Raw genomic sequence first — 57,671 nt, 5'->3', positions numbered from 1 at the left:
AGTGGCTGGCCCGCAGCAGCCGGCCGGCGCGCACCTGCTCGGCCACCTCGGTGTCGGAGAGCGCGGCGTTGAGCGTCGCCTCCACCTCGCCCAGCGGCAGCTTCCCGGCCGGCGGCGCGGCGGGTTCGGCGGCGGCCAGCTTGCGTACCTCGGCGACCAGCGCGCCCACCACGGCACGCCGCTGGGCGGAGAGTTCCCGCAGCTTGCCGCCGCGCAGGTCGCGTTGGGCGGCGCGGAGCGAGTCGGCGAGCTGGGCGAGGTCGGCGACCAACTCGGGCCGCCGGATCGCGAGCAGGTTGACCAGCCAGGCCGCGACCGTGGGGCGTCGCAGCCGGCCGATCTCCCGCGCGGTACGCGGATCGCCGGCCTCCCGCGCCTGCGCGACGGCGGCGTCCCGGGCCGCGACGAACTTCTCCGGCGGCGTGGCGTAGAGCCGCCGGATCAGGTCGGCGGGGACGTCAGGCATCGATCCGGGTGCCCGGCTCCAGACGGCGGTAGTCGGTGCCGGACATCGCGGTGTACTGCCGGTCCAGCACCCCGAGGCCGTTGGCGTTGAGCATCCCGTCGTGCAGCGCGTACGCGCGGCGTGGGGCGACCGCGCGGATGAAGTCGAGCACCTCGGAGAACTTCGACCAGGGCGCGTGGATCGGGGCGAACAGCGTGTCCACCCGGACGTCGTCGGGGGCGACCAGCGCGTCGCCCGGGTGGTAGACCGTGTCGGCGAACAGGTAGCCCAGGTTCGGGATCACCGGGATGTCCGGGTGGATGACCGCGTGCTGACCCCCGTACGCCCGCACCGGCACACCGGCGGCGGTGAACGACTCACCGGGCGTGACCACGACGAGCGCCTCGGCGGCGTCGCCGAGCACACCGGCGAGCGAGGCGGGGCCGTGCACCGGCACCGCCCGCCGCTCCAGCGCCCGGGTCAGCGCGGCGACGTCCACATGGTCCGGGTGCTCGTGGGTGACAAGCACCGCGTCCGTCCCGTCCAGCGCCCCGGCCGCGTCGCTGAAGACACCGGGGTCGACGACCAGCACTCCCCCGTCGTGCTCCAGCCGGAGGCAAGAGTGGGCGTACTTGGTGAGCCGCATCGTGACTCCTCCAATATCGAATCGTGACGTCCTCAGCGCAGTCTGCCGGAACCGGCGCGACCACGCGTCGCGTCCGAGGTATCGGTCCCGGCTGGCGGGGCCGAGACGACGATCGGAGCGGGGAATGGGCGGACGACGACTCCGGGGCGGGTCCCTGGTGGCGGTGGGCCTGGTCGCGATGCTGGCGGTGGGCGCGTGCAGCGCCGGCGGGGACAGCGACGGGAACAGCGGTGGCCGCGACGCGGCGGCCCCGGCTGCCGAGGGTGGCGCCGCGCGGGACCGGGACCAGGCGGCGCCGGGCGGGACCGGCGGCGCCGACCTGCGGGTGGACCAACGGTCCATCATCTACACCGGCACGATGCAGGTGCGGGTGGACGACGTGGACGCCGCGGCGCGGGAGGCGACCACCGCGGTCACCGCGGCCGGGGGTTTCGTCGGCGGGGACCGGCGGTCCAGTTCGTCGGCGGACGCCCGGGCGGTGCTGACCCTGCGGGTGCCGGCCGACAAGTTCGCCGGCGTGATCGACCAGCTCGCCGGCTACGGCCGGCAGGAGCGCCGGGAGATCCGCACCGAGGACGTCACCGAGCAGGTGGTGGACCTGGACGCCCGGATCGCCACCCAGCGGGCCCGGGTGGAGAGCGCCCGCAAGCTGCTCGCCCAGGCGAGTTCCGTGGATCAGCTCGTCACGCTGGAGAACGAGGTGGGCACCCGGCAGGCCGACCTGGCCGCGTTGGAGGCACGCAAGCGCCGGCTGGCCGACCTGACCGCGCTCTCCACCATCACCGTGACGTTCCTGGGTCGCGACGCCAGCACCGCCGAGGATGGTGCCGACCTCGGCTTCCTCTCCGGGCTGGGCGGCGGCTGGGCGGTGTTCCTCACCTCGGTACGCGTGCTGCTCACCGTGCTCGGCGCCGTGCTGCCGTTCGCGGTGGTGATCGGCGTACCGCTGTGGTTCCTGCTGCGCTGGCGGCGGCGGGCGCGGGCCCGGCGGACGCCGCCGCCCGGCCGGTACCCGATGGGACCGCCGCCGGTCGGGCCGGGCGGCGGTCCGGTCAGCGCGCCGCCGCCAGTGCCCGCAGCGCGGTCTGGACCATGAGGCGTACGCCCGCCTCGATGGCGCGCTCGTCCACGTCGAAGGAGGCCCGGTGCAGGTCCATGTTGGGACCGTTCCGGCCGACGCCGAGGCGGGCGAGCGCGCCGGGCACGTGCTCCAGGTACCAGGAGAAGTCCTCGCCGCCCATGCTCTGCGGCGTCTCGGCGATGCCCTCCGGCCCGAGCGCCGACGCGGTGGCGGCGGTGAGCACGCCGATGGCCCCGGCGTCGTTTGTGACCGGCGGGCGACCGCGCAGGTATTCCAGGTCGACGGTGGCGCCGGTGGGGGCGAGCACGTCCCGCACCACCTGGGCCACGATCTTGGGGGCCTGCTCCCAGGTCTCCCGGTCCATCACCCGCAGCGTGCCGGCGGCGGACGCCTCGGAGGGGATGACGTTGTAGCGGGTGCCGGCCGAGGCGTGGCCGAACACCAGCAGCAGCCCGCTGTTGGCCGGCACCCGGCGACTGATCAGCGTCGGCACCTCGGTGACCAGCCGGCCGAGCGCGTCGACCAGGTCGACGGTCAGGTGCGGCCGGGCGGTGTGCCCGCCCGGCCCGGTGAGCCGGACGGTGACGTTGTCGGCGGCGGCGGTGATCGGGCCGACCCGCAGGCCGACCTTGCCGACCGGCAGGTTCGGGTCGCAGTGCAGCGCGAAGATCTGCACCACGTCGTCGAGGCCGCCGGCCTCGATCACCTCCAGCGAGCCGCAGGGCAGGATCTCCTCGGCCGGCTGGAAGATGAGCCGTACCCGGCCGTCCAGCTCGCCGAGGTCGGCGAGCTGGGCGAGCAGCATGCCGACGCCGAGCAGCACGGCGGTGTGCACGTCGTGGCCGCAGGCGTGGCAGACGCCGTCCACCGTCGAGCGGTACGGCACGTCCTTCGGGTCGCTCAGCGGCAGCGCGTCGATGTCGGCGCGGAGCGCGACCACCGGCCCGTCGGGGCGGCCGTCGATGTCGCAGATGACGCCGTTGCCCTTCGGCAGCAGTCGCGGGCTCAGCCCGGCGAGGGAGAGTTCCCGGTGCACCAGGGCGGCCGTCTCGAACTCCTCGCCGGACAGTTCCGGGTGGGAGTGGATGTGACGGCGGGTCGCGATGAGGCCGGGTACCCGCAGCGCGAGCAGATGGTCGAGCTCGAAGGGCAGGGGCTGGGAACCGGTCGGCGCCTCGGGCCGGGACGACGCCAGCAGGCCGCCCGAGGGCAGCGTCAACGCACTCGTCACGTCGAATTCTCGATCACTTGAGAGGGATGGGTCATCGGGCAGAACAGCAGACAGCCTAGACCCCCGACGGTGACGCTGCGCAACATCTTTCGCGTAGCGATCGGACCGCGCAGCGTCACGAATGCCCTGGTGGGAGCGCTCGAATATCTGCGGGACAGCAGGTAGATCGTGGTCGGACGCGGTCATCTGCCCCCCACCTCCTACAACGCGTAACCGATTCATCGATTACCAAAAGCCGAGTCGTCGTTCCGAATTGTCGCATTAGTCGCGGCAATTAACTGCCACTCCGACAATTGCCCGACAACCGTCGGCTGCCGGGCGACTCCCGACGGTGACATGGCCGCCCGCTCACCGACCGCACATGCTGTCCGTCCCGTTCACCCGAACGAGTTACCCGCCTGACAAAATCGCACACCCGCCAGAATGCGAAAGGCGGCCCGCGCCGGGCACCCGGGGGATGCCGACGGGGCCGCCGTCACCGACGTCTCAGAACCGGTCACTCGGCCGGTGGACCCCCCACACGCCGCGCAGCGTCCCGCAGACCTCGCCCACCGTGGCCCGGGCCCGCAGCGCCTCCTTCATCGGATAGAGCACGTTGGCGTCACCCTCGGCCGCGGCGCGCAGCTCGCCCAGCGCCCGCTCGACCGCTTCCGAGTCCCGCTCGGCGCGCAGCCTGGCCAGCCGGTCCGCCTGGGCCGCCTCGATCGACGGGTCCACCCGCAGCGGCTCGTACGGCTCCTCCTCGTCGACCCGGAACCGGTTCAGCCCGACCACCACCCGCTCGCCCGCGTCGATCTCCTGGGCGATCCGGTACGCGGACTGCTCGATCTCCCGCTTCTGGAAGCCGGCCTCGATGGCGTCCACCGCCGAGCCGTGGTCGAACACCCGGTCCATCAACTCGACCGCCGCCGCCTCCAGCTCGTCGGTCATCGCCTCGACCACGTACGACCCGGCGAACGGGTCGACGGTGGCGGTGAGATCCGTCTCGTACGCCAGCACCTGCTGGGTCCGCAGCGCCAGCCGGGCCGCCTTCTCGGTGGGCAGCGCGATCGCCTCGTCGAAGCTGTTCGTGTGCAGCGACTGGGTGCCGCCGAGCACCGCGCCCAGGCCCTGCACCGCCACCCGGACCAGGTTGACCTCCGGCTGCTGCGCGGTGAGCTGCACGCCGGCGGTCTGGGTGTGGAACCGCAGCATCATCGACTTCGGATTCTTCGCGCCGAAGTCGTCGCGCATCAGGCGGGCCCAGATGCGACGGGCCGCGCGGAACTTGGCGACCTCCTCCAGCAGCGTGGTGCGGGCCACGAAGAAGAACGACAGCCGGGGCGCGAAGTCGTCCACGGCCAGCCCGGCCGCCAGCGCCGCCCGGACGTACTCCACGCCGTTGGCCAGCGTGAACGCGATCTCCTGCGCGGGCGACGCACCGGCCTCGGCCATGTGGTAGCCGGAGATGGAGATGGTGTTCCACTTCGGCACCTCGGCCCGGCAGTAGGCGAAGGTGTCGGCGACCAGCCGCAGCGAGGGCTTCGGCGGGAAGATGTACGTCCCCCGCGCGATGTACTCCTTGAGGATGTCGTTCTGGATGGTGCCGTTGAGCGCCCCGCCGGGCACCCCGGTCTCCTCCGCCACGAGCTGGTAGAGCAGCAGCAGCACCGAGCCGGGCGCGTTGATGGTCATCGAGGTGGAGACCTTGTCCAGCGGGATCCCGCCGAAGAGCGTGCGCATGTCCTCGATGGAGTCGATCGCCACACCGACCTTGCCGACCTCGCCGCTCGCGATCGGGTCGTCCGAGTCGTACCCCATCTGGGTGGGCAGGTCGAACGCGACCGACAGGCCCATGGTGCCGGCCCGCAGGAGCTGGTGGTAACGCGCGTTGCTCTCGGTGGCGGTGCCGAAGCCGGCGTACTGCCGCATGGTCCACGGCCGGGACGTGTACATCGTCGGGTAGACCCCGCGGGTGTACGGGTACTCGCCCGGCTCACCGAGTCGGGCGTCCAGGTCCGCCGGAAGGTCGGCCGCCGTGTAGACGCCCTTGATCGGGAAACCCGACTCGCTTGACCGCGCATCACTCATTACCGGATGGTAGGACGCGGTGGCCGCTCGATGGGTGAGGGATACCGCACACCGGGAACCGGCGGCCCACCGGAGGTGAGTAGCTGGCCACATACCGTCGAGTAGGTAAACGCCCGCCGCGTCGGGTTTCGCATCGGGCGTCGGAACCAGCAAGATAGAGGGGTTGTGTCCCAGCCCCCTCGATATCCCCCGGTGGCTTTTCTGTGACTCAGATTCCGACGTGGAGCGGCGGACCGGCCAGTCCCCCCACTGGACGCGCGGCGCCCGGCACCACCATCGGTGGTCGCTACTCGCTGCGATCCCCGGTGGGCAACGGCGGCATGGGCACGGTCTGGCGGGCCACAGATACACTGCTGCGCCGCGACGTGGCGGTCAAGGAGGTCGTCCTCCCGCCGGGGCTCGCCCCCAGCGACCGCGACGCGCTCTACGAGCGGACGCTGCGCGAGGCCCGCGCCGCCGCCGCGATCCAGCATCCGGCCGTGGTGCAGGTCTACGACGTGGTCACCGAGGGTGGCCGGCCGTGGATCGTGATGGAACTGCTGGACGCCCGCAGCCTGGCCGACATGGTGATCGAGGACGGGCCGGTCGCGCCGCGCGCGGTCGCCAAGATCGGCATCGCGCTGCTCGGCGCGCTGGAGGTGGCGCACGCGCTCAGCGTGCTGCACCGCGACGTCAAGCCGGCGAACGTGCTGATCTGCTCCGACGGGCGCTGCGTGCTGACCGACTTCGGCGTCGCCCGGATGCCCACCGACGTGCAGCTCACCACGCCCGGCATGGTGCTCGGCTCGCCGCACTTCATCTCCCCCGAGCGGGCCATGGGCCAGGAGTTCGGCCCGCCCAGCGACCTGTTCTCGCTCGGCGTGACGCTCTACACCGCGGTCGAGGGCCGGCCCCCGTTCGACAAGGGCGACCCGATCGAGACCATGCACGCCGTGGTCGAGGACCCGCCCGCCACGCCGCAGCGCAGCGGCCCGCTCACCGGCGTGCTGATGGGCCTGCTGGAGAAGGACCCGGCCCGCCGCCTCGACGTGCACCGCGCCCGGGCCATGCTGCGCGAGCTGCTCGCCGGCCCGCTGACCAGCACCGCCACCGCGGTCAACTCGGTCACCGACCCGTACGCGGTGGTGCCGGTGCCGCGCCCGACCACGCCGCCGCCGGCCGCGCCGGAGCCGAAGCCCAGCGGGCAGATCGGCGGCCGGGCGATGATCGGCCCGAGCGAGTCGCTCACCGACCGCCTCGCCGCGCTGCGGCGCGGGGAGCGCCCCGCCGCGAAGCCGGCGACCGGCGCCGCGGCGCTCGACGAGACCAGCGCCGACGCGCTCGCCGGCCCGCTGCACACGCCGACCGGCGCGATGTCCGGGCCGGACGCCCCCGAGGCCACCCAGCCCATCTCGTCGTCGGACACCACGGTCCGCTTCGGCCAGGGCGCGGGCACGGACGCCACCCAGCGTGTCCCCACCGGCCCGCCGGCCACCTACGGCGGCAACGCCGACGCCACCCAGCAGGTGTACGGCGGCGGCGCGCAGTGGTCGGTGCCGGGCACCGGCCAGCCGTGGACCACGCCGGCCACCGCGCCGGCCGCGAGCGGTGGCACGTCCCCGGGGCTGCTCGGCAGGGTCAAGGCGTGGCCCCGCAAGGTCCAGCTCGCCGCCGCCGGCGGCCTGGCCGTGGTGCTGCTGGTGAGCGTGATCGCGCTGACCAGCGGCGGCGGTGACGACGCGCCGCCGCCGATCGTGGGCACGTTGCCGTCGAATTCGGCCGCCGCCGCGCCGGAGATGCAGGAGCAGACCGTCAAGGGCATCACCATCCAGGTGCCGAAGGGCTGGCAGCGGCAGACCGGCGGCCTCTACGTCGACTACGTCGACCCGAACGACGAGGGCCGCAAGGTGCGGGTCATCGCCGAGAAGTGGGGCGGCACCTCGATCAGCTGGGCCGAGTTCGCCTCGCGGAACCTGAAGAGCAAGACCGCGAACAGCAAGACCTGCCCGGCCCCCTACACCGAGTTGTCGGTCAGCGAGCAGCCGCTCGCCGGCCAGACCGCGGGCCAGCTCGAATACACCTGCGGCGAGGGCGACGCCATGCGGCACGGCATCTGGCGGGGCCTGGTCTCCGACGGCAAGGTCTACTCGTTCTACCTCTCCTCCACCGACGCACGGTTCGCCGAGAGCAAGCCGATCTTCGACGCGATGGCCGGTTCGTTCCAGCTCACGGCCGACAACTGAGTCGAGGCCGACGACCGGTGGTGATCGGCCGCCGTGCTATCAAGAGGCCATGGCGGCGGACACCACTGACCTTGACGACCTTCGCGGCCGAGCCGAGCGCTGGCTCGCCGACGACCCCGACCCGGCCGACCGGGACGAGCTGCGCGCCGTCCTCGACGGGCTGCCCGGCACGGCCGCCGAGCTGGCCGACCGGTTCGCCGGCCCGCTGACGTTCGGCACCGCCGGCCTGCGCGGCCCGCTGCGCGCCGGGCCCAACGGGATGAACCTGGCCGTGGTCACCCAGGCCGCCGCCGGGCTGGTCGGCTGGCTCGCCGCCCAGGGCGGCGAGGGCCCGCTGGTGATCGGGTACGACGCCCGGCGCGGCTCCCGCGCGTTCGCCGAGCGCACCGCGCAGGTGGCCACCGGCGCGGGCCGGCCGGCGCTGCTGCTGCCCCGCCCGCTGCCCACGCCGGTGCTGGCGTTCGCGGTCCGGCAGCTCGGCGCCGTCGCCGGCGTGATGGTCACCGCCAGCCACAACCCGCCACAGGACAACGGCTACAAGGTGTACCTGGGCGCGCAGCTCGGCGGCGAGCTGGGCGCGGGGGCGCAGATCGTGCCGCCGGCCGACGCCGGCATCGAGGCTGCCATCCGGGCGGTCGGCCCGCTCGCCCGGGTGCCGCTCGGCCCGGCCGGCCAGGTCCTCGGTGACGACCTGGTCGCCGCGTACGTGGACCGGGCCGCCGCGGTGGTGGACCCGGCCGGCCCACGCGACCTGAGGGTGGCGTACACGCCGCTGCACGGGGTCGGCGCGGCGGTGCTGACCGCCGCGTTCGCGCGGGCCGGCTTCGGCGTGCCCGGGGTGGTACCCGAGCAGGCCGAGCCGGATCCGGCGTTCCCGACCGTCAACTTCCCCAACCCGGAGGAGCCGGGCGCGGTGGATCTGCTGGTCGCGCTCGCCGACCGCACCGGCGCCGACCTGGCGATCGCCAACGACCCGGACGCGGACCGGTGCGCGGTGGCGGTACGCGACGCCGGGTCCTGGCGGATGCTGCGCGGCGACGAGGTGGGCGCGCTGCTCGCCGACCACCTGATGCGACGCGGCGTGACCGGCCTGTACGCCACCACCGTCGTCTCGTCGACGCTGCTGCGGGCGATGGCCGAGGCGCGCGGGCTGCCCTACGACGAGACGCTGACCGGGTTCAAGTGGATCGTCCGGGCCGGCGGCGGCCGGGAGCCGCTGGTGTACGGCTACGAGGAGGCGCTGGGCTACTGCGTCGCGCCGGGGCACGTGCGGGACAAGGACGGCATCACCGCCGCGCTGACCGTCGCCGAGCTGGCCGCCGGCCTCAAGGCCCAGGGCCGGACGCTCACCGACCGGCTGGACGAGCTGGCCGCCGAGTTCGGCGTGCACCACACCGACCAGCTCTCGGTGCGGGTGGAGGACCTCCGGGTGATCGCGGACGCGATGGCGCGGATCCGGGCGGTCACCCCGACGTCGCTGCTCGGGCAGCCGGTCGCCCAGGCGTCCGACCTGCTCCCCGACGCGGACGTGGTGATCCTGCGCACCGACGCCGCCCGGGTGGTCATCCGGCCCTCCGGCACCGAGCCGAAACTGAAGGCGTACCTGGAGGTGGTGGCGCCGGTGACCGACGGCGACGTGCCGGCGGCCCGCAGCCGCGCCCGGGCGGCCGGCACCGAGCTGCGCACCGAGATCGCCGCCGCGTTGGGCCTCTGACCACGACGCAAGGAGGGGCCCCTTCTTAACACCTGAGGGTGAGAGGGGGCCCCTGCTATACCGGAGGCGTTAAGAGGGGGCCCCTCCTTGACGCTTGCCGAGGGCGGCGTCGACGGCCTGGGCGAGCGCGGCGACGACCAGGGCCACCGAGGGCCGGACCACCGAGTCGTCGATGCTGACGGTGCCGGAGAAGCCGGCGCCGGCCGCGATCTCCTCCAGCCGCTTGCCGGCGTCGTCCGCGGCGGCGCCGGTGAGCCCGAGCGCCGGCTCCATCCGCAGCACCGCGACCAGCGTGGCGAGCGCGGCGGTCCGCTCGTCCGGGAGCTGCCCGCTGGTCAGCGCGTCGGCCAGCCGACGTCGGATGTCGGCCTCGACGGAGGCGTCCGCCACCGGGTAGCGGTGCACGTGGATGAAGCCCAGCTCGGTCTCGTCGACGTCGCGGACCACGCCCCGCTCGCAGAGGTCGCCGAGGATCCGGTCGCGCAGCCCGTGCCGCAGCCGCTGGACCCACGACGACGGCGTGTGCGGCGTGTCCGCGGCGATCTTGGCGAGCACCGCGTCCGCGATCGGCTCGCCGGTCGGCGCCGGGTCGACCACCGCGAGGTTCCCCTCCGCGTACGCGATCCGGCCGGCCAGGGCCAGCTCGACCAGCACCGCCGCGGCCATGCCCAGGTCCAGGCTGATCCGGGGCATGGCGGCCTTGCCGGATTCGTCGTCATACGCGAGGAGGAGCAACTCCTCGGCGAGCGCAACACCAGTCATGGCCCGGAACGCTAGCGCCTCCCCGCACCCCGCGCACCAACTCGCCGGGGTCGCGTCCCCCGGGTCGCCTGATTCACGGAAAGCGGGCCTTTCCGAGGGGAAATGCGCCCTCTTTCCGTGAATCCGCGGCAACGGGGGTCAGAAGCGGGGCATGCCGCCGAACTGGCGGTCGCCGGCGTCGCCCAGGCCGGGGACGATGAACATCTTGTCGTTCAGGCCCTCGTCGATGCTCGCCGTCACCAGGCGCAGCGGCAGGCCGCTGCGCTTCAGCCGCTCGATGCCGACCGGGGCGGCCAGCACGCAGAGCACGGTGATGTCGGTGCAGCCCCGGTCGGCGAGCAGCCGGCAGCAGTGCTCCAGCGAGCCGCCGGTGGCCAGCATCGGGTCGAGCACCAGCACCGGCCGGCCGCTGAGGTCCCGGGGCAGCGACTCCATGTAGGCGCGCGGCTCGTACGTCTCCTCGTCGCGGGCCAGGCCCACGAAGCCCATCGACGACTCGGGCACCAGGGCGAGCGCGGCGTCGGCCATGCCGAGCCCGGCCCGCAGCACCGGCACGAGCAGCGGCGGGTTGGCCAGCCGGGTGCCCTCGGTGGCGGTGACCGGGGTCTGGATCGAGTAGTTCTCGACGGGGAAGGAGCGTGCGGCCTCGTACACCAGCATGGTGGTGAGTTCGCGCAGCGCCGCCCGGAACGACGAGGAGTCGGTCCGGGCGTCCCGCATGGCGGTCAGCCGCGTCTGGGCGAGCGGATGGTCAATGACGTGTACGTCCACGATCGCTCAACCTACCGGTCCCCGGCCCGGCGTACGGCGGGTGCGGGCGGACCAGCGACGCCGCTCACGTGACGCCCGCGACCAGTTGGGCGTGACCAAGATCACTCGACTCGCGGGTGCGTACTATTCGGGGCATGACGGCGACAGCGACGTCGGCCCGGTCGGACCTCTCCGAGCTGGGACGATCCGAGACCGCTCTGCGGACCTTCCTGCACGGCCTGCCGGGCGTGGACCAGGTCGGCGCGGAGCAGCGGGCGGCCCAGCTCGGCACCCGCTCCATCAAGACCACGGCCAAGGCCGAGGCGATCGACCTGGCCATCCGGATGGTCGACCTGACCACCCTCGAAGGGGCCGACACCCCGGGCAAGGTGCGGGCGCTGGCGGCCAAGGCGCTGCGCCCCGACCCCGCCGACCCGAGCTGCCCGCACGTCGGCGCGGTCTGCGTCTACCCGGCGATGGTCCCGTACGTGGCCGAGGTGCTGCGCGGCAGCACTGTGCACCTGGCCAGCGTGGCGACCTCGTTCCCGTCCGGGCAGGCCCCGCTGGAGATCAAGCTCGCCGACGTCCGGGCGGCCGTCGAGGCCGGCGCGGACGAGATCGACATGGTGATAAACCGGGGCGCGTTCCTGGCCGGCCGCTACGCCGAGGTCTACGACGAGATCGTCGCCACCAAGTCCGCCTGCGGGGACGCCCACCTCAAGGTGATCCTGGAGACCGGCGAGCTGGCCACCTACGACAACGTGCGGCGCGCGTCATGGCTCGCCATGCTGGCCGGCGGCGACTTCATCAAGACCTCCACCGGCAAGGTCCCGGTCGCGGCCACGCTGCCGGTGACGTTGGTGATGCTGGAGGCGGTCCGCGACTTCCGCGCCGCCACCGGGCGGCAGGTCGGCGTGAAGCCGGCCGGCGGCATCAAGAACACCAAGGACGCGATCAAGTACCTGGTCATGGTCAACGAGACGGTCGGCGCCGACTGGCTCGACCCGGACTGGTTCCGGTTCGGCGCGTCCAGCCTGCTCAACGACCTGTTGATGCAGCGCACCAAGCTGACGACCGGCGTCTACGCCGGCCCCGACTACTTCACCCTGGACTGACCGCGATGTTCGAATACGCACCCGCCCCCGAGTCGCGCTCGGTGGTCGACCTCAGGCCCTCGTACGGGCTCTTCGTCGACGGAACGTTCGTCGACCCGGCCGACGGTGGCAGCTTCAAGTCGATCAACCCGGCCTCCGAGGAGGTCCTGGCCGAGATCGCCGAGGCCGGCAGCGCGGACGTGGACCGCGCGGTCCGGGCCGCCCGGACGGCGTACGAGCAGGTCTGGGGTCCGATGCCGGGCCGGGACCGGGCGAAGTACCTGTTCCGGATCGCCCGGATCATCCAGGAGCGCTCGCGCGAGCTGGCCGTGCTGGAGTCGCTTGACAACGGCAAGCCGATCAAGGAGTCGCGCGACGTCGACCTGCCGCTTGTCGCCGCGCACTTCTTCTACTACGCCGGCTGGGCCGACAAGCTCGGGCACGCCGGCTTCGGCTCGGACCCGAAGCCGCTCGGGGTGGCCGCGCAGGTCATCCCGTGGAACTTCCCGCTGCTCATGCTGGCCTGGAAGATCGCCCCGGCGCTCGCCGCCGGCAACACGGTGGTGCTGAAGCCGGCCGAGACCACGCCGCTGACCGCGCTGCTGTTCGCCGAGATCTGCCAGCAGGCCGACCTGCCGGCCGGCGTGGTCAACATCGTCACCGGGGCCGGCGACACCGGCCGCGCGCTGGTCGAGCACCCGGGCGTGGACAAGGTCGCGTTCACCGGCTCCACCGAGGTCGGCAAGGCCATCGCCCGCGCGGTCGCCGGCACCCGTAAGAAGCTCACCCTGGAGCTGGGCGGCAAGGCCGCCAACATCGTCTTCGACGACGCCCCGGTCGACCAGGCGGTCGAGGGGATCGTCAACGGCATCTTCTTCAACCAGGGGCACGTCTGCTGCGCCGGGTCCCGGCTGCTGGTCCAGGAGTCGGTCGCCGAGCAGGTGCTGGAGTCGCTCAAGCGCCGGATGGCCCGGCTGCGGGTCGGTGACCCGCTGGACAAGAACACCGACGTCGGCGCGATCAACTCGGCCGAGCAGCTGGCGCGCATCCGCGAGCTGTCCGACGTCGGCGCCGCCGAGGGGGCCGAGCGCTGGTCGCCGCCGTGCGAGCTGCCGGACCGCGGGTTCTGGTTCGCGCCGACCATCTTCACCGGCGTCACCCAGGCGCACCGGATCGCCCGCGAGGAGATCTTCGGCCCGGTGCTGTCCGTGCTGACGTTCCGCACCCCGGCGGAGGCGGTGGAGAAGGCCAACAACACGCCGTACGGGCTGTCGGCCGGGATCTGGACCGACAAGGGTTCCCGGATCCTGTGGGTGGCCGACCGGCTGCGCGCCGGCGTGGTGTGGGCCAACACGTTCAACAAGTTCGACCCGACCTCACCGTTCGGCGGCTACAAGGAGTCGGGCTACGGTCGCGAGGGCGGCCGGCAGGGGCTGGAGGCGTACCTCAATGTCTGAGCGGGTCGCGGTACGCAAGACGTACAAGCTCTTCATCGGCGGGAAGTTCCCGCGCAGCGAGTCGGGACGGTCGTATCTCGTGCAGGACTCCAACGTGTCGCTGGCCTCCCGCAAGGACGCGCGGGACGCGGTGGTCGCCGCCCGGGCCGCGGTGAAGGGCTGGGCCGGGGCGACCGCGTACAACAGGGGTCAGATCCTCTACCGGGTCGCCGAGATGCTGGAGGGCCGGCGCGAGCAGTTCGTGGCGCTCGGCGTCCCGGCCGACGAGGTGGACGCCGCGATCGACCGCTGGGTCTGGTACGCCGGCTGGTCCGACAAGCTCCCCCAGGTCTACGGCGGGGCGAACCCGGTGGCCGGCCCGTACTTCAACCTGTCCGCGCCGGAGCCGACCGGCGTGGTCGCCGTGGTGGCCCCGGAGTCCCCGGCGCTGCTCGGCCTGGTGAGCGTGATCGCCCCGGCGATCGTCACCGGCAACACGGTGGTGGTGGCCGCCTCCCCGGCCGCGCCGCTGGCGGCGGTGACGCTGGCCGAGGTGCTGGCGACCTCCGACCTGCCCGGTGGCGTGGTGAACATCCTCACCGGCCGGATCACCGAGACGGCGCCGACGCTCGCCGCGCACATGGACGTCAACGCGATCGACCTGACCGGTGTGGCGGACGCCGAGCTGGCGGTGGAGCTGGAGGTCAAGGCCGCGGAGAACCTCAAGCGGGTGCTCCGGCCGGCCCCGGCCGACCACGACTGGCACACCGACCCGGGCCTGACCCGGATGACCACGCTCCTGGAGACCAAGACCGTCTGGCACCCCAAGGGCGTCTGACCCGCCTCACCCCTCAAGATCCGTGCATCAGCGCAAGGAGGCGGGCACGGGGGGCGGGGACGGGTCTACTACGGGGGGTAGGATTGGCGGGTGACTCGGCTGGGGGACCTTGAGCGTGCGGTGATGGACGTGCTGTGGGACTCGGTGCCCGCCACGTCGGACGGGGTGACCGTGCGCGAGGTCGCCGACGCCCTCGACGGGCGTGAGCTGGCCTACACCACCGTGATGACGGTGCTGGACCGGCTCGCCGGCAAGGGCATGGTCCAGCGCGAACGGGAGGGGCGGGCCTGGCGGTACCGGCCGGCGGCCACCCGCGAGGCACACATCGCCCAGCTCATGCTCGACGCGCTCGATCTCGGCGGCAGCCGGGACGCCGCGCTGGTGCGCTTCGCCCGCTCGGTCACCGGCACGGAGGCGGACGTGCTCCGCGCCGCGCTCGGCGCCGAGGCCGGGCTGGCCGACCCGCGACCGGGCGGGCCGGCGCTCGACGAGGCGACGGACCGGTAGGCGGCTGCCGTGGCGTACGCCGTGCACTTCGCCGCGACCATTCTGGCCTGCTGGCTGACCGCGCAGGTCCTCGCCGCCGCGCGGTGGACGTGGCACGCGCCGCGGGTGGCGATCGTCTGCTGGCAGGCGGTCGGGCTGGCGCTGGGGCTGTCCGCCATGGGGCTGCCGATGGCGGTCGGGCTGGCCGCCTACGACCGGCCGACCGGGGGCGCGCTGCTGGCGCTCGGTGACGACCTGGCCCACGGCACCCTGCCAGCCGGCGTGGGCGCGGTGCACCTCAGCTTGGTCGGGGTCGGTTTCGGCATCGGCGCGGTGCTGGTCACCACCACCGCGCGCGCCGTGCACGGTGCGGTCCGCGCCCAGCGCCGGCACCGGGAGCTGCTGAGCCTGGTGGCGCGGCGCGACCCGACCGTGCCCGGCGCGCTGGTGCTCGACCATCCGAGCGCGGCGGCGTACTGCCTGCCGGGGGTGCGTCCCCGGGTGGTGGTGAGCGCCGGCACCGTCGACCTGCTGGACCCGGCCGAGCTGGCGGCGGTGCTCACCCACGAGCGGGCGCACGCGCAGGAGCGGCACGACCTGGTGCTGCTGCCGTTCACCGCGTTGTGCCGGGCGCTGCCCTGGTTCCGCTGGGTGCGCGACGCGCACGCCCGGGTGGCGTTGCTGGTCGAGATGCGCGCCGACGACAAGGCCCGGGAGCTGCACGCGAACGAGCCGCTGGCCGGCGCGCTGCGTCGGTTCGCCGCCGCCGGGCACCGGGTGACGCCGGCCGGCACGCTCGGCATCGGCGACCGGGACCTCGACGTACGGGTGCAGCGCCTGCTGGTCGCGGACGGCCCGCCCCGGGTGCTCGGCGCCACCGCGCTGGCCGTCGCCGGCACGCTCGTCGCGTTGCCGGTCTCCCTGTTCCTGAGCTGACCTGAGCCGCCCCCTACGGGGTTGCTCCGGGTTCCCGGGTCCGGATAGGTAGAAAGTCTACGTGTAGGGTGCCTATGACAAGCGAGCCAACCCGTGGGAGAACGCGCCATGGACCCCCTGCTCCTCGCCCGCCTCCAGTTCGCCACCACCACCTCGATCCACTTCCTGTTCGTGGTGGTCACGCTCGGCCTGGTCACGCTGCTGGTCGGCCTCCAGACCGCCGGCTACCTCACCGGCAAGCCGGTCTACGAGCGGCTGACCCGGTTCTGGGGCCAGCTCTACGTGATCAACTACGTGCTCGGCATCGCGACCGGGATCGTGATGGAGTTCCAGTTCGGGCTGAACTGGAGCGGCCTGTCGCGTTACGTGGGCAACGTGTTCGGCGCGCCGCTGGCCATCGAGACGCTGGTCGCGTTCTTCCTGGAGTCCACGTTCCTCGGGATGTGGATCTTCGGGTGGCACCGGCTGCGGCGCGGCGTGCACCTGGCGCTGCTGTGGGGCGTCGCGCTGACCGCGTACGCCTCGGCGTTCTGGATCATGGTGGCGAACGCCTGGCTCCAGCACCCGGTCGGCTACGAGGTACGCGACGGCGTGGCCCACCTCACCGACTTCGGCGCGCTGGTCACCAACCCCACGTTCGGCTTCGCGTTCGGCCACGTGGTCTCCGCGAGCCTGGTCACCGGCGGGCTGCTGATGGCCGCGGTCAGCGCGTGGCACCTGCTCCGGCGTACCCCGGACTTTCTGCTGTTCCGCACCTCGCTGCGGCTCGGCCTGGTCACCGCGGCGCTCGCGGTGAGCGCGTTGCAGGGCTTCGGCTTCGCCCAGTTCGGCCCGGTCGGTCAGCTCCAGCCCACCAAGTTCGGCGGCGGGCCGGGCCGGGAGGCGATGGTCGCCGACTGGACCGCCCGGTTCGGCCCGGGCGACTGGGCGCCGCCGGTGCTGTCAAGCGTCGGGCTCGGCTTCATGATCCTGATCGGCTTCGCGCTGGGCTGTGTCTGGCTGCTGCTGCCGCTGCTCTGGCGCGACTGGATCATCCGGCTGCGGTTCCCGCTCTGGCTGCTCCTGCTCGGCCTGCCGCTGCCGTTCGTGGCCGTGCTGCTCGGCTGGATCGCCCGCGAGGTGGGCCGCCAGCCCTGGGTGGCGTACGGGCTGCTGCCCACCGCGCAGGCCGTCTCGCCGGTGTCGCCCGCGCTGATGCTCGCCTCGCTGATCGGCTTCGGCCTGCTGCTCGGCGCGCTCGCGGTCACCAACGGGACGCTGCTGGCCCGGCACGCCGCCCGGGGCGCGCTCGACCCGGCGCTGGGCCGCCCGCCCGCGCCCGACACCGACGCCCACCACCAGCCCGTGTTCGCCTGAGGGAGCCCGCCGTGGAACTCGCCTGGTACGCCCTGCTCGGCCTCTTCTTCGCCGCCTACCTGGTGCTCGGCGGCTACGACTACGGCGTCGGCCTGCTGCTGGCCCGGCGCGCCGGAGCGGGCACCGGTCGGGCCGCGCTCACCGCGGTCGGGCCGTTCTTCCTCGGCAACGAGGTCTGGCTGGTGGCCACCGTCGGCATCCTGTTCGGCGCGTTCCCCACGCTGGAGGGTGAGCTGCTCGCCGGCTTCTACCCGGTGGTGCTGGGCGCGCTGGCCGGGGTGGTGCTGGTCACCGCCGGCGTGCAGTTGCGTGGCCGGGCCGGCGGCGAGGCGACCCGGGCCGGCTGGGACCGGATCGTGGTGGTCGGCGGCGTGTTGGCCGCGCTGGGCTGGGGCGCGCTGCTCGGCGGGCTGCTCCAGGGCGTGCCGCTGACCGCCGACGGGCACGTGGCCGGCGTCGGCCACGTGGTGACCCCGTTCGTGGCCGCCACCGGGCTGACGCTGCTCGCGCTGGTCGCGGTGCACGGTGCGACGTTCCTCACGCTCCGGCTGCCACCCGCCGACGCCCCGGCCCTCGCCCGGCTGGCCCGCGGCCTGGTGCCCGCCGCGCTCACCGCGGTCGCCGCGACCACCGTCCTGGGCCTGCTCTCCGACCGGGTACGCGCCGCCGTGGCGCGACCGGCGCTCGCCGTACTCCTGCCGTTGGTGGTGGTGGCGGCGCTGCTGGTGGCCCGCGCGGCGCTGCGCCGGGGCCGGGCCGGGGTGGCGTTCGCGGCGACCGCGACGGCGCTGGCGCTGCCGGCGCCGCTGGTCGGGGCCGCGCTCTGGCCCCGGATCCTGGTGGCCACCGGTGACCCGGCGGCCTCGCTGACGGTCGCCGGGGCCGCCGCCAGCCGCCCGACGCTGGCGCTGCTGGGCTGGCTCGTGCTGCCGCTCCTGCCGGCCCTACTAGGCTTTCAGGCGATGTGCTGGTGGGTGTTCCGAGGACGGATCGACGGCCGGGCACCGGTGTACTGGTGAACCGCCGCCCGTTCGATCCGCGTCTGCTGCGCCGGGTCCCCGCGGCCCGGCGCGACCTCGCCGTGCTCGCGGCGCTGGGCGGCCTGACCGCGCTGCTGGTGGTCGCCCAGGCCACCGCGCTGGCCACGCTGCTGGCCACCGCGATCGACGGGCGGCTGCACCGGCCGGCGCTCACCGGTTTCCTGGCCGCGGTAGCGGCCCGGGCGCTGGTGAGCTGGGCACAGGGCACGGTGGCGGCGCGGGCCGCCGCGACGGTCAAGGCGGCGCTCCGGGCCGACCTGCTCCGCGCGGTCGGCCGGCACGGTCCCACCTGGGTCGCCGGCCGGCGGGCCGGGCAGCTCGCCACGCTGGCCGGGCGCGGCCTGGACGCGCTCGACCCCTACTTCACCGGCTACCTCCCCCAGCTCGTGCTCAGCGTGACCGTGCCGGCAGCGGTGCTGGCCCGGATCGTGTTCGCCGACTGGAGTTCGGCGCTGATCATCGCCCTCACCATCCCGCTCATCCCGATCTTCGGCGCGCTGCTCGGCTGGCAGGCGCAGGCCGCCACCGAACGGCAGTGGCGGCGCCTGTCGCTGCTCGGCGGGCACTTCCTCGACATGGTCGCCGGGCTGCCCACCCTGCGCGCGTTCGGCCGGGCCCGGGCCCAGGTCGACGTGGTGCGCCGGATGGCCGACGGCCACCGCGAGGCCACCATGCGGACGCTGCGGATCGCGTTCCTCTCCGCGCTGGTGCTGGAGCTGGTCGCCACGCTCTCCGTCGCGCTGGTCGCGGTGCCGGTCGGCATCCGGCTGCTCGGCGGCGGGATCACGCTCTCCACCGCGCTGCTGGTGCTGCTGCTCACCCCGGAGGCTTACCTTCCGCTGCGGGTCGCCGGCAGCCGGTTCCACGCCAGCATGGAGGGGCTCGCCGCGCTGGACGAGGCGTTCACGCTGTCCGCGACCGACGCGCCGACCGCCCCGGCCACCGCCGGGCGCACGGCGCCGGACGGCCGCGGCGAGATCCGCTTCGAGGGCGTGACCGTCGCGTACGACCGGACGACCGCGCTGCGCGACGTCACGCTGACCATCAGGCCCGGTGACCGGGTGGCGATCATCGGGCCCAGCGGCGCGGGCAAGAGCACGCTGCTCAACCTGCTGCTCGGCTTCGTCGCGCCGACCGCCGGCCGGGTCACCGTCGACGGGACGGACCTGGCCGGGGCCGACCCGGACGCCTGGCGCCGCGAGGTGGCCTGGGTGCCGCAGCGGGCGCACCTGTTCGCCGGTTCCCTGGCCGACAACATCCGCCTCGGGGCGCCGGACACCCCGGACGACGCGCTGGCCGTCGCCGTCGCCGACGCCGCGCTGGACGAGGTGGTCAGCGCGCTGCCCGACGGGCTCGGCACCCGGCTCGGCGAGCGCGGCCACGGCCTGTCCAGCGGGCAGCGGCAGCGCGTCGCGCTGGCCCGCGCGTTCCTGCGGGACGCCCCGCTCGTGCTGCTCGACGAGCCGACCGCCCGGCTGGACAGCGCCAGCGAGGCGGTGGTGCTGGACGCCACCCGCCGGCTGGTCGCCGGCCGGACCGCGTTGCTCGTCGCGCACCGGCCCGCGCTGCTGGCCGACGCCGACCGGATCCTGCGCGTCGAGGACGGCCGGGTCACCGAACTGCGCTCGACCGCCACCGGCCCGGCGGTGCCCCGGTGACCCCGCGCGCCCGCACGACGGTGACCGGCCGTGACGCCCGCCCGGCGGTGGCCCGATGACCGCGGGCGACGGCGTCACGCCGGTGGGCCGGGTGCCCGCCGGGCCGACCGGGGTCCCGGTGGAGCCGTCCGGCGCGCCGGAGCCGCCGGCGCGCGCCCGTCCGGGCGCCGAGCGGGCGGTGCTGCGCCTGGCCCGGCCGTACCTGGGCCGGCTGCTGGGCGCCGGGCTGCTCGCCGCGGCCACCGAGTTCGCCGGGTTGGCGTTGATGGCCACCGCCACCTGGCTGCTGATGAGCGCCGCCGGCCGGCCGCCGCTGGACCGGCTCACCGTGGCCATCGTCGCGGTCCGGGCGCTCGCGGTCGGCCGGGGCGTGTTCCGCTACACCGAACGGCTCGCCGGGCACGACGCCGTGCTCCGCATGATCACCGACCTCCGGGCCCGGGTCTTCGCCACGCTCGCGGCCCGGCGGGACGCCGCCGACCGGCGTACCGGGGACGCGCTCAGCCGGCTGGTCTCCGACGTCGAAGCGGCCCAGGACCTGCTCCTGCGGGTGCTGGTGCCGGGTGCGGCGGCGGCGCTGGTCAGCGTGCTCGCCGTCGGTGGCGCCGCGCTGATCTCACCGCCGGCCGCCGGCGTGCTCGCGGTCGGCCTGCTGGTGGCCGGGGTGGCGCTGCCCGCGCTGGCCACCCGGCTCACCCGTCGGGCCGCCGACGAGGTGGCCCCGTTGCGAGGCGCGCTCGCGGTGGACGCGGTCGACCTCACCCACGGCGCCGCCGACCTGGCCGCGTTCGGGGCGACCGGCGCCGCGCTGACCGCCGCGAACGGGCGGGCCGACCGGCTGGCCCGGCTGGAACGCCGGCTCGCCGCGGTCGGCTTCGCGGTGGACGCGACGGGCGTGCTGGTGGGTGGCCTCACCGCCGCCGCCGTGGTGCTCGTGGCGTTGCGCGCCGACGTGCGCGGGGTGCTGGTCGGCGTGCTCGCGGTGGGCACGCTGGCCGCTGTCGAGGTGGCGCTCGCCCTGGTCGCCGCCGCCCGGCAACGGACCCAGCTCCGGGCCGGCCTGGCCCGGGTCGCCGACCTGCTCACCGAGCCCGCGACACCGGCCCCGTCCGGCCTCCCGGGGCCGGCGCCGAGCGGCCACGACGTGCGTTTCGAAGGGGTGACGGTCCGCTACCGGGCCGGTGCCGCGCCCGCGCTGGCCGGGTTCGACCTCGATCTGCCGGCCGGCCGTCGGGTGGCCGTGGTCGGTCCGAGCGGGGCCGGCAAGAGCACGCTGGCCGCGGTGCTCACCGGCGCGGTCCACCCCGACGCCGGTCGGGTCACCGTCGGCGGCGTACCGGTGGCGGAGCACCCGGCCGGTCAGCTCCCCCGGCTGGTCGGCGGCCTGCTCGCTGAGGCGTACGTCTTCCACGCCACGGTGCGGGAGAACCTGCTGCTGGGCCGCCCGGACGCCGGCGACGCGGACCTGGCCGGGGCCACCCGGGCGGCCGGGCTGCTGGACTGGGTACGCGACCAACCCGAGGGCTGGGACACCGTGGTCGGTGAGCAGGGCGGGCAGCTCTCCGGCGGGCAGCGGCAACGGTTGGCGCTGGCCCGGGCGTTGCTGGCCGCCCCGCCGGTGCTGGTGCTGGACGAACCGACCGAGGGCCTCGACCCGGCGGCGGCGGACGCGGTGCTCGCCGCCACCCTGGCCGCCACTCCGGCCGGGCACTCGGTGCTGCTGATCAGCCACCGGCTCAGCGGCCTGGCCGGGCTGGACGAGATCGTGGTGCTGGAGGACGGCGGCGTGGTGCAGCGCGGCCGGCACGAGGAGCTGGTGGCGCGCCCCGGCTGGTACCGCGACCAGTGGCTGCGCCAGGCGGCGGCCGAGCGCGGCTATCTGGCGCTCGCCCCCTGAGCCCGCAATGGGGGAATTCCCGGACGCGCCGACGTTCCCCGGGTGGCAGGCTGGTGACCATGTGGGAGCTACCGGTCGAGGACCGGCTGCGTGAGCTGTCCGGGCGGCTGCACGGGCCGACCCGACTCAAGGCCGACCTGCTGACCGAGGCGCGGCACGCGCTGGAGGACGCCGTCGAGGCGTACCGGGAGGGCGGCCTGTCGCGGGCGGAGGCGGAGCGGCGTGCGGTGGCCGAGTTCGGCACCGTCGGCCAGCTCGCGCCGGGCTTCCAGGCCGAGCTGGCCGCCGGCGCGCTGCGCGGGCTGGCGCTGCGTACGCTCGCGGTCGCCGCGGTGCTGATCGCCGCCGGGGACCTCACCTGGCACGGGTCGAGCTGGAGCGCCGGCCCGCGACCGCCGGCGGGCTACCTGCTGCTCGCCTCGTCGATACACGGCATCTGGGGGACGATCGCCGGGCTGGCGCTGGCCGGGCTGGCGCTCGGCGCGTTCGCCGCCCGACGGGACTCGCCGGGGCTCGTCCGGTCGGCCCGCGCGGTCGGCTTCGGGCTGACCGGTGGGCTGCTGGTCGGCGCGCTCGCCGGCGGTGCGCTGTTCGGCTGGTCGGTGCGGCTGTGGGACGCGGCGCTGACCTGGCCGCCGATGATCATCGGGGCGGTGGTGGCGTCGGCGGCCTGGTTCTCACTGGCCCGGTCGGCCCGCTGGTGGCTGCTCAGCGCGCGCGGCCCACGGTTCGCCCGTCGGTGAGGCGCCCCAGGCCGGCACCGCGGGCGGGCGGTGCGTCGCGGGCGGCTCAGGCGGGCGTCGCGGGCGGCTCGGCCGGGCCGAGGAAGCGGCCCACGGTGGCGCTGAACTCGCGCCAGCCGGCCCGTTCCCCGGCCAGTGCCCGGCTGCCGGCGTCGGTGAGCTGGTAGGTGCGCCGTTCCCGGCCGTTGACGGTGCTCCAGGTGCCGGCCACCAGGCCGGCCCGTTCCAGCCGGCGCAACGCCGGATAGATGGTGCCGGTGGGCAGGTCCAGCGTGCCGCCACTGCGGGCCCGCAACGCCTCGATGATCGCGTAGCCGTGCTGCGCGCCCTGTTCCAGCACGGCCAGCAGCAGTGCGTCCAGGTGTCCGTGCAGCGCCTGCGCCCTCATGCGTAGAAAGCCTACTTGTCGGGCGTTCGGGACGCCACCGGGGTGCGGCTCCCGGTCGGAACGGGTTGCCCACTAGGGTATGTGCGCAGAGTCACTCGGCGGCGCGACGCCGCCGGGTGGGCACCCGAACGCACACGGAGGTCAGCGTGGCCCGCCAGTCGCCCCAACGGCCCGACGCCGACGAGCCCGAGCTCGACGACACCGACACCTCGGCCGCAGCAGACGAGGTCGAGGTCGACCGCCCGGCGGCGGACCGCGCACTCTGGGACGAGGTGCGGATCGACCCGGTGGAGATCGCCCTGCCCGCCGGCACCGGCTTCACGCTGCGGGCCTACCGGCCGGCGCGCGAGCTGACCCCGACCGACGTCGCCGAGCGCGACCAGGACGACCCCTTCCTGGCCCGCCGCCAGATCGTCGAGGCCGAGGAGGAGGACGAGGAGGTGGTGATCCTCGACGAGGAGTTCGCCGCCCTCTCCGCCGAGGAGGACGACGAGGACGAGAAGTCCGACGGGAAGCGCCGCCGCGGCAAGGCCGACGCGGACGCCGACGCCGCCGACGACGAGGCCGACGACAAGGCCGGCGACGACGAGGCGGGCGACGACGACGAGGCGGACGAGGACGACGACGCCGCGGGCGACGAGGAGGTGCCGGTCTTCCTCACCCACAAGGGGCGGCTGCTGCTCTTCAAGACGCCGGAGTCGCTTGTCACTTTCATCCGTTCCGGTGCGCCCAACGACCTCTCTCAACTGGACAGCTGGAATGAACTGTCCGAACGGCTCGAACCGGCCGACGTGGCCCCGCTGGACGAGGACACCTACGAACTCGACCTGGTCGTGGAGAACCTGCGCGGCGGGCACGACGCGTGGGATCCGGCGCTGCTGATCGAGGCTGGCGAGGTCGCCCGTGACCTGGCGTACGCCCTGCGACTACCGGCCGTTCTGGACATGCTCTCCGCCGGCTCCAGCCTGGACGATCTGGACGAGGCGCTGCGCGCTTCCGTCAACGGCGGGATCGGTGGTTTCCTGGGTCGTCGCCGGCTGAAGAAAATCGGGGCACAAACCGCAAGTTTGGGTTGGCGCACCATTGTCGGCAAGATCTCTGCCGTCGTGGACTGGCGCGACTGACCCGGAGCGGGGAGCATCAGTCTCTGGCAGAGCAAGACCTGTGTCCCGGGAGGAGGACGACGCTGTGGCGCTCGTGCGCGTGTACTGCGGTCTGGCCTCGGCAGATCCGGCCGACCGAACGGCTTCGGCCGGAACGACGCTGACGTCCGCTGTGGTCGACGACGCAGGCCGTCTGCTGCACGTCTGTGAGATCGGTGACGAGCCCGCCGGCTACGCCCGGCTGGTCACGCTGCTGGTGGAGCGGTCCGGTGGGCCCAGCGGCGTGGCCATCGCCGCGGACAGCGACGACCACACCGTCACCTCGCTGCTCAGCGCCGCCGGCCGGCCGTTGGCGATCGCCGACGACGACTCGGTCGACGACTTCGCCGAACGGTTCGCCGACGACGACTCGCTGGAGGAGATGCAGTCCCCGCCGGCCGAGCGCCGGGCGGTCGGGCTGGCCCGGGCGCTCCAGGCCGGCGCGCTCTCCGCGGTGACGCTCCCGGCGCCCCGTGACCTGGCCGGCTACAAGCAGGTCCTCTCCGCCCACGCGGCACTGGCCAGCGGGCGGCACTCGGCCGCGGTGACGCTGCGCGAGGTGCTCCGCGAGCTCTACCCGGCCGCGCTGCGCGCGTACCCGGATCCCGCCGAGCCGGTCGCGCTGGCGGTCCTCGACGCGCTGCCCGAGCCGAGCATGCTGACGGGCACCTCGGCCCGGGGCCGTGACCTCGGCGCCGCCGCCGACGCGGTCGCCGCGCAACTGGCCGCCGACGGCCTGGCCGACGCCGACACCGTCACCGAGGCGGTGACCGCGCTCCGGGTCGCCATCTCCGAGACGCCCCGCCGGGCCACCGTCAACCGGGCGCTCACCGCCGCCGTCGCCGAGACGGTGCGGCAGGCCGTCGCCTCCGTCCGTGCCTGCGACGCCGGCTGTGACGCGCTGGTCGGCGCGCTGGCCGAGCGCACCACGCCGACCCCGGCCACCGGTCGTCGGGCCGCCGCCCGCCGGGGCGAACAGGTCGACGAACTCGCCGTGACGCAGCCCGCGGGGCTGCGCCCGGTCCGCCCGGCACAACCCGAGCCGCTCGCCGAGCAGGCCGGCCGGCGCAGCCGCCCCGAGCCGGACCTCGACGCCACCGAGCCGGCGGGTCGCCGCAGCCGCCCCGAGCCGGTCCCCGGTGGCCGGCGCAGCCGCCCGGAACCGGTCTCCGGGCCGACCGGCCCGACCGTGCCCCGCCCGCTCGGCCCGCCGCCGGTGGCGCCCGCGCCGGTCACCCCGCCGCCGGTCGCCCCCGCCCCGGTCACTCCCGTCGCCCCTGCCGCGTCGCTGGGCCGCCCGACGTCTGCGCCGCCGAGCCGTCCCGAGCCCACCGGCGCGCCCCTGCCGTCGCGGGTGGACGGGCCGACCAACCGGCCGGTCTCCGCGCCGCCCCCGCCGCCGCCCGGGATCACGCCGATCCCCCCGTCCTCGCGAGGGTCGGTGCCCCCGGCCGAGGCCGGCGAGCCGTTCCGGCCGACGCTGACCACCGCCGCGATCAACAAGGCCCGGGCCGAGCGGCAGCGCACCGTCATCCCGCCGCGTCCCAAGACCACCGCCCCCGAGCCGCCGACCGGCGGGTTCAGCGCCACCGACCTGAGCATTCCGGTGCCGCCTCCGCGTCCGCCGGCGCCGGCGCCCGCCCCGCCGGGTTCCCGCGCCAACTGGCCGCTCGTCAACAACAGCGACGACCAGGCCGACCGGGAGCGGGAGGCCCCCGCCTACCCGTACGGGCGGAGCGTGGACGCGCCGAGCGACCCGGGACGCGTCACCCCGCCGTGGCTCGCCGACGACCTGCCACCGGAGCCGCCGATGCTGCGGCTGGTGGAGCCCCCGCCGCTGGCCGACCGGGCGCTGCGCGGCGAGTCGGAGCGGCCGGCCGACCCGGGGTTGGACACTCCGCCGCTGCGGCTGGTCGACCGGGGCAACGCCGGCCGGCCGGCGCCCCGCGCCGAGCTGCCCGCCCCGCTGGAGCGGCGTCCCGCGCCGAAGGAGCACCGGCCGCCGCCGGTCTCCGACGAGGGTGACGGCGACCTGCTGATCTTCGCGCAGGCCAAGTCCGCCTGGTTCGTCGGGCACGGCGACGAGGCCGACCTGGAGTGGGCGTCCACCGCCGACACCGGCTGGCAGGCCGCCGAGCAGGCGGCCCGCCCGTCGATCGGCGCGGAGACCAAGGCCGGCCTGCCCAAGCGGGTCCCGCAGGCCAACCTGGTGCCGGGCTCCCCGCTGCGCGAGGAGCGTCCACTGCGGATCGTCCGCAACGCGGCCAGCCTCGCCGAGAACACCACCGGCTACTTCCGGGGGTGGCGGCGCGGCCAGGAGATCGGCGGCTTCGCCGTCGGCGGTCGCCCCGGCCGGGAGGCGGCCGGTGGCTGGGACTTCAGCCGGGACACCGGCGACCGCGACGACGAGCGGGAGTACGAGTTCCGGTCCGCGGGCTACCGGTCCTGAGCCGGGCCGCCGACGGCGTGTTCCTACCCACACCCGGATGATTTGACGTCGGGTCCGGCCGGCCGGGAACATACCCGGCGGACCAGCGGCGGCGCCTGTTCGCCGGGGTGGGAAGGCTACTCCATTGGCGACACCGGCATTCGACTCCACCGTGCTCACCCGTCGGGGCGTCCTCGCGGTCGCGGCCGGCAGCCTGCTGCTCGCCGGTTGCGGGCCGCAGGGGCAACGGCCGGACGAGGGCGGGAGCAGCAGCGCGCCCGGTGACCAGAACCTGGTCGTCGGCGTCAGCCTGGAGCTGAGCGGTCGCGGCGCGGCGCTCGGCGTGGTGCAGCGTCGGGCACTGGAGATCACCGCGGAGTCGCTGAACCGGTCCGGGCTCCCGGTCGGCAACCTGCTCCGGTCGGTCCGGTTGGAGATCCGGGACAACGGCAGCGACCCGCAGAGCGCCGCGCGGCACGCCGCCGACCTGACCCGTGCCGGGGCGCACGCGCTGATCGGTGGCGTCCTCGGCGAAACCGCGACGGCACTCGCGACGGCCGCCCAGCAGCTCAAGACGCCGTTCCTGGCGCTCGGCCAGGGGGACCGCATCGTGCTGCCGCTCGCCGAGCGCACGTTCAGCTTCAAGCTCACCCCGGACGCCATCGACGTGGCCCGGCGGATGGTGGACCTGTTCGAATCCCAGCGGGTCCGGCGGGTGGCCCTGCTGGCCGCGGACGGGTCGCACGGCGACTCGGGCGTACGGGCGGTGCGGGAGGCGCTCGGCAACAGCGGCGTGGCACTGGCGCGCACGCTGCGGCTGCCGGAGACCGGGCGGAGCTTCCGGGCCATCGCCGAACGCGCCACCGCCGGCGACCCGGACGCCGTCATCGTCTGGGGCACCGCGCCCGACTCCGGTGACGCGGCTCGGGAGCTACGTCGGGCCGGCCACCGCGGGGCGATCTTCTTCGACGCCGGCGCGGTGGTGGACGACACGCTGCGCGGGGCCAACGCGAAGGCGGTCGAGGGCGCGTACGCCGTGCACCCGGCCTGCCTGGGCGGTTCCGCGTTGACCGCCACCAGCGGCGCCCAGGTGGCCCGGCGCGACTTCGACTACCGCTACACCCAGCGGCACGGCACCTCGGTCGGCTTCGCCCCGTACGCCGCGGACGCGCTCCAGCTCCTCGCGGCGGCGGCCCGGAAGGCGACCAGCCTCGACCGGGGCCGGCTGCGGGCGTTCCTCCAGACCCAGATGACCGAGGGCATCGCCGGCGGGTACGCGTTCAGCGCGGACCGGCACGGCGGCATGGAGGTCGACTCGCTCGGCGTCTACCGGGTGTCCCAGGGCAGCTGGACCCGGTACGCCTGACCGTCGTCGTCCGGTGGCCGTCCCAACGGGACGGTCACCGGACGACGACGTACCGCGTTCGACCCCGGACGGCAGGAAGCGCCCGGTGGCTCAGGGCCATCGGGCGCTTCCGCGTATCGCCTCAGGCGGGCGCGACCGCCCGGGAGCGCCGCATGGTGAGCACGTACTCGACAAGCGAGATCAGCACGTGCTTCGTCGACTCCCGGTTACGGGCGTCGCAGGGCACCACCGGCACGTCCCGGGAGATCGCCAGCGCGTCCCGGACGTCCTGCGGGTCGTGGTACTGCATGCCGTCGAAGCAGTTGATGGCCACCAGGTACGGCAGCCGCCGGTGCTCGAAGAAGTCGATGGCGGCGAAGCAGTCGGCGAGCCGACGGGTGTCGACCATCACCACCGCGCCGATCGCTCCCCGGACCAACTCGTCCCACATGAACCAGAACCGCGTCTGACCCGGCGTACCGAAAAGGTACAGGATCAGGTCACGGTCGATCGAGATACGACCGAAGTCCATCGCCACCGTGGTCGTCGTCTTGCCCGGCACCTGCCGGGTGTCGTCGACGCCCACGCCGGCGGAGGTCATGATCGCCTCGGTGGTCAGCGGCGTGATCTCCGAGACCGAGCCGACCAGCGTCGTCTTGCCGACGCCGAAACCACCGGCGATAACGATCTTCGCCGACGTCACGCGCCCGCTCGGGGCCGGCGGCCGGTGCGACATGTCAGAGCCTGCGAAGTCCACTCAGCACCCTCTCCAGCAATTCAGTGCCCACCGCGTCGTCGGAGTCGTCCAGAATGGTCGGCTCGTGGACTGCGACCAGGCCATCCGTCGCCATGTCGGCGATGAGCACCCGGGCCACGCCGAGCGGAAGCTGCATCCGCGCCGCGATCTCGGCAAGCGACTGCACGCGTCCGTCACACAACGCGGCTATGTACTGGTGTTCACGGCCTTGGCCCCCGTTGCCGGTGGCCATCGCTCGGCCGCGCACCGTCGTCTCGACGAGTGCCTCCAGGGCGATGTCGAGCCGGGGACGGGTACGACCACGGGTTACGGCGTACGGCCGGACCAACGCTCCGGTCGGCTCGTCACGATCCGCCATGTCGCCGCTCACCTCCCTCGCACCCGGCACCGGCTCGCCCCGGTGGCATCCGTCGCTTTCCTTGTTCTTTCCGCTCCTGACCCACCGGCCAGCGCGTCATTCAGCCCATCATCCCCACAGCCGTACGCGGCTGTGGCGTCAGGGCGTCGCCCACCCGATCGACGAGCAGGGCCATCTCGTACCCGACCTGGCCCACGTCACAGCTGCGCGCGGCGAGCACCGCGAACGACGAGCCGTCGGAGATGGACATCAGGAACAGGAAGCCGTTGTCCATCTCGACCACTGTCTGCAGCACCGCCCCGCCCTCGAAGCATCGCGCCGCGCCCTGGGTCAGGCTGACCAGGCCGGAGGCGATCGCCGCGAGCTGGTCGGCGCGGTCCCGCGGGAGGTCACGGGACGAGGCGAGAAGCAGGCCGTCGGCCGAGACCGCGACCGCGTGCGCCACGCCGGGCACCCGGTCGGCGAAGTTGGCGAGCAGCCATCCGAGATCCTGCGTACTAGTCATCCTTGTTGCTCCTTCTGCCCGCTCCCGGCCACCGGGCCTGAGCCAGACTGCGAGGACTGCTGCCGTCCCGGAGTGCCCTCCGGGCCGGTCGTGTTGCTGTCGGTCGGGTTGTTACGCCCCCGCTGCACGCCCCGATGGTAGGCCGAGAGGAGACCCCGGACCGCCTCCGGCGTCCGCCGCTGGGCCGCCGGCGCCGGCTTGTCGATGCTGCCCGGCACGAGCTGCGCCATCGGCGTCCGCTTGGGCAGGCCCTTCCGGGTGGTCTCCGCCACCGGCACCTCGGTGGCGGCCGAGGCGGCACGCCAGCCGTCGTCGGCCGCGGTCTGCCAGGGCGACGACGGCTGCGGCGCCGCCGCCGGCTGCCGGCTGGGCAACCCACCGGCGTACCCGGGACGGCCGTTGCCGTTCGCCGGCCGTTCGTCACGGGGCGCTCCGCCGACTGTCGGGGTCGGTGCCATCGGTGTGTTACCTGTCGTTGCGGATGTCGGCTGCGGCACCGGCCGCCCGGCGGTGTCCACCTTGGCGAACTGCTGGGTCGTGGCGCCGTTCGCCGGCGCGGCCTGGGCCGGCGCCTCGTCGCTCGACCCCGGCCGGCGGGTGCGGAACCACGCGGACTCCAGCTCCCGGAAGATCGGCAGCTCCATCGTCTCGTCCGCGTACCGCTGACGGTTGCCGGCCTGCTGCGGCTGCGGCGTGGCCGGCCGCGGCGCGGGCGCCGACGGCTGGGCGACCGGCTGCTGGGCGACCGGCTGCTGCGCGGCGGCCGACGGTGTCTCCGAGCGTGGCACCCGCGGCAGCTCGGTGGTCATGTCGAGCCCGGCGGAAAGCCGTTCCGGCACCGCGGGGGCCGGCGCGGGCGTGGCCGGGGCGACCGGCGGCCAGACCGGCGGCGCGCCCACGTGCGGCGCGGGCGCCGGACGCGCCGGCAACTGGTCGGGCGGCGACGCGGGGACCGGGTTTCCGCCGACCGGCTGGCCGGAGACCGGCACGGCCGACACCGGCCGGGTCGGGAGCGGGTGGCCGGAGACCGGCGTCGCCGACACCGGCCGCCCGGAGTACGAGTCACCGGGGACCGGGCGGCCCGAGTACGGGTCACCCGACACCGGACGCCCGAAGTACGGGTCACCCGACACCGGACGGCCCGAGTACGGGTCACCGGAAACCGGGTGGCCGGAGACCGGTGCGGCCGAGACCGGACGGCCCGGGAAGGGGTGGCCCGAGACCGGGGCGCCGGAGACCGGCGGCAGCGGCGGGGCGGACACCGGCGGGACCGGCGGCGCGGACACCGGCGGCGGCGAGTACGGCCGCGCCTCGGGGCTGCTGGGCAGCTGCCGTGGGATCACCGGCTGCTGGCCGCTGGTGGCCGGGTCGCCCTCGCCCGGGGTGCGGCGCTGGGGCAGCGGGTCGATCGGCTGGCCGTTGGACGACCGGGGCGGGTAACCGTCGCCGGCGTTCGCGTTGGCCCCGGTCAGGTCGGACCAGGCCGGCATGGCACGGCCGCCGTTGGCCGGCGTGCCGGCGCCGTTGCGGTGCGCCGGGTCGAAGGACCGCCCACCGAGCGTGACCTGGTTACCGGAGGTGCCGGGGTGCGGCGCGGGCGGCGGGGTGTGCGGGCCGTTGCCGAGCGCGGCCAGCGCGCCGAAGGCCGGCGCCGGCCCGCCCGACTGTCCGAAGGCCGGCGTCGGACCGCTCGGCTGACCGAACTGGGCGAAGGTGGGCGCCGGGCCGGGCTGCTGCGGACCGGCGGCGGGAAGGGCGGCTGCCGGCCCGCTCCGACCGGCGAGGGCGCGCGGCACCAGGACGGTGGTGGGCAGCGTGACGTCGGCGACGGTGCCCCGGTCGCTGGCGGGCCGCAGCTCGACCTTGACGGCGTGCCGGGCGGCCAGCCGGGCCACCACGACCAGGCCCATCATCCGGGAGACGGCCACGTCCACCTGTGGGGGCGTGGCCAGCCGCTCGTTCAGGTCGTGGAGCTGCTCGGCACTGATGCCGATGCCCCGGTCCTCGACGTAGAGGGAGGCGCGGTCGCCGACCCGGCGGGCCTCCACCATCACGTGCGAGTCCGGCGGCGAGAACGCGGTGGCGTTGTCGAACAGCTCGGCGACCAGGTGCACCAGGTCGTTGACCGCGTGCGCGGCGACCTCGATGTCCCGGTCGATCACGCCGAACTCGATGCGGGTGTAGTGCTCGACCTCGGACTGGGCGGCGCGGAGCACGTCGATCAGGGCAGCCGGCTCGCGCTGCACACGGGTGGAGTCCGCGCCGGCGAGCACCAGCAGGTTCTCGTCGTTGCGGCGCATCCGGGTGGCCAGGTGGTCGAGCTGGAACAGCTCGGCCAGCCGGTCCGGGTCCTCCTCGCCGCGCTCCAGCCGGTCGAGATGGCCGATCAGCCGGTCGACCAGGATCTGCGAGCGGCGGGCCAGGTTGACGAACATGGTCGCGACGGACGCGCGCAGGGCGGCCTGCTCGGCCGCGGTCCGGACCGCCTCCAGGTGGACCGCGTTGAACGCCTCGGTCACCTGGCCGAACTCGTCCTTGCTGCGGACCGGCAGCGGCTCGGCGATCTGGTTGGCCAGCTGCACCGGGGAGAGCTGGCCGGTCACCTGCGGGTCGCGCAGCCGGGCCACCGCCTGCGGCAGGCCGTACTGGGCCACCGAGAGGGCGCCCTGGCGCAGGTCGCGCAGCGAGCGGGCCATCGAGCGGGCGACCAGGTAGGCGAAGAGGATGGCCAGCAGCAGCATGGTGAGCAGCAGGCCGGTCTCCAGGAACACCTGACGCTGGGTGTCCGAGCGCAGCTCGTCGGCCTGCTCGACCACGTTGCTGTCGAGCCGGGACTCGACGGTCCGGAGCAGCTTGGCGTTGCCGACCATGGCCTGGTCCCACTGGTCCGGGCCGAACGGCGCGTTCTTCATCGAGCCGCTGTTGTTCGCCGACATGAAGCCGGTGAGGTTGTCCGCCTTGCGCAGGTCGGGACCCTCGACGGTCTGGTCGAAGAACTCGGAGTCGGCCGGGGTGGCGACGGAGCGGAAGGTGGCGAGCGCCTGGGCCTGGGCGGTGCCGCTGGCGATGAACTGCTCGCGCAGCGCGGGACTGTACTGCCCCTGGGTGAGCGCCTGATGCACGACCACCCGGCGCTGGGCCAGGTATTCCTTCTGCCGGGCCACCGCGCCCGCGGCGCGCATCCGGTCGCTGAGGTCGTTGTCACCGGCGAGCTGGGTGCCCGAGTCGCGGATCGACAGCAGGTCGTTGATCAGGCGCTCGTACGCCTTCTCCGCCTCGTCGATCTTGAGCTTGCCGTTCAACACCTGGCTGCGGGTCGCGGGCAGGTCCTTGAGCTGGTCGTCGATCTCGTTCAGCCGGACCTCGAAGTTGCGGGGCAGGTCGTCGATCTCGCCGCGCTGCCGCAGGTAGGGGCCCTTGGCCTGGTCCACCCGCTGGTTGGCCCGGTTGTAGGCCTCCTGGTACTGCGCCCGGGTCTGGACTTCCTTCGCACCGAGGAAGAGCACCGAGCCGACCCGCTCGTCCTGCATGGTGTCGGCCAGTTCACCCGAGTAGCCGATCAGGCTGGCCAGGTCGCCGGCCCGGTTGGCGCTGTTGAGCGTCTCCAGGTGGTCGACCAGACCGCTGGTGCCCACCACGACCGTGGCGATGGTCGGCACGATCATGATCAGACCGAGCTTGGACCAGATCGGCATGTCGCGCAGCCGGCTCGCCGGCCGGCGCAGGCGCGACAGGAAGGAGCCCGCCGTCGTTGGCCGTTTGCTCACGTCACCGCCCTCGCAAAACCGCGTCCGGCGTCACCTGCGGGCAACGCCGAGCGTCCGACCCGGCGGGTCGGACCTCCGAGATTCCATCACGCCGCCCCGCAAAGAGAAAGCCCAGGTTGTCCCTCACCGGAGGTGTGATGAGATGTTGAGGCAATTTGATAGCAATCCGTCTGGCCGGAGTTACTGAAGGTAATGGATCACCCGCACCGCGTCATTCTCCTCGCCGGACCATCGGGCTCCGGAAAGTCGTACATAGCGCATCGAACCGGACTTCCCGTGCTCTGTCTGGACGACTTCTACAAGGACGGCGATGACCCTACGTGTCCACGCCGAAACGGTCAGGTCGACTGGGAGTCACCCCTGTCGTGGGATGCGGACGCGGCGGTGGAAACAATTGCCCGGTTGGCCCGCGAGGGCAAGGCCGAAGTGCCGGTTTATGCGATCGGCGCGGACCAGCGGGTGGCCACCCGGCCATTCCACGTCGACGGATCGCCATTCTTCGTCGCCGAAGGGATCTTCGCCGCCGAGATCGTCGCCGAGTGCCGACGCCGAGGGCTGCTCGCCGGGGCGTACGCGCTGCGCCGCCCGCGGGGCGCGACCTTCCTCCGCCGGCTCGCCCGTGACCTGGCCGAACAGCGCAAGGCACCGCGGGTGCTGGTCCGGCGCGGGATCGCGCTGCTGCGCGCCGAACCGGCCGTGCTGCGCCGGCAGACCGGTCTGGGCGCCGAGGCCGCCCGGGCCCGGGAGGTGCTGCGCGGGGTGGCCGCCCTGCTCGCCGGCCACCCGCGCCAGCCGTGATCAGTCGATCAGCTCGGCGTACGCCGGCTTGATCACCTCGTCGATGATCCGCAGTCGTTCGTCGAACGGGATGAAGGCGCTCTTCATCGCGTTGATGGTGAACCACTGGAGTTCCTTCCAGCCGTAGCCGAAGGCCTCCACCAGCAGCGCCATCTCGCGGGACATCGAGGTGCCGCTCATCAGCCGGTTGTCGGTGTTCACCGTCACCCGGAACCGCAGGTCACGCAGCAGCCCGATCGGGTGGTCGGCGATCGACGCCGCCGCCCCGGTCTGCACGTTCGACGACGGGCACAGCTCCAGCGGGATGCGCTTGTCCCGCACGTACGCGGCCAGCCGGCCCAGCACCGGCGGGTTGCCCGGGGTGATGTCGTCGACGATGCGGACGCCGTGGCCGAGCCGGTCCGCACCACACCACTGGATCGCCTGCCAGATCGACGGCAGCCCGAACGCCTCGCCGGCGTGGATGGTGAAGTGGAAGTTCTCCCGCTGGAGGTACTCGAACGCGTCCAGGTGCCGGGTGGGCGGGAACCCGGCCTCCGCACCGGCGATGTCGAAACCGACCACGCCGGTGTCCCGGTGCCGCACCGCCAGCTCGGCGATCTCCTGCGAGCGGGCGGCGTGCCGCATCGCGGTGAGCAGCGTGCCGACCCGGATCGGGGTGCCCGCCTCACCGGCCAGCGTGCTGCCCTCCCGGAAGCCGGTGACCACCGCCTCGACCACCTCGTCCAGCGTGAGGTTCCGCTCCAGGTGCTGCTCGGGCGCGAACCGGACCTCGGCGTAGACCACGCCGTCGGCCGCCAGGTCGAGCGCGCACTCCCGGGCGACCCGACGCAACGCGGACGCGGTCTGCATCACGGCCACGGTGTGCGCGAACGTCTCCAGGTAGCGCTCCAGCGAGCCGGAGTTCGCCGACTCGGCGAACCAGCGGCCCAGCGCGTCCGGGTCGGTGGTGGGCAGTTCGTGGTCGGCCTCGGCGGCCAGCTCCACGATCGTCGCGGGCCGCAGGCCGCCGTCGAGGTGATCGTGCAGCAGCGCCTTCGGGGCCTTGATGATGTCCTCGTACGAGATTGCGACCATGCTCAGACCCTAGTCACCGACCGTGCCGGCCCGGCACCGGACCGGCTCAGGGACGCCAGCCGTACACCCGCTCCACCGCCAGGCGCAGGACCAGCCGGCCGTCGGCCACCATCGCGGCCCGGTAGTCGGCCCAGTCCGGGTGCTCGCCACGGATGCCCCGGTAGACCTCGACCAGTTCCTCGACCGTCGCGTCGTCGGCCGCGGCGGCCGGCGGGGTGAGCGTCACCGTGCCCTCGGCCACCGCGTACGCCCCGCCGTCGGCGGTGGTCACGTGGAAGCTGGCCCGCGGGTCCCGGCGCAGGTTGCGCACCTTGGCCCGGTCGCCCGTGGTGGAGCAGCGGAGGAGCCCCGGCTCGGCCAGGTAGTCGAGGTTGGACAGCTGCGGGCGGCCGTCCCGGCGCAGCGTGACCAGCACGCCGCGCCCGTGCCCACCGAACAGCTCCCACAACCGCGCGCTCGTCGACATGGCACCCAATCTAGAGCCGCGGTCCGGCCGCCGGAATAGGATCTTCGGCGTGGCCGGTCCCGCTCTGCTCCCGTCGGTGCTGACCCGGCTGCGCTGCCCGGTCTGCGGCGAGCCGCTGGCCGACGCCACCGCCGGCACCACCCGCGCGCTGCGCTGCCCACGCGGGCACAGCTTCGACACCGCCCGCCAGGGGTACGTCAACCTGCTCGCCGGCCGCGCCCCGCACAGCGGGGACAGCGCCGGGATGGTCGCCGACCGGGCCGACTTCCTCGCCGCCGGCCACTACGACACCGTCGCCGCCGCGCTGGCCGCCGCCGCGACGCGGGTCGCGCCCGACGACCCGTACCCCCTGGTGGTGGAGCCCGGCGCGGGGACCGGCCACTACCTCGCGGCGGTGCTGGCGGCGCTGCCGGACGCCGCCGGCCTGGCCCTGGACGTCTCCAAGCCGGCGCTGCGCCGCGCCGCCCGGGCGCATCCGCGCGCCGCCGCCGCGCTGGCCGACACCTGGCAGCGGCTGCCGCTGGCCGACCGGTCCGTGGCCGTGCTGCTGAACGTGTTCGCGCCGCGCAACGGCCCGGAGTTCCACCGGGTGCTCGACCCGGCCGGCGCGCTGCTGGTGGTCACCCCGGCCGCCGACCACCTCGCCGAGCTGGTCGACGCGCTCGACCTGCTGCGGGTGGACCCGGCCAAGGCCGACCGGGTCGCCGGCAGCCTGGGCGCGCACTTCGTCGAGGAGTCCGCCGGCGAGCACCGGGCCCGGCTGGCGCTGACCCGCGCCGAGGTCACCACGCTCGTCGGGATGGGTCCCAGCGCCTGGCACGCCGACCCGGAACGGCTCGCCGCGCGGATCGCCGCGCTGCCCGAGCCGGCGCCGGTCACGCTCGCCGTCCGGCTCGGCACGCACCGCCCCCGCTGAGCCGGCTCAGGTGGAGAGGTCGACCTCTTCCCAACCGGGGGGCTCGTCGTGGTACGGCCCGCGCAGCACCACCGCCCACTCCAGCGCCCACCGGCGCTGGCCGATCGCGTTCGCGTCCACCAGCCCCGGCAACGCGCCGCCGGCCTGCTCGGTCTCCAGGTACGCCCAGTCCAGGCAGTAGTGCAGATCGAGCAGGGCGGCGGCGTCGGCGGGGTGCTGCGGGGCGGCCAGGATCCGGGCCCGCCACTGCGCGAACGTCTCGCCGGTGACCAGGTTCGGCATCCGCTCGACCAGCCGCTCGTCCACCGGCACGGTCGGGTCGAGCTGCTTGCTCAGGCCGAGCACCCAGGCCAGCGAGAAGAGCGCGTCGTGGTGCAGCACGAACGACCGGTGGTCGCCCCGCCCGCCCATCACGAACTGCCACTCCGGTGGCGTCAGCATCTCCACCAGGTGCGACTCCAGCAGCCAGCTCATCGCGGCCTGCGGGGGCATCCCGAAGCAGCGGGCCAGGATCAGGTGCAGCACCGCGATGCGCGCCTCGATCTCCGGCGTGGGCCGCAACTCGATCTCGTCGCCCGGCTCCCAGACCAGCGGGAACTGCGGTGGGGGCAGCGGAAGACCCAGCCGGGACAGCTCGTCGAGGCTCGCCTCACGGACGGCCCGGGGGTCGGGAGCGGATACGCGCAACGCCTCAGTCCCTGTCTGCTCGCCCCGGCTCGTCGCCGGTCGGTCCCCCTGGCCTGGGAGGATAGCGGCTCCGACCGGGCCGGCACCATGGCGGCCGGTCACCCGATGCGCTCGATGACCAGCGGCGTCGTGGTCGGGGCCGCCGGCGCCACCCGGAACGCCCCGCGCGCCTGTGCCAGCGCGGCCGGGATCCGCTCGGCGTGCTCGGCGCGCAGCTCGAACAGCGGGTCACCGGCGCGTACCGGATCACCGGGACGCTTGTGCAGCACCACACCGGCCGGGACGCTGACCGGGTCCTCCTTGCGGGCCCGGCCGGCGCCGAGCCGCCAGGCGGCCACCCCGATCGCGTACGCGTCCACCTCCGCCACCCAGCCGTCCTCGTCCGCGGTGACCAGCTCGACCTCGTTGGCGGTCGGCATCGGGGCGTCCGGGTCGCCGCCCTGCGCCCGGATCATGGCGCGCCACGCGTCCATGGCCCGCCCGTCGCGCAGCGCGGCGGCCGGGTCGGCGTCCGGCAGGCCGGCCGCGTCGAGCATCTCCCGGGCCAGCGCCAGCGTCAGCTCCACCACGTCGGCCGGGCCACCGCCGGCCAGCACCTCCACCGACTCGGTCACCTCGACCGCGTTGCCGACGGCCAGGCCGAGCGGGGTGGACATGTCGGTGAGCAGGGCGACCGTACGCACCCCGTGCGCGCCGCCCAGCTCGACCATGGTGCGGGCCAGCTCGCGGGCGTCGTCGGCGTTCTTCATGAAGGCGCCGGAACCGACCTTGACGTCGAGCACCAGCGCGCCGGTGCCCTCGGCGATCTTCTTGCTCATGATCGAGCTGGCGATCAGCGGGATCGCCTCGACCGTGCCGGTGACGTCGCGCAGCGCGTACAGCTTGCGGTCGGCCGGGGCGAGCCCGTCCCCGGCCGCGCAGATGACCGCGCCGACGTCCCGGAGCTGGGCGATGAACTCGTCGTTGCTCAGCGCCGCCCGCCAGCCCGGGATCGACTCCAGCTTGTCGAGCGTGCCGCCGGTGTGGCCGAGGCCCCGGCCGGAGAGCTGCGGCACCGCCGCGCCGCACGCCGCGACCAGCGGGGTCAACGGCAGGGTGATCTTGTCACCCACGCCGCCGGTGGAGTGCTTGTCCACGGTGGGCCGGGCCACCGGCGACAGGTCCAGCCGCTCGCCGCTGGCGATCATGGCGGCGGTCCACCGGGCGATCTCCGGGCCGGTCATGCCGCGCAGCAGGATCGCCATCGCCAGCGCCGACATCTGCTCGTCGGCCACCAACCCCTCGGTGTACGCGTCCACCACCCAGTCGATCTGCCCGTCGCTGAGCACGCCCCCGTCCCGCTTCGCCCGGATGACGTCAACCGCCGTAAAAGCACTCACCTTTGAGTTCCCATCAGTAATTTGCGATGTCGCGCCCCACGCACGTACGGACGGCGACCACGTCGGGCCTGGGCCGACCGTGACCGGCGCAGGGATCAAGCCTGACCGCCCGGAGCCGGGCACGGTCGGCCCAGGCCCTCCAGCTCAACCCCACCGAACGGGGATCTCCAACGGCGGCTCACCCTCACCGGCCCAGAAGATCGCACCGGACGCGTCCACCACGACCACGCGCGGCGTCCGCGCCGCCCCCCACTCGATCGCCCCGGCCGGATCGTCCCAGGCCGGACCCTCCTCCAGGACACCGGTCTCGGCGTCCTCGGTGTCCCCGGCCGACCGCTCCCAGTACGCCGTCCAGACCTGCTGCCCGGCCGAGAGGTCCGGGTGCACGAACACCGTGCCGCGCCCCCGCCAGGCGGCCAGCCGGTCCGGCACCACCGGCACCGGGTGCTCGCCGGTCACCGCCTCGATGTCCGCCACGTCGAACGCGTGCGGCAGCAGCTCGGCCATCCGTAACGGGCCGCCCTTCGCCTCGATCAGGCACTCCGGCCCGCCCTGCTCCCAGAGCAGCTGCCGACACCGGCCGCACGGCATGAGCGGCTCGCCTGTCGCGTCGACGCAGGACAGCGCCACGATCCGGCCGCCACCGGTGGCGTGCAGCGAGGAGACCACGCCGCACTCGGCGCAGAGCACCACGCCGTACGCGGCGTTCTCCACGTTGCAGCCAACCACCACCCGGCCGTCGTCGACCAGGGCCGCGGCCCCGACCGGGAACTTCGAGTACGGCACGTAGGCGTGCCGCATCACCTCGGTGGCGGCGGCCCGCAGCCGCTCCCAGTCAACGTTCATTTCACCGATTCTGCCCCACCCACCTGGGCTTCCTCCGTCGGGCGGCCCGACGACCGACGTCGGCGGGTCACCGCCCGTGCGAGGCCGCCCAGGCTGGCCACGAGGAGCACTGCCAGCACCGCCACTGTCGGGTTCACCCAGCCGGCGACCAGGTCGTAGTCGGCGTTGCACCGCTGACTCAACGGGAACAGCCGGAAGTAGTCGCGCCGGTGCGCCTCGTAATACGCATCGTCGAACGGCTGATGATGCGGGAACCGGCACGCCTCCTCGATGTCGAGCCCACCCGAGGAGGCACCCCACCACCAGGTCAGCGCCAAGAGGACGAAGGACGCCCACGCGGCGTGGGCGAACCAGCCGGGCCGGCGCCAGTCACCGGCACGCAGGCCACGCACCAGGCGCCACACGCTCCAGCCCGGAATGGCCAGAACGGGCACGAGGGGCAGGAGGGCAGCGACTCGTTCCAGGCTTCTCAACGCGGCGTCCAGGGCCCGGCTTCGGTCCGCCCGCGTCGAGCGGGCGGACCGAAGGACCGAGGTCAGCCCTTGATGTACGGCTTGCCGTCGGCGGCCGGCGCCCGCACCCTGCCGACCAGGCCGGCCACCGCCAGGATCGTCGCCAGGTACGGCAGCATCGCCAGGAACTGGCTCGGAATGCTGCTGCCGATCGCGCCCAGGTAGGTGGCGAGCTGGTCAGCGAAGCCGAAGAAGAGCGCCGCGAGCAGCGCCCCGGTCGGGCTCCACCGGCCGAAGATCAGCGCGGCCAGGGCGATGAAGCCCTTACCGCCGATCATGTTCTTGGTGAACGAGTAGAGCGCCAGCGTGTACGACGCCCCGCCCACGCCGGCCACCAGACCAGCCATGATCACGTTGCGGTAGCGCAGCCGCAGCACCTTCACGCCGAGCGTGTCGGCGGCGGTCGGGTGCTCACCCACCGACCGGGTCCGCAGGCCCCACCGGGTCCGGAACAGCGCCAGATGGATGACCAGCACCAACAGCAGGCCCAGGTAGAGGAAGATGTTGCCGCGGAACAGCGCCGGACCGATCAGCGGGATGTCCTTCAGCAGCGGGATCTCCCAGTTGCTGAAGCGCGGCGCACTGTTGTACTTCGCCGCGTCGGTCGCCATCAACCGCTCGTAGAGGAAGCCGGTGATGCCGACCGCGAGCAGGTTGAGCACGATGCCCATGACCACCTGGTCGACCAGGTAGCGGATGGCGAACACGGCCAGCAGCAGCGAGATGAACGCGCCGCCGATCGCGGCGGCCACCAGGCCCACCCAGACGCTGCCGGAGATGCTGCCGAACAGCGCGCCGGAGAACGCGCCCATCAGCAACTGTCCCTCGATCGCCACGTTGACCACGCCGGAGCGCTCGCAGAGCACACCGGCCAACGCGCCGAAGATCAGCGGCAGCGCCAGGACGAACGTGCCCCGCAGCACGTTGACAAGCGGCATGAAGTTGCGCCCCTCGGGGGCGGCGGAGACCTGCCAGCACAGGAAACTCAGCACGAAGGCGACCAGCCCGGCGCCGAGCAGCAGCGTGAACCAGCGCTTCGGCACACCGGCCAGCAGCGCGGCGCCGGCCGCGGCGGCGATGACGCCGAACAGGATCGCGCCGACCGTCCCGTTGATCTCCAGGGCGGCGCCGCCCTCGGTCTCGCTGAGCGTGAAGCGGGCCTGCTGGTCGGTGGCGAGCGCCCCGAACAGCACCGCCGCGAGCACGCCCAGCCCCAGCAGGACGGCGCCGGCCTTGCGGGCCCGCGTCCAGAAACCCTCGTCGACCGCGGTGACCGCGACGTCGGGGACAGCGGTGGTGGACATGCTCACCAGCCCTTCGCGAGGCTCGTCTGCAGCCGGGCGGCACGGGCCGCCCGGAGCTGGAAGATCGCCTTCACCAGGGCGGGCGCGGCGATGAAGATGACGATGAGCGCCTGGAGCACGGTGACCAACTCCAGCGAGATCCCGGAGTACGACTGCATCCGGTTGCCGCCGGCCTGGAGCGCGCCGAACAGCAGCGCGGCCAGCAGCACGCCCCACGGCTTGACCCGGCCCAGCAGCGCGACCAGGATGCCGTCGAAGCCGATCTGGGCGATCACCAGCGGGGTCAGCGCGTTGGCGGTGGAGCCGAGCACCATGTTCGAGCCGCCGAGGCCGGCCAGCAGACCCGCGATCACCATCACCAGCACGTACGTCTTGGTGACGCTGATGCCGGCGGTCCGGGCGGCGTCCGGGTTCGCGCCCACCGCGCGCAGCTCGAAGCCGAGCGTGGAGCGGTTGAGCAGCCAGGCGATGAACCAGGTGGCCAGCACCGCGAGCAGGATGCCGGCGTGCACCCGCAGGTCGTCGCCGAGCAGCCGGGGCAGTTGTGCGGAGGACTCGACCGGCTTGCTGATCGCGTCCGACCGGGTCGGGTTCTGCACCCCGCTCTGGACGATGATCCAGGACAGGAAGTAGACCGCCACGTAGTTGAGCATGATCGTGTTGATCACCTCGTGTGCGCCGGTACGCGCCTTGAGGATGCCCGGGATGAAGCCCCAGAGCGCACCGCCGAGCGCACCGGCGATCAACGCCACCAGCAGGTGCACGCCGGGCGGCAGCGGCAGCGCGAAGCCGGCCACGGCGGCCAGGATGACGCCGATGGTCGCCTGGCCCTGGGCGCCGATGTTGAACAGGCCGCCCCGGAAGGCCAGCGCGACCGACAGGCCGGTGAAGACCAGCGGCGCGGTGTAGGTGAGCGTCTCCGAGATCGGGCCCATGGCGGCGGTGAAGCCGACCGCGTCCGGGTCGAAGACCGCGCCCTTGAACAGGTTCGCGTACGCCTCGCTGACCACGGTCCAGCTCGCGTTCAGCGCGTCGGCCGGGCGGGCGGTGATGTAGCCGTAGGTGGCCAGCACCTCCGGGTCGGAGACGATGATCAGCACGGCGCCGACCAGCATGGCCAGCACCACCGCGAGCACGGTCACGGTGACCGTGTTGGCCGCCCAGAGGTTCTCCAGGAACAGCCGGCCCAGGCTGGGCCGGGGCCCCTCGGCCGGAGGCTGCTTCGGCGCGGTGGTGGTGACCGCACGCTCGGTGTCGCCGGCCGGCGCGGTCGGCGTCGCGCGGGCCTCGCTGCGTGCCTCCTGCGCCTCGGTCGCCGGCTCCTTGTCCGGGGAGCCCGACGCCGGGTTCGGGTTCGTCATGCCTCGTCCTCGTTGCCAGGGCCCTCGGGGGCCGGGGCGGCGGCGTCCTCGTCCGCGGTCGCGGCGGCGCCGCCCTCGTTCGCGGTCCGGGCCGCGGTGTCCGGGGTGATGCCGGCCATCAGCAGGCCGATCTCCTCGCGGGGCGTGTCCGGGCCGACGATGCCGATGACCCGGCCGCGGTACATCACCGCGATCCGGTCGGCGAGGCCGATCACCTCGTCCAGCTCGCTGGAGACCACCATGACCGCGGTGCCGATGTCGCGCTCGTGGATGACCTGGCTGTGGATGAACTCGATCGAACCGACGTCCACGCCGCGGGTGGGCTGGGCGGCGATGAGGAGCTTCAGCGGCCGGGACAGCTCCCGGGCCACGATCACCTTCTGCTGGTTGCCGCCGGAGAGCGTGCCGACCGCCGCGTCGGCCGACGAGGTGCGGACGTCGAACTGCGCGATCCGCTCCTTCGCCGACTTCGCGATCGCGTCCGGCTTCAGCGACAGGCCCTTGCCGAACGGCGGCCGGTCGTAGATGTCCAGCACCAGGTTCTCCGCCACGGAGAACTCCTTGACCAGGCCGTCGACGCTGCGGTCCTCGGGCACGTAGCCGACGCCGGCGCGGAGCACCTTCTTCGTCGACCAGCCGTGGGTCGACTCGCCGTCCAGGCTGATCGTGCCGGCGAGCGTCGGGCGCAGGCCCATGATCGCCTCGATCAGCTCGGTCTGGCCGTTGCCCTGCACACCCGCGACGCCGAGCACCTCACCGGCGTGCACGGTCAGATCGACGCCGTCGACGGCGCGTACCTGCCGGTCGTCGTCGACGACCAGGCCGGCGACCTCCAGGACCGGCTTGCCCGGCCGGGCCGGCTCCTTGTCCACGGTCAGCCGGACGTTGCGCCCGACCATCAACGCGGCCAGCTCGTCCCGGCTGGCGGTCGGCTCGGCGGTGCCGACCGTCCGGCCGCGCCGGATGACGGTGATCCGATCCGCGATCGCCTTCACCTCGCCCAGCTTGTGGGTGATGAACACGATCGACTTGCCGGCGGCCTTGAGCGACCGCATGACGGTCAGCAGCTCGTCGGTCTCCTGCGGGGTGAGCACGGCCGTCGGCTCGTCCAGGATCAGCAGGTCGACGTCGCGGGTGAGGGCCTTGACGATCTCCACCCGCTGCTGGATGCCGACCGGCAGGTCCTCGACCACCGCGTCCGGGTCGACCCGGAGGTTGTACCGCTCGGAGACCTCGGCCACCTCGCGGCGGGCCCGCCGACGGTCGAGGAACCCGGCGAAGGGCACCTTGACCTGCTCGGCGCCGAGCATCACGTTCTCGGCCACGGTGAAGACCGGCACCAGCATGAAGTGCTGGTGCACCATGCCGATCCCGGCGGCGATCGCGTCCGACGGGCCCTTCAGCCTCAGCGGGCGGCCGTCGACCAGGATCTCGCCCTCGTCCGGCTGGTACAGCCCGTAGAGCACGTTCATCAGGGTCGACTTGCCGGCGCCGTTCTCGCCGAGCAGGGCGTGGATCTCTCCAGGCTCCACCGTGAGGTCGATGTGGTCGTTGGCGACCAGATCACCGAACCGCTTGGTGATGCCGCGCAGTTCGAGTCTCAGCGCAACCTCCTGGAGTGCGAGCGATGGTGCAGCGTAGCGACTTGCCGCGCCGCCACCGCGCCGGGTGGGGGAATGGGGGATGAAGGTGACCGGCCGCCCCGGGGGCGCGGGGTTCGGACCCCGTACGCCCGGGACGGCCGGATCGTGCTACCTGGTGCCCGCCGGCCCCGCTGCCGATGATCTCACCGCGGCGGCCGGCGGAGCGGTCACTTGGTCGGCTGGGCCTTCGAGGTGACAGTGACGGTGCCGGCGGCGATGTCCGCCTTGATCTTGTCGACCTCGGCCTTGAGGTCCGCCGGGACCTTGCTGTCGAAGTCGTGGTACGGCGCGATCGAGACGCCGGAGTTGGCCAGCGTGCCGACGAAGCCGGGCTGCGCCTGGAGCTTCTCGCCACCGGCGGCCTTCACCACGGCCTCCTTGACGGCCCCCGGGATGTTCTTGACGACCGTGGTCACGATCGCCGAGCAGTCCGGGGTGCTCTCGCAGCCGTCGACGTCCACCCAGACGACCGAGTACTTGCCGCCCGAGGCCTTGGCCGCGGCGGTGGTGCCGAGGCCGGCGCCGCCGGCGACCGGCATGATGATGTCGGCGCCCTGGGCGACCAGCGCGTCGGAGACCTTCTTGCCCTCGTCCTGCTTGACGAAGTCGTTGGTGAAGGAACCCTTCTGGGTGGCCTTGTCCCAGCCCAGCACCTGGACGTTCTTGCTCTTGGCCTTGTTGTAGTACGCCACGCCGTCGGCGAAGCCGTCCATGAAGATGGTGACCGGCGGGATCGGCAGGCCGCCGTAGGTGCCCACCTTGCCGCTCTTGCTCATCCCGGCGGCCAGGTAGCCGGCCTGGAAGGCGGCCTGGGCGGTGTCGAACTGCATCGGGTAGACGTTGGCCACGCCCGGGTTGGCGTCCACGATCGCGAACTGCTGGTTCGGGTTCGCGGCGGCGGCCTTCTTGGTGGCGTCCGACATCAGGCCACCGACGGCCAGGATGAAGTCGCACTTCTGGTTGACGAACCCGGTGAGGTTGACCTCGTAGTCCGCCTCGGCCTTCGACTGGACGTTCTTGATCTCGATGTTGTCGTTCTCCTTCTGCGCCTCCTGAAGGCCCTTCCAGGCGGAGGTGTTGAAGGACTTGTCATCGATGCCGCCGACGTCGGTCACCATGCAGGCGCTGTACTTCTTGCCGCCGTTGCCGCCGGCGTTGTCGTTGCTGTCGTCCGGAGCCTCACCACACGCGGCGGCGCCCAGCACGAGGCCACCCGCCACGAAGGCGGAGGCGATCCGCATCCCACGCACAGAGCGCAAGACGTCTCCTTCCCATTGCGCCCGCGTCGTGCGCGGTACGCATGCCCTTGCGCCGGCCTGCGGTATGCCGCCGGCGTCCCACGTTACGGACGGGAGCGTACGCCCGCGCCCACCCACCGGCCGACAATCGTGCACGACTGTTGAGCGTCCGTTACCCCGGTGTAACCCTTGGGTGGGGCAGATCACTTCTGGGGCCGGTAGGGGTGCACGGGCGTGTCCCGAACGTCCGTTTCCGGGGCCGCTCCCGGTCCTGGTGGACTACCGCCAGAACACCGCGACCGCCGCGTTGAGCAGCGTCAACCCGATGATCGCGAGGAAGTGCCCCCGGTTCACGGACTCCCGCTTACGGGAGAAGAAGACCATGACGAAGATGAGCAGCGCGAGCACCAACTTGGTAACAAGCTTCGCCGGGGCCGGCTCGTCGCCGTCGCGCAGCGGCGCGGAGAGCCCGAGACCGGTCAGGATCTGGATCACCGCCCCCCACAGCATTGCCGCGTTGATCCGCAGCCGGCCGCTGACGTACTGGGCGATCCCGCCGCCGAGCAGCAGCGCGAAGCCGATCAGATGGACGTAGAGAAGGATCAGTCGAAGAGCTTCCACGCCGGCCATCCTCCCCCATCAACGACACTGCGTAGTAGTCACCCCGCCGAGCTGCCGTCATACCGTGACCTGGGCCGGCTCGGGTGCCGCCGGCACCTCCCCGGCGACCTCGGCCCGCCGACCGGCCAGCACCAGCACCAGCCCCACCAGCGCGTACCCGATCAGCACCGCCAGCGGCCGGCCGGCGCCCGCGCCGTCGAAGAACGCCGCCGAGCGCAGCAGCGTGCCGCCCGCGCCGACCGGCAGGAACTGCCCGACCGTCCCCCACGGTTGCGGCAGCAGCTCGGGCGCGGCGGCGACCGCGGAGAGCGGGTTGCCGACCAGGAAGACGAGCAGCGCCCCGAGGCCGAGGCCGGCGCGGCCGAGCAGCGCGCCGAGACCCGCCACCGTGGCGGCGGCGGCGAGCGAGAAGAGACCGATCGCGGCCGCCTCCCGCCACGGGTCGCCGTCGAGCAGACCGAGCCAGCCGTGCAGCACCGTGACACCGGCCGCGCCGGCGAGCGCCGCGTACCCGAGCAGGCCGGCCAGCCGCGCGCGCCGGCCGACCACCAGCAGCGTGAGCAGCGCGCCGACCAGCATGCCGGTGAGCGCCAACGGCAGGAACCCGGCGGCGAACCCGGCCCCGCGCGGGTCGTCCGGGTCGGTCGGCACGACCGTCGTCACCGGCACCGGGCGGCCGGCGGAGAGCTGGCCGGCGGCCTCGGTGAGCAGGGCCGCCACGGTCGGGCCGGCGGCCGGCGCGGTGTGCAGGGCGACGCCGTCCGGGCCGGCCACGAACGCGGCGTAGACCTCCCGGTCGCGTAGCGCCCGGTCGGCCGCCGCCGCGTCCGGCAGCGCGGTCACCGTGAAGCCGCCGGGGCGGGCGGCGGTCAGCCGGGCGGTCAGCTCGGCGACGGCCGGCGGCGGCCCGGCCACGGCCACCGGCAGGTCGCGCGGCGCGAGGTGCGCGGCAGGGGCCGCGAACAGCGGTACGAGCAGCACCTGCACCACCACCGCCACGCCGACCAGCAGCGCGGTGAGGGCCCAGGGCGAGCGGGAGCGGAGCATCGTCGCCTCCTTAAAACGAATGTTCGTTCTCTTGAACCTGAGCGTGCGCCGCCATCGACGCGTTCGTCAAGAACGAACGTTCGCTTTAGAATGTGTGTCGTGCCACGCGTCTCCGAACAGCACCTCGCCGCCCGCCGCCAGCAGATCCTCGACGCGGCCCGGCGCTGCTTCCTGCGCGACGGCTTCCACCAGACCTCGATGCAGGACGTGATCCGGGAGGCCGGGCTCTCGGTCGGCGCCGTCTACCGCTACTTCCCCAGCAAGAACGACCTGATCACGGCCATCGCCCAGGCGGTCGTCGGCACCGCCGACGAGAACTTCGCCGACCTGTCCACCGCCGACCCGCCGCTGCCGCTGACCGGGGTGCTGGAGCGTGCCCTGGCCTTCGTCGACGGCCAGCTCGGCCCGGACGGGGTGCTGCCCCTGGCGTTGCAGGTGTGGAGCGAGGCACAACGGGATCCGGTGCTGGCCGAGTTCGTCGCCGCCACGTACACCCGGTTGCGCGGCCACTTCGTGACCGCCGCCCGGCGGGCGCGCGACGCCGGCGAGCTGCCCCCCGAGGCCGACCCCGACGCGGTCGGCGCGGCCCTGTTCGGCCTGGTGCCGGGGTACTTCACCCAGCGCATCCTCACCGGCTCCCCCGACCGCGCCACCTACCTGACCGGCGCCCGGTCCCTGCTCCGCTGAGGTGTTAGGAGGGGCCCCCGGTTATGCAGAAAGCGTTAACCGGGGGCCCCTCCTTTCACCACCTCCAGAGCTGGAAGGTGGGGCCGTCCGCGGGGAGGGTGGCGGTGCCGGGGGGCAGCGCCGGGGCGCCGCCGTAGATGTTCTCGGCGGCCGGCAGGCCGGTCAGGCGCAGCGGGGTGCCGGGGGCCCGGCGGGCCAGGGCCAGCACGCCTCCGGTCGGGGCCTCGCGCAGGAAGACCAGCGTGTCCGCGTCGGCGTGCACCCACCGCAGGCCGCCGTGCCGCAGCGCCGGCTCGGCGCGGCGCAGCGCCAGCAGCGACCGGTACGCGTCGAACGTGCGCCGGTCCCAGCTCTCCGGCCGGTGCCACGGCATCGGGGTACGCGAGCCCTCCCCGTTCGTGCCGGTCAGGCCCAGCTCGTCACCGGCGAAGACGACAGGGGTCCCCGGCATGGTGGCGAGCAGCCCGGCCGCGACCTCCTGCCGGGCCGCGTCGCCCACCACGGTGCGGATCCGGGCCGAGTCGTGCGAGCCGAGGAGCTGCCACGAGTGCGTGTACGACCGCCACGAGACCAACGACCGGTAGGCGTTCATGGTGGCCAGCACCGCGTCCGCGTCCCGCCGCCGGACCCCGCCTGGCGTGCCGAGGAAGTTCGGCACCGGGCCGTCCCCCGCGCGCAACCAGGACCACACCGGGTCGGTGAACCCGACGTAGTTCATCGTGCCGTGCCAGCCGTCGCGGTCCAGGTCGCCGGTGTGGTCGTGGCCGTGCTCGGCGAGCAGCAACGCGTCCGGGCGGGTCTCGGCGACCACCTCGCGCAGCAGTCGCGCCACCTCGTGGGTGTACGCGTCGGCGCCGCGCCGGCCGGTCATGTTCGCCACGTCCACCCGCCAGCCGTCCAGCCCGTACGGCGGACGCAGCCAGCGGCGCAGCAGCGAGTCCTCGGCGGTGGCGAACCGGCGGCGCAGTTCGGCGCTGCCCCAGTTGAGCTTCGGCAGCGACTTCACCCCGTTCCACGACTCGTAGTCCTGTCCCGGGAGGTCGAAGTAGTACAGGTCCCGCTCCAACGCGTTGACGTCCGAGACCGCGGCGGTGAACCAGCGGTGCGCGTCACCGGTGTGGTTGCTGGTGATGTCGCCGAGCAGTCGCCAGCCCCGGGCGCGTACCGCGTCGGCGAGCCGGACCAGCGCCGCGTCGCCGCCGAGCAGCGGGTCGACGGTGTCGAAGCTGGACGCGTCGTACCGGTGGTTGGAGCGGGCCGGGAAGATCGGGGTGAGGTAGACCGTGTTGACGCCGAGCCGGTCCAGGTGGTCGAGGCGCTCGGTGATGCCGTCCAGGTCGCCGCCGTAGAACTGGCGGGGCGTCTCCGGACCGCGCCCGATGACCGGCGTGTCCCAGTCGCACGGGACGGCCCAGTCGGGCGCGGTGCGCCCGTCCGCCGCGGCCGAGCGGGCGAACCGGTCCGGGAAGATCTGGTAGATCACCGCGTCCCGGGCCCACGCCGGCGGCGGCGCGTAGCTGACCAGCTTGAAGTCGCCGTGGTCCGGCACGTCGTGGTCGGCGGTGCCGGCCGCGTTGAGCCAGCGGGCGCCGGCCGTGCCGTCGAGCAGGAAACGGTAGTTGCTGACCGGGTTGCGGACCTCGACGTCGGCCCGCCACCACACGTCACCGTCCGTGGCGCGGTCGACCACCGCCTCGGCGAAGTGCGGCTCGCCGTCGCCGGTGGTGCGCACGTGCACCTGGTCGACGCCGGCGCCGGCCGGCACCCGGACGAAGACGGGGACGGTCTGCCCGAGCGCGGGCTCCTGCTCCGGGACGTAGGTGGCGGAGCCGTCGTGGTGCGGTGGAAGGGACATGCCGCGGCCTTTCGCGTCGTACCGACAGGGAGTGGGCGGGCACCCGCCGCGGTCGGTCACCCGACCGCGACGGTCCGCCCGCCAAACCGCTCCGGTGTACGCCGACACGACGCCCTTGCCGCAGCGTGAGCCGAGGAGGCTCAGCCTTTGACCGCTCCGGAGGTGAGGCCGGAGACGATGTAGCGCTGGAGGAGTTGGAACACCAGCACGGTGGGGATCGCGGTGAGCAGCGTGCCCGCCGCGAACATCCCGAAGTTGTTGTTGCGTTCGCCCGCGACCAGGCCGAACATGCCGACCGCGAGCGTCTTCGACTCGGTGTTGGTGAGGAACACGTTGGCGATGATGAACTCGTTGATCGACCCGATGAACGCGAGCAGGCCGGTCACCGCCAGGATCGGCGCCACCAGCGGCAGCATGATCCGGAAGAAGACCTGCACGTGCGACGCGCCGTCCATGGTCGCCGACTCGTCCAACTCCTTCGGCAGCGTGTCGAAGAAGCCCTTCATCAGCCAGGTGTTCGCGCCCAGCGCGCCACCCATGTAGAGCAGGAACAGGCCCCACGGGGTGTTGAAGCCGATCGACGGGTACAGGTCGGTGATCGTGGTGAAGATCAGGAAGATCGCCACGATCGCCAGGAACTGCGGGAACATCTGGATCAGCAGCAGCGTGAGCAGACCGATCCGCCGCCCGGCGAACCGCATCCGGGAGAACGCGTACGCGGCCAGCGCCGACAGGAAGATCGACGCGAAGCTGGCCACGCCCGCCAGCAGCAGCGAGTTGAGGAACCAGTGGCCGAACGCGGTCCGGTCGAACAGGTTGGTGAAGTTCTCCAGCGACGCCCCGGTCGGCAGCAGCTCGGTCGAGGAGAGCGTGCCGAGCGGGTTGAGCGCCGCGGAGATCACGAACATGATCGGGAAGAGGCTGAACAGCACCGCCAGCACCCCGACCAGATGCCGCCAGCCCACCTGGGCGAACCACCGGCCGCGCGACCGACGGGCGGCCGGTGTTTGCGCGATGCTGGTCACGAGTACACCTCCTCCTGCTTGCGGGTGCGCCGGAAGCTGATCGCCGAGACGGTCGCCACGATCGCGAAGATGAAGATCGAGACGGTGGCGGCCAGGCCGTACTCGGCGCCCTGGGCGCCGAACGCCAGCCGGTACGTGTAGGTGATCAGCAGGTCGGTGGCGCCGTTGCGCGGGTTGTCCGGCGCGAACGGCCCGCCCTCGGTGGTGAACAGGATCGCGTTGACGTTGTTGAAGTTGTACGCGAACGACGCGATCAGCAGCGGCGAGAGCGCCACCAGCAGCAGCGGCAGGGTGACCGCCCGGAACGACTGCCACGGGCTGGCCCCGTCGACCGAGGTGGCCTCCGTCAGCTCCCGCGGGATGGCCTGGAGCGCGCCGGTGGCCACCAGGAACATGTACGGGTAGCCGAGCCAGAGCTGCACCAGCAGCACCGCGACCCGGGCCGACCAGGCGCCGCCGAACCAGTCGACGTCCAGCCCGAACAGGTTGTTGAGCAGGCCGAAGTCGGTGTTGAACATGTCCCGCCAGACCAGCAGCATCGCGAACGACGGCATGGCGTACGGGAGGATCAGCAGCATCCGGTAGAGGTTGGTGCCGCGCATCCGGGGCGAGTGCAGCGCGAGCGCGATGGCCATGCCGAGCAGGAAGGTGAACCCGGTGGAGCCGATCGCGAACGCGAAGTTCCAGGCCAGCGTGCCGAAGAACGGGCCGGAGATGTTCGGGTCGGTGAGCACCGCGCCGACGTTCTTCAGCCCGACGTTCACCTTCCAGCCCTGGCTGAGCCGCTCGCCGTCGGCGGCGACGAAGGAGCCGACCTTCTCGTCGGCGGTCCAGGTCTTGCCGCTCTCGCTGTCTCTGATGCAGTCGCAGCCGGCGTCGTACGCCCGGGCTGCCTTGCCCTCGTAGGCCCGGGTGAGGCCGTTGGAGCGGATGGCGCCGTCGTCGGTCGGCACGATCAGCGCGGTGACCGCGTCGCTGCGGCTGCTGGCCTGCCCGATGTTCAGCACGGTGTAGCCGTCCGCGGCGGTGATCTTGCCGCTGAGGCTGCTGACGGTGACGGCGCCGGCGTCGAGCTGGCGCAGCCCGCCCGCGTCGCCCGCGAAGACCTCCTTGGTCTTCGGGTCGCTGAGCAGGAAGGTCAGCGGGCCGGTCGCCGGGTCGCCCTTGGTGGCGATGGTGAGCGCGTACTCGGTCGAGCCGGGCACCTGCTTCACCGAGGAGGTCTGGATGGCGACGACCGCGTCGTCCTTGCTGCCGCGGTGGCCGTCGCCGAAGTTCGAGAACGCGGTACTCGCGGTGAGGAGCACCGGCAGCACCTGGAACGCGATCAGGAAGAGCGTGCCGGGGACCAGGTACTTGGCCGGGATGTGCCGGCGACCCAGGTAGAGGTAGAACAGGGCGGCGGTGGTGGCCACCAGGACGCCGAGCCCGATCCAGTGCCCGGCCTCGATGAGCGGGAACGCCGCCCAGAGCGCGATCCCGGCCACCAGGCCGAGCAGGACCACCTTGACGACGAGGCCGGTCGCGGTGATCGGCGCGTGGTGCCGCGCGGTACGCGGGAGCCCGGGGCGAGCGGGCTCCCGGCCCGGGGTCCGCGTGGCGGACCCCGGGCCGGACAGCGGCGCGCTCATTACTTGATCTGACCCTGGATGGTCTTGCCAGCGGCCGTGATCGTCTTGGCCGGGTCGGCGCCACCGATGACGGCGGCCTCGGCCTTGCCGAACGGGTCCCAGATCGCGGCCATGGCCGGGATCGCCGGGAGAACCTGGCCGTTCTTGCCGGCCTCGGAGAACTTCGCCAGGTCCGGGTCCTCGCCCTTGACCTGGTCGAAGGCGGCGGTCAACGCCGGCGGGCGCGGCTCGGCCTTGTACAGCGCGACGGCCAGCTCGGGCTTGGTCACGTAGTTGGTGACGAACTCCTGGGCCAGGGCCTTGTTCTTGCCCTTGGCGGCGACGTAGAACGCCTGGACGCCCACGAACGGCTGGGCCTCCTTGCCACCGGCGAAGCCGGGGACCGGGGAGATGTCGTACTTGATGCCGGCCTTCTTGGCGTCGGCCACGGCCCACGGACCGGAGACCAGGAAGGCGCACTTCTTGCCGGTGAAGGTGGAGATCGAGTTCTCCGGGGTGATGGACCGCTTCAGCGCGCCCTCGCCCTTCTCACCGAGCTTCGCGATCTTCTGGAACGCGGCGATCGACTCCGGCTTGCCCACGCCCAGGTCCTTCGGGTCGTAGTCGCCGTTGGCGGCGGTGCCGAACAGGTAGCCGCCGGCCGAGGAGTACAGCGGGTAGATGTGGTACGCGTCGCCGTTCTGGCCGGACTGGAGGCAGAGGATCTCGCTGGCCTTCTTCTCCGCCTTGAGCTTCTTGCCGGCGGTGACCAGGTCCTCGATCGTCTTCGGCGCCTCGGGGGCCAGCTCGGTGTTGCGGAGCAGCGCCAGGTTCTCGGTGGCGTAGGGCACGCCGTAGAGCTGGCCGTTGAAGGTGACCGCCTTGATCGCGGTCTCGTTGAAGCCGGCCTTCTGCTCGGCCGTGAGCTGGACCGGGTCGATGGCGCCGTTCTGGACCAGGTTGCCGATCCAGTCGTGCGCGCCGACCACGGCGTCCGGGCCGCTGCCCTGCTGGGAGGCGGTGACGAAGTTGGTCTGCAGGTCCTTGGAGACGGCCTGCACCTCGACGGTCACGCCGTTCTCCTTGCCGAACTCCTCGGCGAACGGCTTGAGGGCGGCGGTGCGCTTGTCGTCGGCCCAGATGACCAGCTTGCCGCCGGTCGCCTTGCTGGCGGACTGCTCGGCGGCCGGCTTGTCGCTGCCGCTGTCACCACAGCCGGACGCGGCGAGCGCCAGGCCGAGGACGGCGACCACACCCGCGGTACGGATGCGCATCGGTACTCCTGTCGTCATGGCGGCACGCCGGGGGAAGGGCGACCGCCAGTGGGAACCTCTGAAAATTCTTGCTGACCGGCGCGGGGGTGCTGCGCCGCTGCTCTCGCATGTTGCGGGGACGTTAGCAAGAGGTTGCAGAGAATGGAAGGGCTTGCAGAAGTGTACGCAAGACTTTGCCGTTGAGCTAAAGTGCCGCCATGCGCGCTCGACTGTCCGACATCGCCCAACAGGCCGAAGTCAGCGAGGCCACGGTGTCGCGGGTGCTCAACGACCGCCCCGGAGTGGCCCCGGAGACCCGGCAGGCCGTCCTCACCGCCCTCGACGTGCTCGGCTACGAACGCCCGGCCCGCCTTCGCAAGCGCAGCGCCGGGCTGGTCGGCCTGGTCGTGCCCGAGCTGGACAACCCGATCTTCCCGGCGTTCGCCCAGATCATCGAGTCCGCGCTGGCGCCCACCGGCTACACGCCGGTGCTGTGCACCCAGACCCCCGGCGGCGTCCGCGAGGACGAGTACGTCGAGATGCTGCTGGACCGGCAGGTCTCCGGCATCGTCTTCGTCTCCGGCCTGCACGCCGACACCGCCGCCGACCACGACCGGTACCGCACGCTGCTCGCCCGGCCACTGCCGATCGTCATGATCAACGGGTACGCGCCGGGCATCCCCGCGCCGTTCGTCTCCTGCGACGACCGGGAGTCCGCCGAACTCGCGGTCGCCCACCTGGTCGCGCTCGGGCACCGGCGGATCGGCCTGATCACCGGTCCGGACCGGTTCGTCCCGGTGCAGCGCAAGGTCGCCGGCTACAAGGCCGCGATGCGGCGCCTCACCGACATCTCCGACGACGACCTGACCGAGCTGACCGAGCTGTCCCTGTTCGGCGTGGAGGGCGGCGAGGCCGCCGCCGGCCGGCTCATCGGGCGCGGGGTGACCGGCCTGGTCTGCGGCTCGGACCTGATGGCGCTCGGCGCGATCCGGGCGGCCCGCCAACGCGGTCGCTCCGTCCCCGAGGACGTCTCGGTGGTCGGCTACGACGACTCACCGCTGATGGCCTTCACCGATCCGCCGCTGACCACGGTGCGCCAGCCGGTCGCGGCCATGGCGGTGGCCGCCGTCCGCGCCCTGGTCGACGAGATCAACGGGCACCCGTCCCCGAACTCCGAGTATCTGTTCCGCCCGGAGTTGGTGGTACGCGGCTCCACCGCGGTCGCCCGGCCCGCCCCCACCCCCAAGCGCCAACGCCCCGCCCCCACCCTTCCCGTCCCCGCCTGACCCCGTCCCGCCCGACGCCGGGGCGGGCGTCTCGGGATCTGGGAGAAGTGCGGACGGTGACCGGCCTGGTCGGGCGGGTGATCGGCGTCATTTCTTGCGCAAGGAATGCTTGACTCTTGCAGCGCCGACGCGGCATCCTGCTCAGACACCCCTGCGCCGCCACAGAACGGGATCGCCGCCGATGACCTCCGCCCCCACCCCCACGCCACCGGCCACCGACGACGACTGGTGGCGGTCCGCGGTCGTCTACCAGGTCTACGTCCGCAGCTTCGCGGACGCGAACTCCGACGGCGTCGGCGACCTCCAGGGCATCCGGGGGCGCCTGCCCTACCTGCGCGAGCTGGGCGTGGACGCGCTCTGGCTGACGCCGTTCTACACCTCCCCGCAGGTCGACGCCGGCTACGACGTGGCCGACTACCGCGACGTCGACCCGCTCTTCGGCAACCTCACCGACTTCGACGAGATGATCACCGACGCGCACGCGCTGGGCCTGCGGATCATCGTCGACCTGGTGCCGAACCACACCTCCAGCGCGCACCCCTGGTTCGCCGCGGCGCTCGCCGCCGGCCCGGGTTCCCCGGAGCGCGAGCGCTACCTGTTCGCCGACGGCAAGGGCGAGCAGGGCGAGCTGCCCCCGAACGACTGGGAGAGCATCTTCGGCGGCCCGGCCTGGACCCGGGTGGTCGACGGCCAGTGGTACCTGCACCTGTTCGACCCGGCCCAGCCCGACCTGAACTGGCGCCACCCCGAGGTGCGCGCCGAGTTCGAGGACGTCCTGCGCTTCTGGCTGGACCGCGGCGTCGACGGCTTCCGGATCGACGTGGCGCACGGCATGATCAAGGCCGAAGGCCTGCCGGACGTCGGCTTCAGCACGATGACCACCGGGCAGCGCCAGTCGGATCTGCTCGGCAAGGGCCGGCTGCCCTACTTCGACCAGGACGAGGTGCACGACATCTACCGCGCCTGGCGGCCGATCCTGGACAGCTACCCGGGCGGCCGGATGGCGGTCGCCGAGGCGTGGGCCGAGACGCCGCAGCGGCTGGCCCGCTACATCGGGCCGGACGAGCTGCACCAGGCGTTCAGCTTCGACTTCCTGGAAGCCACCTGGTCGGCCGACTCGTTCCGCAAGGTGATCGACACCGCGCTGGCCGAGTCGACGATCGTCGGCGCGCCCACCACCTGGGTGCTCTCCAACCACGACAAGCAGCGCCACGTCACCCGGTACGGCGACGGCGAGGTCGGCCTGCGCCGCGCCCGGGCCGCCGCGCTGCTGATGTTCGCGCTGCCCGGCTGCGCCTACGTCTACCAGGGCGAGGAACTGGGCCTGCCGGAGGTGCTGGACCTCCCCGACGAGCTGCGCCAGGACCCGTCGTTCCTGCGCACCGGCGAGAGCCGGGACGGCTGCCGGGTGCCGATCCCGTGGAGCGGCGAGCTGGCCCCGTACGGCTTCGGGTCGGACGGCAGCGAACTGAGCTGGCTGCCGGCGCCGGCGACCTGGCGGGCCCTCTCGGTGGCCGCCCAGACCGGGGTACCCGGCTCGACGCTGGAGCTGTACCGGGCGGCGCTGCGGGTCCGGGGCACGCACCCGGCGCTTGCCGGCCTCGGCGGCATCACCTGGCTGGAGACCGAACCCGGCGTGCTGGCGTTCCGTCGGGCCGCCGGGGACACGGAGCTGACCTGCGTGGTCAACCTCAGCGGCGCGGACGTGACGGTCGCCGGCTTCGGCCGGCCGCTCGTCGCCAGCGCCGATCTCACCGAGCGGGGCGACGGCCACGTCCTGCCGGTGGACGCGGCTGCGTGGTTCGAACGGCGCTGAGCCGGGTAACCCGCCAACGACCTGGTCGTCCGTTGTGCTCCGCGCCGACGGGCGGCTGGGCTGCCGACCCCTTGTGGTGGGGGGTGAGGTGACATCGGCCCCCGGGAGTCCGCTCCCGGGGGCCGGCGTCCGTTCGGGGCGCCGCGCCGGTGGTCAGCCGCCCTTGGCGGTGAGCAGCGCGGCGATCCGGGCGAAGCCGGCGCGGACCTCGTCGGCGTCCGGCGGCTCCGCCGGTTGCGGCTCCGGCTGGCGTTCGGCGGCCAACTCCAGCTCGTCGTCGATGACGTCCTCGAAGTCGCCGTAGAGATCCGCCTGGTCGGCCTCGGCCGCCTCGTCCTCGGCGGCGATCTGCGCGGCGGCGATCTCACCGCGGATCTCCTCCGGCGTTAGCGCCGGCAGCAACGGCTCCACGACCGCCATCAACTGCTCCTCGGCCACCACCGCCTCGGCCAGCGCCAGCGCGTGCGGTCGCTCGTACGGGCCGCAGACCACAGGCTCCCACTCGTCGTCGGCGGCCAGCGGACCGAACGTGATGATCCAGGGCAGGCCGAGCATCGGCGAGTCGTCCGGCAGGTCCAGTGTCACGAGTGCGCCCACCGGCCCATCATTGTCGTTCCGCGCCCGCCCGGGGACCGCAATCCGACGAGTCTCCCCGCTCAGGCGACCGCGCTCAGCCACGCGTGCCGGCGTCCAGCGCCGCCCGGACCAGGGCGACCGCCCGCTCCGGCGACACACCCAGGCGACGCGCCTGGGCGGCGTAGTCGGCGGCGGCCCGGTGCAGCCGGTCGGTGGCGTCGTCGCGCCCGGGCGCCACCACCGTGCCGTGCCGGCCCCGGGTCTGCACCAACCCGGCGGCCTCCAGCTCGCGGTACGCCCGTGCCACCGTGTTCACCGCCAGCCCCAGGTCGGCGGCGAGCTGCCGGACCGCGGGGAGCCGGGTGCCCACCGGCAGCCGACCGTCGCCGACGGCGCTCGCGAGCTGGGCGCGCACCTGCTCGTACGGGGGTGTCGCCGACTCCGCGTCCACCCGGACCCGCGGGTTCATCCCCCGCCACCCGGGGTGCCCGGGTCGGTCTCCTCGTCCAGCACGTCGGCCTCCACGTCCACCTCCCGCGCACCGCCCTCGGCCAGGTCGACCACCCGGCCGTA

The 57,671-nt window shown here is 73.5% G+C and carries 51 protein-coding genes (2 of these 51 cut by a window edge); 21 read left to right on the top strand and 30 right to left on the bottom strand.

The window, feature by feature from the left end:
• Nucleotides 1-466 carry the start of a hypothetical protein gene (locus tag C8054_RS13850; RefSeq protein WP_107157201.1) on the bottom strand. It extends 542 nt beyond the left edge of the window, so 466 of the gene's 1,008 nt are visible here — the first part of the coding sequence; its start codon is at nt 464-466; the stop codon falls past the left edge of the window.
• A complete protein-coding gene (locus C8054_RS13845; protein ID WP_107157200.1) occupies nt 459-1,091 on the bottom strand; it encodes an MBL fold metallo-hydrolase in 633 nt (210 codons plus the stop codon). Before C8054_RS13845 ends, C8054_RS13850 begins: the two co-directional genes overlap by 8 nt.
• Nucleotides 1,092-1,215: 124 nt before the next feature.
• Between C8054_RS13845 and C8054_RS13840 the strand changes: the two genes are divergently transcribed.
• Nucleotides 1,216-2,187 (top strand): DUF4349 domain-containing protein, encoded by a 972-nt coding sequence (locus C8054_RS13840; RefSeq protein WP_107157199.1) that lies wholly within the window; start codon nt 1,216-1,218, stop codon nt 2,185-2,187.
• Here C8054_RS13840 and C8054_RS13835 read toward each other — a convergent pair.
• Both C8054_RS13835 and C8054_RS13830 read right to left on the bottom strand, forming a co-directional pair.
• On the bottom strand, nt 2,144-3,403 hold the full coding sequence (locus C8054_RS13835; RefSeq protein WP_107157198.1) for an amidohydrolase: 1,260 nt from the start codon (nt 3,401-3,403) through the stop codon (nt 2,144-2,146). The two genes, C8054_RS13840 and C8054_RS13835, sit on opposite strands and share 44 nt — an antisense overlap.
• A 486-nt stretch (nt 3,404-3,889) precedes the next feature.
• Entirely contained in the window at nt 3,890-5,473 is a 1,584-nt protein-coding gene (locus C8054_RS13830; protein WP_107157197.1) for a methylmalonyl-CoA mutase, read from the bottom strand.
• Nucleotides 5,474-5,676: 203 nt separating this feature from the next.
• On the opposite strand from C8054_RS13830, the gene C8054_RS13825 reads away from it, so the two are divergent.
• A complete protein-coding gene (locus C8054_RS13825; protein WP_107157196.1) occupies nt 5,677-7,695 on the top strand; it encodes a serine/threonine-protein kinase in 2,019 nt (672 codons plus the stop codon).
• Between the two features lie 49 nt (nt 7,696-7,744).
• Nucleotides 7,745-9,409, top strand: a complete 1,665-nt coding sequence (locus C8054_RS13820; RefSeq protein WP_107157195.1) for a phospho-sugar mutase — start codon at nt 7,745-7,747, stop codon at nt 9,407-9,409.
• Between the two features lie 69 nt (nt 9,410-9,478).
• Here C8054_RS13820 and C8054_RS13815 read toward each other — a convergent pair whose 3' ends face one another.
• Together C8054_RS13815 and upp are read right to left on the bottom strand one after the other, a co-directional pair.
• Nucleotides 9,479-10,171: a GPP34 family phosphoprotein gene (locus C8054_RS13815; protein WP_107157194.1), complete on the bottom strand. Its 693-nt coding sequence runs from the start codon at nt 10,169-10,171 to the stop codon at nt 9,479-9,481.
• A 138-nt stretch (nt 10,172-10,309) separates the two neighbouring features.
• Complete coding sequence (gene upp, locus C8054_RS13810) at nt 10,310-10,942, bottom strand: uracil phosphoribosyltransferase (RefSeq protein WP_107157193.1); 633 nt, start codon at nt 10,940-10,942, stop codon at nt 10,310-10,312.
• 134 nt (nt 10,943-11,076) lie between these two features.
• Here upp and deoC point away from each other — a divergent pair, with 134 nt between their 5' ends.
• From deoC to C8054_RS13760, 10 genes are all read left to right on the top strand, one after another.
• A complete protein-coding gene (deoC, locus tag C8054_RS13805; protein ID WP_107157192.1) occupies nt 11,077-12,036 on the top strand; it encodes a deoxyribose-phosphate aldolase in 960 nt (319 codons plus the stop codon).
• Between the two features lie 5 nt (nt 12,037-12,041).
• The gene (locus C8054_RS13800; RefSeq protein ID WP_107157191.1) at nt 12,042-13,472 is read left to right on the top strand and encodes an aldehyde dehydrogenase family protein; all 1,431 of its coding nucleotides are present in this window, start codon (nt 12,042-12,044) and stop codon (nt 13,470-13,472) included.
• Nucleotides 13,465-14,289, top strand: a complete 825-nt coding sequence (locus tag C8054_RS13795; protein WP_107157190.1) for an aldehyde dehydrogenase family protein — start codon at nt 13,465-13,467, stop codon at nt 14,287-14,289. The genes C8054_RS13800 and C8054_RS13795 overlap by 8 nt, the downstream gene beginning before the upstream one ends.
• 90 nt (nt 14,290-14,379) lie before the next feature.
• On the top strand, nt 14,380-14,796 hold the full coding sequence (locus tag C8054_RS13790) for a BlaI/MecI/CopY family transcriptional regulator (protein WP_107157189.1): 417 nt from the start codon (nt 14,380-14,382) through the stop codon (nt 14,794-14,796).
• Nucleotides 14,797-14,805: 9 nt separating this feature from the next.
• Nucleotides 14,806-15,711: a M56 family metallopeptidase gene (locus C8054_RS13785; protein ID WP_107157188.1), complete on the top strand. Its 906-nt coding sequence runs from the start codon at nt 14,806-14,808 to the stop codon at nt 15,709-15,711.
• A 108-nt stretch (nt 15,712-15,819) separates the two neighbouring features.
• Nucleotides 15,820-17,067, top strand: coding sequence for a cytochrome ubiquinol oxidase subunit I (locus C8054_RS13780; protein WP_107157187.1), 1,248 nt, complete (start codon nt 15,820-15,822; stop codon nt 17,065-17,067).
• An 11-nt stretch (nt 17,068-17,078) separates the two neighbouring features.
• Nucleotides 17,079-18,086, top strand: coding sequence for a cytochrome d ubiquinol oxidase subunit II (locus tag C8054_RS13775; RefSeq protein ID WP_107157186.1), 1,008 nt, complete (start codon nt 17,079-17,081; stop codon nt 18,084-18,086).
• Nucleotides 18,083-19,765 (top strand): thiol reductant ABC exporter subunit CydD, encoded by a 1,683-nt coding sequence (gene cydD, locus C8054_RS13770; RefSeq protein WP_107157185.1) that lies wholly within the window; start codon nt 18,083-18,085, stop codon nt 19,763-19,765. Before C8054_RS13775 ends, cydD begins: the two co-directional genes overlap by 4 nt.
• A 55-nt stretch (nt 19,766-19,820) precedes the next feature.
• Nucleotides 19,821-21,662, top strand: coding sequence for a thiol reductant ABC exporter subunit CydC (gene cydC, locus C8054_RS13765; RefSeq protein WP_107157184.1), 1,842 nt, complete (start codon nt 19,821-19,823; stop codon nt 21,660-21,662).
• 59 nt (nt 21,663-21,721) lie between these two features.
• Entirely contained in the window at nt 21,722-22,405 is a 684-nt protein-coding gene (locus C8054_RS13760) for a permease prefix domain 1-containing protein (RefSeq protein WP_107157183.1), read from the top strand.
• A 46-nt stretch (nt 22,406-22,451) separates the two neighbouring features.
• On the opposite strand, the gene C8054_RS13755 is transcribed toward C8054_RS13760, so the two are convergent.
• Nucleotides 22,452-22,793 carry a PadR family transcriptional regulator gene (locus tag C8054_RS13755; RefSeq protein ID WP_107157182.1) on the bottom strand — a complete coding sequence of 114 codons (342 nt, stop codon included), beginning with the start codon at nt 22,791-22,793 and terminating at the stop codon, nt 22,452-22,454.
• Between the two features lie 116 nt (nt 22,794-22,909).
• On the opposite strand from C8054_RS13755, the gene C8054_RS13750 reads away from it, so the two are divergent.
• The 3 genes from C8054_RS13750 (at nt 22,910) to C8054_RS13740 (ending at nt 27,729) form a co-directional block, all read left to right on the top strand.
• Nucleotides 22,910-23,917: a DNA primase gene (locus C8054_RS13750; protein WP_107157181.1), complete on the top strand. Its 1,008-nt coding sequence runs from the start codon at nt 22,910-22,912 to the stop codon at nt 23,915-23,917.
• A 40-nt stretch (nt 23,918-23,957) separates the two neighbouring features.
• Nucleotides 23,958-26,384 (top strand): transposase, encoded by a 2,427-nt coding sequence (locus tag C8054_RS13745; protein ID WP_107157180.1) that lies wholly within the window; start codon nt 23,958-23,960, stop codon nt 26,382-26,384.
• 124 nt (nt 26,385-26,508) lie between these two features.
• Complete coding sequence (locus C8054_RS13740; protein ID WP_107157179.1) at nt 26,509-27,729, top strand: ABC transporter substrate-binding protein; 1,221 nt, start codon at nt 26,509-26,511, stop codon at nt 27,727-27,729.
• A 121-nt stretch (nt 27,730-27,850) separates the two neighbouring features.
• On the opposite strand, the gene C8054_RS13735 is transcribed toward C8054_RS13740, so the two are convergent.
• The 4 genes from C8054_RS13735 to C8054_RS13720 all read right to left on the bottom strand — a co-directional run bounded on the left by C8054_RS13735 (nt 27,851) and on the right by C8054_RS13720 (nt 33,095).
• Entirely contained in the window at nt 27,851-28,444 is a 594-nt protein-coding gene (locus tag C8054_RS13735; RefSeq protein ID WP_107157178.1) for an ATP/GTP-binding protein, read from the bottom strand.
• Between the two features lies 1 nt (nt 28,445).
• Complete coding sequence (locus C8054_RS13730) at nt 28,446-28,823, bottom strand: DUF742 domain-containing protein (protein WP_107157253.1); 378 nt, start codon at nt 28,821-28,823, stop codon at nt 28,446-28,448.
• A 100-nt stretch (nt 28,824-28,923) separates the two neighbouring features.
• Entirely contained in the window at nt 28,924-29,328 is a 405-nt protein-coding gene (locus tag C8054_RS13725) for a roadblock/LC7 domain-containing protein (RefSeq protein ID WP_013731521.1), read from the bottom strand.
• The gene (locus tag C8054_RS13720) at nt 29,325-33,095 is read right to left on the bottom strand and encodes a sensor histidine kinase (protein ID WP_107157177.1); all 3,771 of its coding nucleotides are present in this window, start codon (nt 33,093-33,095) and stop codon (nt 29,325-29,327) included. The genes C8054_RS13725 and C8054_RS13720 overlap by 4 nt, the downstream gene beginning before the upstream one ends.
• A 384-nt stretch (nt 33,096-33,479) precedes the next feature.
• Here C8054_RS13720 and C8054_RS13715 point away from each other — a divergent pair, with 384 nt between their 5' ends.
• A complete protein-coding gene (locus C8054_RS13715) occupies nt 33,480-33,893 on the top strand; it encodes a hypothetical protein (protein WP_233219625.1) in 414 nt (137 codons plus the stop codon).
• On the opposite strand, the gene C8054_RS13710 is transcribed toward C8054_RS13715, so the two are convergent.
• On the bottom strand, nt 33,894-34,970 hold the full coding sequence (locus C8054_RS13710; RefSeq protein WP_107157175.1) for an adenosine deaminase: 1,077 nt from the start codon (nt 34,968-34,970) through the stop codon (nt 33,894-33,896). It lies immediately after the preceding gene.
• A 46-nt stretch (nt 34,971-35,016) separates the two neighbouring features.
• Nucleotides 35,017-35,436: a PPOX class F420-dependent oxidoreductase gene (locus C8054_RS13705; RefSeq protein WP_107157174.1), complete on the bottom strand. Its 420-nt coding sequence runs from the start codon at nt 35,434-35,436 to the stop codon at nt 35,017-35,019.
• A gap of 64 nt (nt 35,437-35,500) precedes the next feature.
• Between C8054_RS13705 and C8054_RS13700 the strand changes: the two genes are divergently transcribed.
• A complete protein-coding gene (locus C8054_RS13700; RefSeq protein WP_107157252.1) occupies nt 35,501-36,352 on the top strand; it encodes a putative RNA methyltransferase in 852 nt (283 codons plus the stop codon).
• Nucleotides 36,353-36,358: 6 nt separating this feature from the next.
• Here C8054_RS13700 and C8054_RS13695 read toward each other — a convergent pair whose 3' ends face one another.
• The 10 genes from C8054_RS13695 to C8054_RS13650 form a co-directional block, all read right to left on the bottom strand.
• On the bottom strand, nt 36,359-37,039 hold the full coding sequence (locus C8054_RS13695) for a DUF4272 domain-containing protein (RefSeq protein WP_107157173.1): 681 nt from the start codon (nt 37,037-37,039) through the stop codon (nt 36,359-36,361).
• Nucleotides 37,040-37,137: 98 nt separating this feature from the next.
• Nucleotides 37,138-38,418, bottom strand: a complete 1,281-nt coding sequence (locus C8054_RS13690; protein ID WP_107157172.1) for a thymidine phosphorylase — start codon at nt 38,416-38,418, stop codon at nt 37,138-37,140.
• Between the two features lie 144 nt (nt 38,419-38,562).
• Nucleotides 38,563-39,264, bottom strand: coding sequence for a cytidine deaminase (locus C8054_RS13685; protein ID WP_107157171.1), 702 nt, complete (start codon nt 39,262-39,264; stop codon nt 38,563-38,565).
• The gene (locus C8054_RS13680) at nt 39,261-39,698 is read right to left on the bottom strand and encodes a hypothetical protein (protein ID WP_107157170.1); all 438 of its coding nucleotides are present in this window, start codon (nt 39,696-39,698) and stop codon (nt 39,261-39,263) included. The genes C8054_RS13685 and C8054_RS13680 overlap by 4 nt, the downstream gene beginning before the upstream one ends.
• Nucleotides 39,699-39,799: 101 nt before the next feature.
• The gene (locus C8054_RS13675; RefSeq protein ID WP_107157169.1) at nt 39,800-41,080 is read right to left on the bottom strand and encodes an ABC transporter permease; all 1,281 of its coding nucleotides are present in this window, start codon (nt 41,078-41,080) and stop codon (nt 39,800-39,802) included.
• Nucleotides 41,081-41,082: 2 nt separating this feature from the next.
• Complete coding sequence (locus tag C8054_RS13670) at nt 41,083-42,441, bottom strand: ABC transporter permease (protein WP_107157168.1); 1,359 nt, start codon at nt 42,439-42,441, stop codon at nt 41,083-41,085.
• Complete coding sequence (locus tag C8054_RS13665) at nt 42,438-43,985, bottom strand: ABC transporter ATP-binding protein (protein WP_306766816.1); 1,548 nt, start codon at nt 43,983-43,985, stop codon at nt 42,438-42,440. Before C8054_RS13665 ends, C8054_RS13670 begins: the two co-directional genes overlap by 4 nt.
• 266 nt (nt 43,986-44,251) lie before the next feature.
• A complete protein-coding gene (locus C8054_RS13660; RefSeq protein WP_199199746.1) occupies nt 44,252-45,325 on the bottom strand; it encodes a BMP family protein in 1,074 nt (357 codons plus the stop codon).
• Between the two features lie 276 nt (nt 45,326-45,601).
• Nucleotides 45,602-45,943 carry a hypothetical protein gene (locus tag C8054_RS13655; RefSeq protein WP_091061503.1) on the bottom strand — a complete coding sequence of 114 codons (342 nt, stop codon included), beginning with the start codon at nt 45,941-45,943 and terminating at the stop codon, nt 45,602-45,604.
• A 57-nt stretch (nt 45,944-46,000) separates the two neighbouring features.
• Nucleotides 46,001-46,990, bottom strand: coding sequence for a hypothetical protein (locus tag C8054_RS13650; RefSeq protein WP_107157165.1), 990 nt, complete (start codon nt 46,988-46,990; stop codon nt 46,001-46,003).
• Nucleotides 46,991-47,089: 99 nt separating this feature from the next.
• Between C8054_RS13650 and C8054_RS13645 the strand changes: the two genes are divergently transcribed.
• The gene (locus C8054_RS13645) at nt 47,090-47,677 is read left to right on the top strand and encodes a TetR/AcrR family transcriptional regulator (protein WP_199199740.1); all 588 of its coding nucleotides are present in this window, start codon (nt 47,090-47,092) and stop codon (nt 47,675-47,677) included.
• A 55-nt stretch (nt 47,678-47,732) separates the two neighbouring features.
• Here the strand turns inward: C8054_RS13645 and C8054_RS13640 are convergent, their stop codons facing one another.
• The 4 genes from C8054_RS13640 to C8054_RS13625 all read right to left on the bottom strand — a co-directional run bounded on the left by C8054_RS13640 (nt 47,733) and on the right by C8054_RS13625 (nt 53,441).
• Entirely contained in the window at nt 47,733-49,532 is a 1,800-nt protein-coding gene (locus C8054_RS13640) for an alpha-amylase family glycosyl hydrolase (protein WP_107157163.1), read from the bottom strand.
• Nucleotides 49,533-49,672: 140 nt separating this feature from the next.
• Entirely contained in the window at nt 49,673-50,557 is an 885-nt protein-coding gene (locus C8054_RS13635; RefSeq protein ID WP_107157162.1) for a sugar ABC transporter permease, read from the bottom strand.
• Nucleotides 50,554-52,188, bottom strand: coding sequence for an ABC transporter permease subunit (locus C8054_RS13630; protein WP_107157161.1), 1,635 nt, complete (start codon nt 52,186-52,188; stop codon nt 50,554-50,556). Before C8054_RS13630 ends, C8054_RS13635 begins: the two co-directional genes overlap by 4 nt.
• Nucleotides 52,188-53,441 (bottom strand): maltose ABC transporter substrate-binding protein, encoded by a 1,254-nt coding sequence (locus tag C8054_RS13625; protein ID WP_107157160.1) that lies wholly within the window; start codon nt 53,439-53,441, stop codon nt 52,188-52,190. Before C8054_RS13625 ends, C8054_RS13630 begins: the two co-directional genes overlap by 1 nt.
• A gap of 197 nt (nt 53,442-53,638) precedes the next feature.
• On the opposite strand from C8054_RS13625, the gene C8054_RS13620 reads away from it, so the two are divergent.
• Together C8054_RS13620 and C8054_RS13615 are read left to right on the top strand one after the other, a co-directional pair.
• Nucleotides 53,639-54,706, top strand: a complete 1,068-nt coding sequence (locus C8054_RS13620; protein WP_107157159.1) for a LacI family DNA-binding transcriptional regulator — start codon at nt 53,639-53,641, stop codon at nt 54,704-54,706.
• Nucleotides 54,707-54,887: 181 nt separating this feature from the next.
• A complete protein-coding gene (locus tag C8054_RS13615; protein WP_107157158.1) occupies nt 54,888-56,522 on the top strand; it encodes a glycoside hydrolase family 13 protein in 1,635 nt (544 codons plus the stop codon).
• A 153-nt stretch (nt 56,523-56,675) separates the two neighbouring features.
• Here C8054_RS13615 and C8054_RS13610 read toward each other — a convergent pair whose 3' ends face one another.
• The 3 genes from C8054_RS13610 to C8054_RS13600 form a co-directional block, all read right to left on the bottom strand.
• Entirely contained in the window at nt 56,676-57,119 is a 444-nt protein-coding gene (locus tag C8054_RS13610) for a hypothetical protein (RefSeq protein WP_107157157.1), read from the bottom strand.
• A gap of 73 nt (nt 57,120-57,192) precedes the next feature.
• Nucleotides 57,193-57,567 (bottom strand): GntR family transcriptional regulator, encoded by a 375-nt coding sequence (locus tag C8054_RS13605; RefSeq protein WP_107157156.1) that lies wholly within the window; start codon nt 57,565-57,567, stop codon nt 57,193-57,195.
• Nucleotides 57,564-57,671: the 3' end of a YhjD/YihY/BrkB family envelope integrity protein gene (locus C8054_RS13600; protein ID WP_107157155.1), read on the bottom strand. It continues 834 nt past the right edge of the window; the window shows 108 of its 942 coding nt (coding positions 835-942); its start codon lies beyond the right edge, outside the window — the gene reads right to left on this strand; the stop codon is at nt 57,564-57,566. Before C8054_RS13600 ends, C8054_RS13605 begins: the two co-directional genes overlap by 4 nt.

The sequence above is a fragment of the Micromonospora sp. RP3T genome (genome assembly GCF_003027925.1).
Classification (GTDB): Bacteria; Actinomycetota; Actinomycetes; order Mycobacteriales; family Micromonosporaceae; genus Micromonospora.
Note: the sequence above shows the minus strand (reverse complement) of the source record. Positions and strands in the feature narration are given on the sequence as shown.

Excerpts from the sequence above, each read along its gene's own strand:
- C8054_RS13845 (WP_107157200.1), bottom strand. The coding sequence starts at position 1,091 with ATGCGGCTCACCAAGTACGCCCACTCTTGCCTCCGGCTGGAGCACGAC.
- C8054_RS13840 (WP_107157199.1), top strand. The coding sequence starts at position 1,216 with ATGGGCGGACGACGACTCCGGGGCGGGTCCCTGGTGGCGGTGGGCCTG.
- C8054_RS13830 (WP_107157197.1), bottom strand. The coding sequence starts at position 5,473 with ATGAGTGATGCGCGGTCAAGCGAGTCGGGTTTCCCGATCAAGGGCGTC.
- C8054_RS13820 (WP_107157195.1), top strand. The coding sequence starts at position 7,745 with ATGGCGGCGGACACCACTGACCTTGACGACCTTCGCGGCCGAGCCGAG.
- C8054_RS13815 (WP_107157194.1), bottom strand. The coding sequence starts at position 10,171 with ATGACTGGTGTTGCGCTCGCCGAGGAGTTGCTCCTCCTCGCGTATGAC.
- deoC (WP_107157192.1), top strand. The coding sequence starts at position 11,077 with ATGACGGCGACAGCGACGTCGGCCCGGTCGGACCTCTCCGAGCTGGGA.
- C8054_RS13800 (WP_107157191.1), top strand. The coding sequence starts at position 12,042 with ATGTTCGAATACGCACCCGCCCCCGAGTCGCGCTCGGTGGTCGACCTC.
- C8054_RS13795 (WP_107157190.1), top strand. The coding sequence starts at position 13,465 with ATGTCTGAGCGGGTCGCGGTACGCAAGACGTACAAGCTCTTCATCGGC.
- C8054_RS13780 (WP_107157187.1), top strand. The coding sequence starts at position 15,820 with ATGGACCCCCTGCTCCTCGCCCGCCTCCAGTTCGCCACCACCACCTCG.
- cydC (WP_107157184.1), top strand. The coding sequence starts at position 19,821 with ATGACCGCGGGCGACGGCGTCACGCCGGTGGGCCGGGTGCCCGCCGGG.
- C8054_RS13760 (WP_107157183.1), top strand. The coding sequence starts at position 21,722 with ATGTGGGAGCTACCGGTCGAGGACCGGCTGCGTGAGCTGTCCGGGCGG.
- C8054_RS13755 (WP_107157182.1), bottom strand. The coding sequence starts at position 22,793 with ATGAGGGCGCAGGCGCTGCACGGACACCTGGACGCACTGCTGCTGGCC.
- C8054_RS13735 (WP_107157178.1), bottom strand. The coding sequence starts at position 28,444 with ATGTCGCACCGGCCGCCGGCCCCGAGCGGGCGCGTGACGTCGGCGAAG.
- C8054_RS13730 (WP_107157253.1), bottom strand. The coding sequence starts at position 28,823 with ATGGCGGATCGTGACGAGCCGACCGGAGCGTTGGTCCGGCCGTACGCC.
- C8054_RS13725 (WP_013731521.1), bottom strand. The coding sequence starts at position 29,328 with ATGACTAGTACGCAGGATCTCGGATGGCTGCTCGCCAACTTCGCCGAC.
- C8054_RS13710 (WP_107157175.1), bottom strand. The coding sequence starts at position 34,970 with ATGGTCGCAATCTCGTACGAGGACATCATCAAGGCCCCGAAGGCGCTG.
- C8054_RS13705 (WP_107157174.1), bottom strand. The coding sequence starts at position 35,436 with ATGTCGACGAGCGCGCGGTTGTGGGAGCTGTTCGGTGGGCACGGGCGC.
- C8054_RS13685 (WP_107157171.1), bottom strand. The coding sequence starts at position 39,264 with ATGAACGTTGACTGGGAGCGGCTGCGGGCCGCCGCCACCGAGGTGATG.
- C8054_RS13675 (WP_107157169.1), bottom strand. The coding sequence starts at position 41,080 with ATGTCCACCACCGCTGTCCCCGACGTCGCGGTCACCGCGGTCGACGAG.
- C8054_RS13670 (WP_107157168.1), bottom strand. The coding sequence starts at position 42,441 with ATGACGAACCCGAACCCGGCGTCGGGCTCCCCGGACAAGGAGCCGGCG.
- C8054_RS13660 (WP_199199746.1), bottom strand. The coding sequence starts at position 45,325 with ATGCGGATCGCCTCCGCCTTCGTGGCGGGTGGCCTCGTGCTGGGCGCC.
- C8054_RS13650 (WP_107157165.1), bottom strand. The coding sequence starts at position 46,990 with ATGCTCCGCTCCCGCTCGCCCTGGGCCCTCACCGCGCTGCTGGTCGGC.
- C8054_RS13640 (WP_107157163.1), bottom strand. The coding sequence starts at position 49,532 with ATGTCCCTTCCACCGCACCACGACGGCTCCGCCACCTACGTCCCGGAG.
- C8054_RS13630 (WP_107157161.1), bottom strand. The coding sequence starts at position 52,188 with ATGAGCGCGCCGCTGTCCGGCCCGGGGTCCGCCACGCGGACCCCGGGC.
- C8054_RS13625 (WP_107157160.1), bottom strand. The coding sequence starts at position 53,441 with ATGCGCATCCGTACCGCGGGTGTGGTCGCCGTCCTCGGCCTGGCGCTC.
- C8054_RS13620 (WP_107157159.1), top strand. The coding sequence starts at position 53,639 with ATGCGCGCTCGACTGTCCGACATCGCCCAACAGGCCGAAGTCAGCGAG.
- C8054_RS13615 (WP_107157158.1), top strand. The coding sequence starts at position 54,888 with ATGACCTCCGCCCCCACCCCCACGCCACCGGCCACCGACGACGACTGG.
- C8054_RS13605 (WP_107157156.1), bottom strand. The coding sequence starts at position 57,567 with ATGAACCCGCGGGTCCGGGTGGACGCGGAGTCGGCGACACCCCCGTAC.